This is a genomic window from Paracoccus salipaludis (assembly GCF_002287065.1).
GTDB classification, from domain to species: domain Bacteria; phylum Pseudomonadota; class Alphaproteobacteria; order Rhodobacterales; family Rhodobacteraceae; genus Paracoccus; species Paracoccus salipaludis.
The window spans coordinates 57,672-104,932 of sequence record NZ_NSJZ01000010.1; the positions used below are offsets into that span (position 1 = coordinate 57,672).

Annotated in this window: 40 protein-coding genes and 3 pseudogenes (1 of these 43 only partly in view); 18 read left to right on the forward strand and 25 right to left on the reverse strand. The window is 68.4% G+C overall.

Annotation, left to right across the window (positions count from 1 at the left end; all coding sequences use genetic code 11):
* The 4 genes in view from CK240_RS11945 to CK240_RS11960 are tightly spaced (at most 40 nt apart) and all read left to right on the forward strand, a layout consistent with a single transcriptional unit that may run on beyond the window.
* A protein-coding gene (locus CK240_RS11945; protein ID WP_095640575.1) for a baseplate J/gp47 family protein crosses the window boundary here: on the forward strand, positions 1-948 show its 3' portion. 1,581 nt of this gene lie to the left of the window's left edge; only the last 948 of its 2,529 coding nucleotides appear in the window; its start codon lies off the left edge, out of view; it ends in the stop codon at positions 946-948.
* Entirely contained in the window at positions 935-1,459 is a 525-nt protein-coding gene (locus CK240_RS11950) for a phage tail protein (RefSeq protein ID WP_095640576.1), read from the forward strand. Before CK240_RS11945 ends, CK240_RS11950 begins: the two co-directional genes overlap by 14 nt.
* Positions 1,460-1,463: 4 nt before the next feature.
* Positions 1,464-2,627 carry a Stk1 family PASTA domain-containing Ser/Thr kinase gene (locus tag CK240_RS11955; protein ID WP_095640577.1) on the forward strand — a complete coding sequence of 388 codons (1,164 nt, stop codon included), beginning with the start codon at positions 1,464-1,466 and terminating at the stop codon, positions 2,625-2,627.
* 40 nt (positions 2,628-2,667) lie between these two features.
* Positions 2,668-3,150, forward strand: coding sequence for a hypothetical protein (locus tag CK240_RS11960; RefSeq protein WP_095640578.1), 483 nt, complete (start codon positions 2,668-2,670; stop codon positions 3,148-3,150).
* A gap of 75 nt (positions 3,151-3,225) precedes the next feature.
* Here the strand turns inward: CK240_RS11960 and yjfF are convergent, their stop codons facing one another.
* The 8 genes from yjfF to araD1 all read right to left on the reverse strand — a co-directional run bounded on the left by yjfF (position 3,226) and on the right by araD1 (position 12,558).
* Positions 3,226-4,236, reverse strand: a complete 1,011-nt coding sequence (gene yjfF / locus CK240_RS11965) for a galactofuranose ABC transporter, permease protein YjfF (RefSeq protein WP_095640579.1) — start codon at positions 4,234-4,236, stop codon at positions 3,226-3,228.
* Entirely contained in the window at positions 4,233-5,234 is a 1,002-nt protein-coding gene (locus tag CK240_RS11970; protein WP_095640580.1) for an ABC transporter permease, read from the reverse strand. The genes yjfF and CK240_RS11970 overlap by 4 nt, the downstream gene beginning before the upstream one ends.
* Entirely contained in the window at positions 5,231-6,742 is a 1,512-nt protein-coding gene (locus CK240_RS11975) for a sugar ABC transporter ATP-binding protein (protein WP_095640581.1), read from the reverse strand. Before CK240_RS11975 ends, CK240_RS11970 begins: the two co-directional genes overlap by 4 nt.
* A gap of 72 nt (positions 6,743-6,814) precedes the next feature.
* A complete protein-coding gene (ytfQ, locus tag CK240_RS11980; protein WP_095640582.1) occupies positions 6,815-7,765 on the reverse strand; it encodes a galactofuranose ABC transporter, galactofuranose-binding protein YtfQ in 951 nt (316 codons plus the stop codon).
* A complete protein-coding gene (locus tag CK240_RS11985) occupies positions 7,762-8,871 on the reverse strand; it encodes an aldose epimerase family protein (protein WP_095640583.1) in 1,110 nt (369 codons plus the stop codon). The genes ytfQ and CK240_RS11985 overlap by 4 nt, the downstream gene beginning before the upstream one ends.
* 4 nt (positions 8,872-8,875) lie before the next feature.
* Positions 8,876-9,817: a Gfo/Idh/MocA family protein gene (locus CK240_RS11990; RefSeq protein WP_240517394.1), complete on the reverse strand. Its 942-nt coding sequence runs from the start codon at positions 9,815-9,817 to the stop codon at positions 8,876-8,878.
* Positions 9,804-11,546: an L-arabinonate dehydratase gene (araD, locus tag CK240_RS11995; protein ID WP_095640585.1), complete on the reverse strand. Its 1,743-nt coding sequence runs from the start codon at positions 11,544-11,546 to the stop codon at positions 9,804-9,806. Before araD ends, CK240_RS11990 begins: the two co-directional genes overlap by 14 nt.
* A gap of 16 nt (positions 11,547-11,562) precedes the next feature.
* Complete coding sequence (gene araD1 / locus CK240_RS12000; protein ID WP_095640586.1) at positions 11,563-12,558, reverse strand: AraD1 family protein; 996 nt, start codon at positions 12,556-12,558, stop codon at positions 11,563-11,565.
* Positions 12,559-12,698: 140 nt separating this feature from the next.
* Here araD1 and CK240_RS12005 point away from each other — a divergent pair, with 140 nt between their 5' ends.
* On the forward strand, positions 12,699-13,652 hold the full coding sequence (locus tag CK240_RS12005) for a LysR family transcriptional regulator (RefSeq protein ID WP_167650038.1): 954 nt from the start codon (positions 12,699-12,701) through the stop codon (positions 13,650-13,652).
* Here the strand turns inward: CK240_RS12005 and CK240_RS12010 are convergent.
* From CK240_RS12010 to CK240_RS12035, 6 genes are all read right to left on the reverse strand, one after another.
* Positions 13,649-14,503 carry an SMP-30/gluconolactonase/LRE family protein gene (locus CK240_RS12010; RefSeq protein WP_095640588.1) on the reverse strand — a complete coding sequence of 285 codons (855 nt, stop codon included), beginning with the start codon at positions 14,501-14,503 and terminating at the stop codon, positions 13,649-13,651. The two genes, CK240_RS12005 and CK240_RS12010, sit on opposite strands and share 4 nt — an antisense overlap.
* Positions 14,500-15,114 (reverse strand): 2-dehydro-3-deoxy-6-phosphogalactonate aldolase, encoded by a 615-nt coding sequence (locus CK240_RS12015; RefSeq protein WP_095640589.1) that lies wholly within the window; start codon positions 15,112-15,114, stop codon positions 14,500-14,502. Before CK240_RS12015 ends, CK240_RS12010 begins: the two co-directional genes overlap by 4 nt.
* A gap of 43 nt (positions 15,115-15,157) precedes the next feature.
* On the reverse strand, positions 15,158-16,345 hold the full coding sequence (gene mmsB, locus CK240_RS12020; RefSeq protein ID WP_276304931.1) for a multiple monosaccharide ABC transporter permease: 1,188 nt from the start codon (positions 16,343-16,345) through the stop codon (positions 15,158-15,160).
* 20 nt (positions 16,346-16,365) lie between these two features.
* Positions 16,366-17,892 carry a multiple monosaccharide ABC transporter ATP-binding protein gene (gene mmsA / locus CK240_RS12025; RefSeq protein WP_095640590.1) on the reverse strand — a complete coding sequence of 509 codons (1,527 nt, stop codon included), beginning with the start codon at positions 17,890-17,892 and terminating at the stop codon, positions 16,366-16,368.
* Between the two features lie 66 nt (positions 17,893-17,958).
* Complete coding sequence (chvE, locus tag CK240_RS12030) at positions 17,959-19,023, reverse strand: multiple monosaccharide ABC transporter substrate-binding protein (protein WP_095640591.1); 1,065 nt, start codon at positions 19,021-19,023, stop codon at positions 17,959-17,961.
* Positions 19,024-19,441: 418 nt separating this feature from the next.
* Positions 19,442-20,995 carry a winged helix-turn-helix domain-containing tetratricopeptide repeat protein gene (locus tag CK240_RS12035; protein WP_095640592.1) on the reverse strand — a complete coding sequence of 518 codons (1,554 nt, stop codon included), beginning with the start codon at positions 20,993-20,995 and terminating at the stop codon, positions 19,442-19,444.
* 150 nt (positions 20,996-21,145) lie between these two features.
* Between CK240_RS12035 and CK240_RS12040 the strand changes: the two genes are divergently transcribed.
* Positions 21,146-21,982: a class I SAM-dependent methyltransferase gene (locus CK240_RS12040; protein ID WP_095640593.1), complete on the forward strand. Its 837-nt coding sequence runs from the start codon at positions 21,146-21,148 to the stop codon at positions 21,980-21,982.
* Positions 21,983-22,178: 196 nt separating this feature from the next.
* Here the strand turns inward: CK240_RS12040 and CK240_RS12045 are convergent, their stop codons facing one another.
* Positions 22,179-23,252 carry a class I SAM-dependent methyltransferase gene (locus CK240_RS12045; RefSeq protein WP_095640594.1) on the reverse strand — a complete coding sequence of 358 codons (1,074 nt, stop codon included), beginning with the start codon at positions 23,250-23,252 and terminating at the stop codon, positions 22,179-22,181.
* Positions 23,253-23,366: 114 nt separating this feature from the next.
* Between CK240_RS12045 and CK240_RS12050 the strand changes: the two genes are divergently transcribed.
* The 5 genes from CK240_RS12050 to CK240_RS12070 all read left to right on the forward strand — a co-directional run bounded on the left by CK240_RS12050 (position 23,367) and on the right by CK240_RS12070 (position 28,991).
* Positions 23,367-24,380: a GlxA family transcriptional regulator gene (locus tag CK240_RS12050; RefSeq protein WP_205957823.1), complete on the forward strand. Its 1,014-nt coding sequence runs from the start codon at positions 23,367-23,369 to the stop codon at positions 24,378-24,380.
* Between the two features lie 777 nt (positions 24,381-25,157).
* On the forward strand, positions 25,158-26,126 hold the full coding sequence (locus CK240_RS12055) for a helix-turn-helix domain-containing protein (RefSeq protein ID WP_205957824.1): 969 nt from the start codon (positions 25,158-25,160) through the stop codon (positions 26,124-26,126).
* A gap of 80 nt (positions 26,127-26,206) precedes the next feature.
* Positions 26,207-27,331 carry a flavin-containing monooxygenase gene (locus CK240_RS12060; protein ID WP_240517395.1) on the forward strand — a complete coding sequence of 375 codons (1,125 nt, stop codon included), beginning with the start codon at positions 26,207-26,209 and terminating at the stop codon, positions 27,329-27,331.
* A gap of 78 nt (positions 27,332-27,409) precedes the next feature.
* Positions 27,410-28,597, forward strand: a complete 1,188-nt coding sequence (gene acmB / locus CK240_RS12065; RefSeq protein WP_095640596.1) for a methyl acetate hydrolase AcmB — start codon at positions 27,410-27,412, stop codon at positions 28,595-28,597.
* Between the two features lie 67 nt (positions 28,598-28,664).
* On the forward strand, positions 28,665-28,991 hold the full coding sequence (locus tag CK240_RS12070; RefSeq protein WP_095640597.1) for a DUF1330 domain-containing protein: 327 nt from the start codon (positions 28,665-28,667) through the stop codon (positions 28,989-28,991).
* Positions 28,992-29,683: 692 nt separating this feature from the next.
* Here CK240_RS12070 and CK240_RS12075 read toward each other — a convergent pair.
* Genes CK240_RS12075 through CK240_RS12085 form a run of 3 tightly spaced genes read right to left on the reverse strand, consistent with a single transcriptional unit; the run spans position 29,684 to position 32,859 of the window.
* Positions 29,684-30,109 carry a hypothetical protein gene (locus CK240_RS12075; protein WP_095640598.1) on the reverse strand — a complete coding sequence of 142 codons (426 nt, stop codon included), beginning with the start codon at positions 30,107-30,109 and terminating at the stop codon, positions 29,684-29,686.
* Positions 30,110-30,118: 9 nt separating this feature from the next.
* Complete coding sequence (locus CK240_RS12080) at positions 30,119-32,404, reverse strand: xanthine dehydrogenase family protein molybdopterin-binding subunit (RefSeq protein ID WP_095640599.1); 2,286 nt, start codon at positions 32,402-32,404, stop codon at positions 30,119-30,121.
* Positions 32,404-32,859 carry a (2Fe-2S)-binding protein gene (locus CK240_RS12085; RefSeq protein WP_276304924.1) on the reverse strand — a complete coding sequence of 152 codons (456 nt, stop codon included), beginning with the start codon at positions 32,857-32,859 and terminating at the stop codon, positions 32,404-32,406. The genes CK240_RS12080 and CK240_RS12085 overlap by 1 nt, the downstream gene beginning before the upstream one ends.
* A 396-nt stretch (positions 32,860-33,255) precedes the next feature.
* Between CK240_RS12085 and CK240_RS12090 the strand changes: the two genes are divergently transcribed.
* The 5 genes from CK240_RS12090 to CK240_RS12110 all read left to right on the forward strand — a co-directional run bounded on the left by CK240_RS12090 (position 33,256) and on the right by CK240_RS12110 (position 39,427).
* Positions 33,256-33,753: a GNAT family N-acetyltransferase gene (locus CK240_RS12090; RefSeq protein ID WP_095640601.1), complete on the forward strand. Its 498-nt coding sequence runs from the start codon at positions 33,256-33,258 to the stop codon at positions 33,751-33,753.
* A gap of 159 nt (positions 33,754-33,912) precedes the next feature.
* On the forward strand, positions 33,913-35,340 hold the full coding sequence (locus tag CK240_RS12095; protein WP_240517396.1) for a serine hydrolase domain-containing protein: 1,428 nt from the start codon (positions 33,913-33,915) through the stop codon (positions 35,338-35,340).
* A 341-nt stretch (positions 35,341-35,681) separates the two neighbouring features.
* Entirely contained in the window at positions 35,682-35,990 is a 309-nt protein-coding gene (locus CK240_RS18710; RefSeq protein ID WP_167650039.1) for a LuxR C-terminal-related transcriptional regulator, read from the forward strand.
* 89 nt (positions 35,991-36,079) lie between these two features.
* Positions 36,080-37,465, forward strand: a complete 1,386-nt coding sequence (locus tag CK240_RS12105; protein WP_095640604.1) for a GntP family permease — start codon at positions 36,080-36,082, stop codon at positions 37,463-37,465.
* Between the two features lie 3 nt (positions 37,466-37,468).
* Positions 37,469-39,427 (forward strand): acyl CoA:acetate/3-ketoacid CoA transferase, encoded by a 1,959-nt coding sequence (locus CK240_RS12110; RefSeq protein ID WP_095640605.1) that lies wholly within the window; start codon positions 37,469-37,471, stop codon positions 39,425-39,427.
* 156 nt (positions 39,428-39,583) lie between these two features.
* Here the strand turns inward: CK240_RS12110 and CK240_RS12115 are convergent, their stop codons facing one another.
* Positions 39,584-39,781 carry a hypothetical protein gene (locus tag CK240_RS12115; RefSeq protein WP_095640606.1) on the reverse strand — a complete coding sequence of 66 codons (198 nt, stop codon included), beginning with the start codon at positions 39,779-39,781 and terminating at the stop codon, positions 39,584-39,586.
* Positions 39,782-40,200: 419 nt separating this feature from the next.
* Between CK240_RS12115 and CK240_RS12120 the strand changes: the two genes are divergently transcribed.
* Entirely contained in the window at positions 40,201-40,674 is a 474-nt protein-coding gene (locus CK240_RS12120) for a Hint domain-containing protein (RefSeq protein WP_095640607.1), read from the forward strand.
* On the opposite strand, the gene CK240_RS19225 is transcribed toward CK240_RS12120, so the two are convergent.
* The 3 genes from CK240_RS19225 to CK240_RS12135 all read right to left on the reverse strand — a co-directional run bounded on the left by CK240_RS19225 (position 40,668) and on the right by CK240_RS12135 (position 44,049).
* Positions 40,668-40,820, reverse strand: a complete 153-nt coding sequence (locus CK240_RS19225; protein WP_240517397.1) for a hypothetical protein — start codon at positions 40,818-40,820, stop codon at positions 40,668-40,670. The two genes, CK240_RS12120 and CK240_RS19225, sit on opposite strands and share 7 nt — an antisense overlap.
* A 265-nt stretch (positions 40,821-41,085) precedes the next feature.
* Positions 41,086-41,265 carry a response regulator gene (locus CK240_RS19230; protein WP_240517398.1) on the reverse strand — a complete coding sequence of 60 codons (180 nt, stop codon included), beginning with the start codon at positions 41,263-41,265 and terminating at the stop codon, positions 41,086-41,088.
* A gap of 204 nt (positions 41,266-41,469) precedes the next feature.
* The gene (locus CK240_RS12135; RefSeq protein WP_095640608.1) at positions 41,470-44,049 is read right to left on the reverse strand and encodes a PAS domain S-box protein; all 2,580 of its coding nucleotides are present in this window, start codon (positions 44,047-44,049) and stop codon (positions 41,470-41,472) included.
* 154 nt (positions 44,050-44,203) lie between these two features.
* Here CK240_RS12135 and CK240_RS12140 point away from each other — a divergent pair.
* Positions 44,204-44,970: pseudogene (locus CK240_RS12140) on the forward strand (IS5 family transposase).
* Positions 44,971-45,983: 1,013 nt separating this feature from the next.
* Here CK240_RS12140 and CK240_RS18715 read toward each other — a convergent pair.
* The 3 genes and pseudogenes from CK240_RS18715 to CK240_RS12150 form a co-directional block, all read right to left on the reverse strand.
* Positions 45,984-46,151 (reverse strand): hypothetical protein, encoded by a 168-nt coding sequence (locus CK240_RS18715; RefSeq protein ID WP_167650040.1) that lies wholly within the window; start codon positions 46,149-46,151, stop codon positions 45,984-45,986.
* Between the two features lie 407 nt (positions 46,152-46,558).
* Positions 46,559-46,841: pseudogene (locus CK240_RS12145) on the reverse strand (transposase); the annotation flags it as partial.
* 58 nt (positions 46,842-46,899) lie between these two features.
* Positions 46,900-47,261, reverse strand: a pseudogene (locus tag CK240_RS12150) (IS3 family transposase); the annotation flags it as partial.

The following is a 47,261-nucleotide window of genomic DNA, read 5'->3' on the forward strand; positions in this document are numbered from 1 at the left end:
CTGGCGACCGACCCCGAGGTGCCGGGCTTCCTGGCGCTTGCGCTCGAACGCGCGGACAGCCAGACCGAGCTTCGCACCTCGCGCAGCTGCGGCGAGGACTGGGCCGAGCTGGAGGTCCTGCCCAAGCCGGTCCACGGCCTTGCCGTCACGGTGCGCGAAGGCCGACGCTGGCTGGTGATCGCCGGCGCCGAGGGCTGCCTGCAACGCGACCTTTCCACGCCGGGGCTGCAGGCAACCGAGGTCGGATCGGGCGTCACCGGCTTCTACGCCGCCGCCAGCGCGACCAACGCCGCCGGCGTGGGCTTCGTGGCGCTGGCCGCGCGCTCGGGCGGGGGCGTGTGGCTTTCCTCACGCTGCGGGGCCAGCGGCAGTTTCGAGCAGCTTCCCGGATCGCACGGGCTCGACATCCGATCGCTCGCCTTCTCGCGCGAAGGCGGGCAGCTCTGGCTTTGGGCAGCGGTATGGGCCGAGGCAGGGCAGACCTGGACCGGGCCGATGCGGATCTCGGTGCGCTCGGACGGGCTGGACCCGATGGGCTGGCAGCGGCTTTCCGAGGGCTGGAAAGGCGGATCCTGCCTGGCCTTCGACGTGGCCGCAGGGCAGGTCGCCGCCGGCACCCGCGACGCAGGCGTGCTGATGCTTGATGCAGGCAGCGCCAAGCCCGCCTGGCGCGCGTCCCGGCTGACCTCGGGCCTGCCGATCGACGCCGACCGGGCGCGGCTTCTGCCGGTGGCGGCGGTGGCGCTGCGACCCGGCGCGCGGGTGCTGCTGGCGGGAACCGCGCAGGGGCTGTTCCGCGGCGAGCCGGCCGAACTCACCTTTACCCGCATCGAGGGCCGCCGCTTCACCGACCGCCTTCCGCTGCCGCCCGGCTGGCTGCCCTGTGCGGGCGCGCACCGGATGCAGTTCGGCGCCGAAGTTCCGGGGGGTCCCGATGCAACCGGCTGAGATCGCCCTGCTGCTGCCCGAGATCTACCGCCGCGAGATCGCCGAAGGCTCGGTTCTCGACGGGCTGCTGCATGTCATGGCGGCGCTGCATGGCTCGCTCGAGGCCGCGATCGCCGATCCGGCGCTGCTGATCGATCCCCGCCGCGCGCCCGACCGGCTGGTGCCGGTGCTGGCGGCCTGGGTGGGCCTGGGGCATTACCTGCAGGCCAACCCCGGCGAGGACCGCCCCGACACTGCCGAGCTGCGCGAGCTGGTGGCGGCCGCGGCCGGGCTGAGCCGCCGCAGCGGCTCGGCCGCCACCCTGCGCCAGTTTCTTGAAACGGCGACCGGCACCCAGGGCTTCGCCATCGAGGAAAGCGCCGAGCGCCCGTTCCATTTCAGCGTCAGCATCCCGCCCGCGGCCCTGCCCCGGCTCGACCTCGTGCTGCGCATCATCGCGTTCGAGAAACCCGCCTTCACCACCTTCGAATTGACCCCAGTCCCCGACGTCGGCCCGAACCAAGGGAGTTGAGAAGATGCCGTCCTTCCAGATCACCGAAGCACCCTCGCGGCTAGAGATGGGGGCGCCTGACGCAAGCGGGGTGACGCCGCCCGCGAAGGCCACGTTCCTGGTCCGCAACATGGCTCCGTCCGCGCAGGTGGGCCGGATCACCGTCGAGCCGCTGGAAGGCGCGCGGCCCGAGTGGTTCGAGATCGCGGGCGCGCCCGCGACCTCGCCCGGCAAGATCGAGCGCGACTTCGTTTACGGCGGCAACCACGCGATCGACGTGACCGTGCGCCCGCCTGCGAACGCGCCGGCGGGGAACTACGGCTTCCGCCTGCGGGTGGCTGCCGAAGGCGACCCCGACGCGGATTTCGTGCAGGGGCCCGCGGTCGCCTTTGCGCTGACGGGCGTCGCCGCCCCGCCCGCGCCGAAAAAGCGGGTGCCCTGGTGGATCTTCGCCGCCGCCGCCGCGATGGTGGCGGTGCTGGTGGGGGTCGGCGCCTTCATGTTCATGCGCCCCCCCGCCACCCCGGTGCCCGAGGGTCTCGTGGGCCAGCGCGCCGAGGTTGCCGCCGCGACGGTCGTGTCCACCATCAACCGGGGGGTCAGCTTCGCGCTGACGCGCGACGGCGAGGGCGAGCCCCTGGCGGTGCTTTCGACGGACCCGCGTGCAGGCGCGGGCGTGGACGAGGACGAGATCGTGGAACTGACCGCACTGACACCGGCGGGGTCCTGCGATTCGCTGATCTGCCGCTTTCCGGATGCCCGCTTTCCGCCCGCTGCCGTGACCGCGCTGGCGGCCGAAGGCTTCGACGTCAAATATGCGCCGGCGCTGTCCATCGCCGATGGCCAGGTCCTAGTGGACACCGCGAAGCTTGCCGAGATCAAGAACGCCGCGCCGCCCGTCCCGATGGTGCGCCTGCCCCGCCTTGCGGGAATGACCGTGTCGCAGGTGCAGCAGACCTTGAGTGACCTCGGGCTGGGGATGGAACTGAGCAGCGTCACCGAAGGCCCGGAAGACGGGCTGGTCCGCCGCACCGTGCCCGAGGGTCCGACCGAGCTTCCGGCGGGAAGCATCGTCCAGGTGATCTATCGCAGCCAGCCCTGCACGGGCATCCGGTGCTTCGTCGTCAGGGACCTTGTCGTGGCACCCCGGTTCATGGACGGCGTCAACATGCAGAGGTTGCAGCAGTGATCCCGGCGGGCGGCGTCGATCCCCCTTTGGATGGCGGATCATGCGAAAGGGGCTGATCGCGCTGGCGCTGTTCGGAGCGCTGTTCGTGGCCCTGATGTTTCTTGCGCCCCGCCCGCGCGGCGGGGATGATCCGCCGGCTTGGACCCGGGTGCTGGGCCGGGTTCTCGGGGGCTGGGCACCGCGGGTCCGCGACCTCGGCGGCGAGACCGCCTTCGCCCAGGCTGCGGGCGAGGCGCGCGAGGCCGAGATCCCCCCTGCCCCCGGCCAGGACCTGCGCCTGCTCACGCTGCGCCATCAGGACGGCGGCGCCGCGCTTGTGACATTCGTCTGTCGCCCCACGCCGGCCCGGCAGTGCGATCCGCCCGAGGCGGTGGCCTGCCTCGGGCTGCCGCTGCACCCCGCCTGCGAGCCGCAGATCGAGAAAGGGGATCAGGGCGACGAAATCTCCTTCACCGTCGGACCGGGCGGCGGCCATCTGACGATCGAGGCGCAGACGGCACTGCGCTTCCAGGTGGTGCAGTGACCCGGCGGCCCGGTCCGCAGGCGACGCGCCTTTCCGGTCGCAGGCCGGGGGCGTCGTAGGTCGGGCGCTGGGTAGTCAGGCCGCCGCACGCCCCTGCGCGGACTGTCGACGGGCGCGGCGCCTGCCCCCGCCTTTTCTGGATCGCAGTTGCACCAGCCCCTTCTGCAGGGCGACGAAACCGAACAACAGCATGCCGATCACGATCTTGGTCCACCAGCTGGACAGCGTGCCGTCGAAGACGATGTAGGTCTGGATCAGCCCCATGATCAGCACGCCGACCAGCGTTCCCGGCACGAAGCCGCTGCCGCCGGTCAGCAGCGTGCCGCCGATCACGACGGCGGCGATGGCGTCCAGCTCGGTGCCGACCGTCGCCAGCGAATAGCCGGCCGAGGTGTAGACGGCGAAGACCACCCCGGCCAGCCCTGCGCAGAAGCCCGACAGGCCGTAAACCGCCACCGTCGTGCGGCCGACATCGACGCCCAGCAGGCGCGCCGTGCGGGCGTCCCCGCCGACCGCCATCACGCGGGTGCCGAAGGGGCTGCGGTGGATCAGCAGCGTGACTGCCGCCACCGTCAGCAGCATCAGCCCCGCGATCAGCGTCAGCCGGCCCTTGCCCGGCATCAGCCAGTAGGCGGACTGGATCGCCTCGATCGCCGGGTGGCGGATGGGGATCGAGTCGATCGACAGCACATAGGCCGCGCCGCGCGCCATGAACATGCCGGCAAGCGTGACGATGAAGGGTGGCATCTCCAGCAGGTGGATGACCGCACCCATCGCCAGGCCGAAAAGCGTGGTGATCAGCAGCAGCAGGACGAACACGGCATAGGGATGCAGGCCCGTGTCGCGCAGCATCACGCCGATGAACACGCCCGAGAAGGCGATCACCGCGCCGACCGACAGGTCGATCCCGCCCGACAGGATCACGACCGTCATGCCCACCGCGACGATGCCCAGATAGGCGTTGTCGGTCAGAAGGTTGCCGATCACGCGCGTGGACAGGATGGCCGGGAACTGCAGCCAGGCCAGGCCATAGGCCAGAACGAAGATCCCGCAGGTGACGACAAAGGGCAGAAGCCGCGCGTTCATGTCGGTGTTCCCCGCCGCATGGCCCTGCGGCGTGCCAGCAGGGGCCGCAGCCGCGGCGATTGCACCACCAGGATCACCAGCACGATCCATGCCTTGATCAGCAGGTTGTACTCGGGTGGGAAACCCGCCAGCAGGATGCCGGTGTTGACGGTCTGGGTGATCATGGCCCCGATCAGCGAGGCGACGACCGAAAACCGCCCCCCCAGAAGCGAGTTGCCGCCGATCACCACCGCAAGGATCGCGTCGAGCTCAAGCCACAGCCCCGCGTTGTTGGCGTCGGCACCGCGGATATCCGCCGTCACCACCAGCCCGGCCAGCGCCGCGCAGAGGCCCGAGACGACATAAACCGCGATGATCGTGACGCGGGTGTTCACCCCGGCGCGATAGGCGGCGCGGGCGTTCACGCCCACCGCCTCGATCAGGAAGCCCAGTGCGGTGCGGCGCAGGACAAGGATCGTGCCCACGGCGGCGGCGGTCCACAGCAGGACGGGAAACGGCACGCCCAGGACCGCGCCCGACCCGAGAAAGGCAAGACCCGGGTCCGAGAAGGTCAGGATCGCCCCTTCGGTCACAAGCTGCGCGATGCCCCGGCCCGCCACCATCAGGATCAGCGTGGCGATGATCGGCTGGATGCGCAGCACCGACACCAGCAGCCCGTTCCACAGCCCGCAGGCCGCGCCGGTCGCCAGCGCGGCCAGCAACGTCACCGGCAGCGGATAGCCCAGCGTCACCATCTTCGCCGCCACCGCGCCGCAGATGGCCATGACCGCGCCGACCGACAGGTCGATGCCGCCCGTGGCGATCACCAGCGTCATGCCGATGGCCAGCAGCGCCACGGGCGCGCCGCGGTTCAGCACGTCGATCGGGCTGCCGTACAGACGGCCGTTCGCCACCGAGATCTCCAGAAAGCCGGGCGAGACGACGGTGATCGCGGCGACCAGCAGCACCAAGGTCGCCAGCATCGGCAGGATCCGGGCAAGGCCGGCAGGCAGGGTCATGGCGCGGTCCTCTGCTGCGGAGCGGCGGCGATGGCCGCGACGATGGCCCCGGTGCTGACGGCGGCGCCCGCAAGCTCGGCCACCTGGCGGCGGTCGCGCATGACGATCACCCGGTCCGAATAGGCGGCCAGTTCGTCCAGCTCGGACGAGATCACCAGCAGCGACATGCCGCGGTCGCAAAGCTCCTCGATGACGCGGATGATCTCGGCATGGGCGCCCACGTCGATGCCGCGCGTGGGCTCGTCGAGGATCAGGAATCCGGGGTTCATCAGCAGCCAGCGGGCGAGGATCACCTTCTGCTGGTTGCCCCCCGACAGCTCGCCCACCCGTTTCTCGGCATGGGGCGTGCGGATGTCGAGGCGGCGGATGTAGTCGGCGACCATCCGGTCCTGCTCGCGCCGGGCGACGGGGCGGGTCCATCCGCGACGTGCCTGCAGGGCCAGCATCATGTTCTCGCGCACGCCCAGGTCGGCCACGATGCCGTCGGTCTTGCGGTCCTCGGGGCAGAAGCCCATCCCGGCCCGGATGGCGGCGCGCGGGCTGTCCAGCCGCCGCGCCGTGCCGCCGACCTCGGCCGTGCCGCTGTCGCTGCCGTCGATGCCGAAGATCGCCTCGGCCATCTCGGTCCGGCCCGAGCCCAGCAGCCCCGCGAGGCCCACGATCTCGCCCTTGCGGATGGTCAGGTCGAATGGCTCGACGCGCCCGCTGCGGCCGAAGTCGCGGAACTGGGCGGCCGGGGGGCCGTCGTCCGGCGCGCGGGCGCGGTGCCCGGTTTCGGCCTGCGCGAGGTCGTGGCCCAGCATCATGTTCACCAGCGCCAGCCGGTCCACCCCGGCCGCGGGACCGCCGCCGACGTTGCGGCCGTTGCGCAGCACGGTCAGGCGGTCGGCGATGGCATAAACCTGATCAAGGAAATGCGAGATGAAGACGATCGCCAGGCCCCGGCCGCGCAAGCGGCGCAGGATGCCGAACAGCCGCTCGACCTCGGCCGCGTCCAGGCTGGCGGTCGGCTCGTCCAGGATCAGCACCTTGTCGGACAGCGACACCGCGCGGGCGATGGCGACGATCTGCTGGACCGCGACCGAATAGGCGTCCAGCGGCCGGGTCACGTCGATGTCGAGGTCATAGTCCGCCAGCAGCCGCGCAGCCTCGCGTCCCGCCCCGCGCCGGTCGGTCAGCCCCAGCCGCCGCGGCTCGCGTCCCAGCATCAGGTTCTCGGCCACCGTAAGGTTGGGCAGCAGGTTCACCTCCTGGTAGACCGTGCCGATGCCCAGCGCCTGGGCGTCGGCCGTGCTGCGCGGGGCGACCGGCCGGCCGTCCAGCAGCACCGTGCCGCCGTCGCGCGCATAGGCGCCGGTCAGGCACTTGATCAGGGTGGACTTGCCGGCGCCGTTCTCGCCCAGCAGCGCGTGGACCTCGCCGCGGGCCAGCGTGAAGTCCACGGCGTCGAGCGCCACCGTGCCGGGGAAACGCTTCGTGATCCCGCGCGCCTCAAGAACCGCGTCCATGCCAGCGCCCTCCCCTGCGCGTCGTCCTGGCGGGCCGGGGGCGGCGGCGGGCCGCCCCCGGTGCTCTGCGGCTCAGTAGCCGAGGTTCTTCTTGGACTCGTAGATCGCCTGCGGATCGTCGGCCTGGGTGTAGAGCTTCGATTCCGTCTGGATGAACTTCGGCGGCACCGTCCCGTTCTTCCAATAGGCTTCCAGCGCATCGAAGGCGGGCCCCGCCATGTTCGGCGTCAGTTCGACCGTGGCGTTCGCCTCGCCCGCGGCCATTGCCTGGAAGATGTCGGGAACTGCGTCGATCGACACCACGAGGATGTCCGTGCCGGGTTTCTTTCCGGCTTCCTTGATGGCCTGAATGGCGCCCACGGCCATGTCGTCGTTATGGGCGTAAAGCGCGCAGATCTCGGTCCCGCCCTCGGCCTTGAGGAAGCTTTCCATCACTTCCTTGCCCTTGGTCCGGGTGAAGTCCCCGGTCTGGCTGCGGGTAATCTTGATATTGTCGTGCCCGGCGATCCCGGCCTCGAAGCCGGCCTTGCGCTTGATGGCCGGGGACGACCCGGTCGTGCCCTGCAGTTCGACCACGTTGCAGGTCTTGTCACCCACCTGCTGGACCAGCCATTCCCCGGCCACGCGGCCCTCGTGTTCAAGGTCCGAGCCGACGGCGGTCAGGTACAGGTCCTCGCTGGAGTCCACCTGCCGGTCGAGCAGCACGACCGGGATCTCGGCTTCCTTGGCCTCCTGCAGCACCTGATCCCAGCCGGTGGCGACGACCGGCGCCAGAAGGATCGCGTCCACGCCCTGGGCGATGAAGGTCTTCACCGCCTTGATCTGGTTCTCCTGCTTCTGCTGGGCATCGGCGAACTTGAGGTCATGCCCCCGCTTCTCGGCCTCCTGCCGCGTCACGGTGGTCTCGGCGGCGCGCCAGCCGGATTCCGAACCGATCTGGGCGAAGCCCACGGTCTCGGCTGCCGCAGGCAGGGCGGCAAGGGCGGTGGTGGCGAACAGCGCATAGGCGGTCAGGTTCTTCATCTCGTCCTCCTCTGGGGGCTCTCCCCGCCCCGGTCATGGCCCTCGGGCCCATCCGGCTCGGCCTCTGCGGGCGTCAGCCGAATCCGCGTGATCTGCCGGTAGGTTTCGCCCGGGCGCAGCCGCGCCGAGGGAAAGCCCGGATGGTTGGGCGCGTCGGGCCACAGCTGCGGCTCAAGCGCGATGCCGGCGAAGCGCCGGTAGGGCAGGCCTGCAAGGCCCGGCGCGCCGAGGCGGATGTGGTCGCCGGCATAGACCTGCAACCCCGGCTCGGTGGACTCGAGCTGCAGAACCGGCCCGCCGGGGGCCGACAGCACCGCGACCGGGCGCGGCTGGGGCAGGCGAACGTCGCCAAGGCAGAGGTTGTCGTCGATCAGCCCCGCCTCCAGCCGCTCGCCCAGCCGGACCGGCTGGCGCCAGTCGTGGCGCGTGCCCGCGACCGGGGGCGTCTCGCCCGTGGGGATCAGATCGGCGTCGGTTGCCGTGAACCGCTCGGCCGGGCAGCGCAGCAGGTGATCGGCAACGGTGGGCTGACCCGACAGGTTGAAGTAGCTGTGCTGCGCGAAGTTGCAGAGCGTCTCGGCATCCGTGGCGGCCGTGACCTCGATCCCCAGCACCGGCCCGGGCGTGATCGCATAGCGCACCGTCACGTCCAGCGCGCCGGGAAAGCCCATGTGACCGTCGGGCAGTCGGTCATGCATAGTCACCGCATCCGCCGCCACCTTGCCCAGCCGCCAGTTGCGCACCCCCGTCCCGTCCGCGCCGCCGTGCAGCAGGTGGCGGCCAAGGAAGTTGCGGTCGAGCTGGTGGTCCCGTCCCCCGATCCGCGCGCGCCCGCCGGCGATGCGGTTGGCATAGCGCCCGACGATCGCGCCGAAATACAGGCCCTCGGCCAGATAGGGCCCAAGGGTGGGGAAGCCCAGAACCAGCGGCTGCGGAAAGCCCGCAAGGCGCAGGTCCTGAAGGGTCGCGCCATGCGTCAGCACCCAGGCCGAGAGCCCGTGCCCGGAGATGGCGATGCGGCTCACGCGCTGGCCGTCGGGGCGCAGGCCGAAGTCCTCGACGGCGGAAGCCTGTTCCCCCACCGCGGCATCCTGGGGGGCGCGCATCGCCTCAGTCCTCGAAGGCATCGGTCTGGACCCGCCGGCCGAGCATGAAGGCATCCGCCACATGCAGTTGCGGCCGCAGGTCCACGGCGCTTTCCCGCGCCGCGAGAAGGCGCGCGAACTCGGCATAGATCCCGTCATATTCCGAGGCGAGCGTCTCGGCCTGCGCCAGCACCGCGCCGCCCGCTTGCGCCTGCGCGCCGCCGCCGGTCAGCAGCAGGGGGCCCGCGTCGGTGTCCAGTTCGATTTCCCATGTCTGCGGGCCGGTCTGGCGCCAGTCGAAATCGGCCTCGACCGCCCGCCCCTCGGTGGTGCGCAGGGTGAGGCGCGCGGCAATGGGGGTGTCGCGGTTGGCAGGGAACTCAAGTTCGGCCGCGCTGACGAAGACCTCGACCGGCAGGATGGCGGTCAGCACCGACAATGCGTTGATGCCGGGGTCGAAGACGCCGAGGCCACCCGCCTGCCAGATCCAGTCCTGCCCGGGATGCCAGCGGCGCACATCCTCGCGCCAGGTGATGCGCCCACCCAGGATGCGCCGGTCCGCAAGCCAGTCCCGCGCCGGGGCGACCCCCGCGGCATGGCGCGAGTGCCAGGTCGCGTAAAGCACCCTGCCCGCGTCGCGCGCCAGCCGGTCCAGCGCCATGACCTCGGCCATGGAAGCGCCGGGCGGCTTTTCCAGCAGCACGTCGCGCCCGGCCTCCAACGCCGCGCGGGCCATGCCGAAGCGCACCTGCGGCGGCACGCAGAGCGCCACCGCCCCCACCCCGGGCATGGCGGCCAGCGCCTCCTCCAGCCCTGCGAAGGACGGCACGTCGGGCAGGCTGGCGTTGCGGCTGACGGTGGCCGCCAGCCGGAAGGCGGGGTTGGCGGCGATGGACGGCAGGTGCTGGTCGCGGGCGATCTTGCCCAGGCCCACGACGGCGATCCCGACCGGCTCAGTGGCTGTCACGACCCACCTCCGATCCGCGGCAGCCGAGAAGGAAGTCGAAGTCCGCGCCCGTGTCCGCGCCCTGCACGTGGTCATGGAAAAGCTGCGCATAGCCGCCCTCGGGGCGCGGCAGCGGCGGGGTCCAGTCGCGCAGCCGGGCAGCGATCTCGTCGTCGCTGACGTCCAGGTGGACGCGGCGGGCGGGCACGTCGATCTCGATGATGTCGCCGGTCCGCACGATGGCCAGGGGGCCGCCGCGCGCGGCCTCGGGGCTGGTGTGCAGCAGGACGGTGCCGTAGGCGGTGCCCGACATGCGCGCGTCCGAGATGCGGATCATGTCGGTGATGCCCTTGCGCAGCACCTTGGGCGGCAGGCCCATGTTGCCGACCTCGGGCATCCCCGGATAACCGCGAGGCCCGCAGTTCTTCAGCACCATCACGCAAGTCTCGTCGATGTCGAGCGCCTCGTCGCCGATCCGCGCCTTGTAGTCGTCGATGTCCTCGAACACGACCGCACGGCCGCGATGGCGCAGCAGGTGCGGACTGGCGGCCGAGGGCTTCAGCACCGCCCCCTGCGGCGCGAGGTTGCCGCGCAGCACCGCGATGCCGCCGTTCTGCGTCAGCGCACGCTCGACCGGCAGGATCACGTCCTCGTTCCAGTTCACGGCGTCCTGCACCTGTTCCCAGGCGGTCTGGCCGCTGACGGTCAGCGCCTCGCGGTTCAGCAGCCCGGCCTCGCCCAGCCGCTTGAGCACGACGGGCAGGCCGCCTGCATAGAAGAACTCCTCCATCAGGTACTTGCCCGAGGGCATCAGGTTGACGATCGTGGGCACGTCGCGGCCCAGCCGGTCCCAATCGTCCAAGCTCAGGTCCACGCCGGCGCGGCCCGCCAGCGCCAGCAGGTGGATCACGGCGTTGGTGGACCCGCCGATGGCGCCATTGCAGCGGATCGCGTTCTCGAAGGCCGCGCGCGTCAGCACGTCGCTGGGCTTCAGGTCGTCCTTGACCATCTGCACGATGCGCCGCCCGGTCAGCTGCGCCATCATCCGGCGGCGCGAATCCACCGCGGGGACCGCGGCATTGCCCGACAGCGCCATGCCCAGCGCCTCGGCCATGCTGGCCATGGTCGAGGCGGTGCCCATGGTGTTGCAGCTGCCGGGGCTGCGGCTCATGGCGTTCTCGGCTTCCAGGAAGTCGGCGCGGCTCATCCGGCCCGCCTTGATGTCCTCGGACATCTGCCACAGCGCGGTGCCCGAGCCCACGCGCTCGCCCCTAAACCAGCCGTTCAGCATCGGCCCGCCGGTGACGACGATGGCCGGCAGATCGACGCTCGCCGCGCCCATCAGCAGGCTGGGCGTGGTCTTGTCGCAGCCCACCATCAGCACGCAGCCGTCCATCGGCTGGCCCCGGATGGCCTCCTCGACGGCCATGGCGGCAAGGTTGCGGAACATCATCGCGCTGGGGCGAAAGCTCGATTCCGCGGCCGAAAAGACCGGCACCTCGACAGGAAAGCCGCCGGCCTCGAAGATGCCGTGCTTCACGCGCTGGGCCAGGTCGTGCAGATGGGCGTTGCAGGGCGTCAGCTCGGACCAGGTGTTCAGGATGCCGATCACCGGGCGGCCATCGAACAGGTCGGCCGGGAAGCCCTGGTTCTTCATCCAGCTGCGGTGGTAGATGTTGTCGCGGCTGTCGCCCCCGAACCATTCCTGCGAACGAAGGCGGCGCGGCCAGGGGGCGGGGGTGAAGGGCATCGCGTTCCCCCCTTCCCTACAGCGCCCGGACGGCGGTGGCCGCCGTCGCGGCGGGGGCGCGGCCCAGCCTGTTCGTCAGGGGCAGGCCGAAGGCAGGGGCCTCGATCTCGAACACATCGCCCGGCTCGGTCGCCACGCCCGCGGCGAAGCTGAGCGTCGCGGTCCCGAACATGTGGACGTGCACGTCGCCCGGGCGGCGGAACTGGTCGTACTTGAAATGGTGATGTTCCAGGTTGGCGATCGTGTGGGACATGTTCGCCTCGCCCGACAGGAAGGGCTGCTCGAACACCACCTGGCCGCCGCGGCGGATGCGCGAGGTGCCGCGGATGTCCTCGGGCAACGGGCCCACCAGGATTTCGGGGCCATAGCTCGCCTGGCGCAGCTTGGAATGGGCAAGGTAAAGGTAGTTCACCTTCTCCATCACGTGGTCCGAGAACTCGTTGCCCAGCGCGAAGCCCAGGCGGAAGGGCACGCCGTCGGGGCCGATGACGTAAAGGCCCGCGATCTCGGGCTCTTCGCCGCCGTCCTGGGCGAAGCCGGGCATCCGCAGTTCGCCCCCCGGCGCGACGACGCAATGGCCGTCGCCCTTGTAGAACCATTCGGGCTGAACGCCCTCGCGCCCCGCCTCGGGCCGCCCGCCTTCCAGCCCCATGCGGAACATGCGCATCGAGTCCGTCATCGGCGTGTCGGCGACATTGTCGTCGCGGTGCATGGCGTCGCGCGTCGCGGCCGAACCGAGATGGGTCAGCCCGGTGCCCGTCACCAGCAGATGCGCCGGATCGGGATGGGTCAGCGGCGGCAGCACGCGCCCCTCGTCCAGCGCGGCGCGCAGGTCCACCGCGGGGCCGGGCCGGCGCGAGGACAGCACCTCGGCCAGCGTCCGCCCTTCGGCGATGCAGTGCTGCGCCAGGTCCAGCATCGAGGCGAAGCCCTGGACCTCATGTGCCTCGGTGCCGTCGCGCATCACCACCGTGGTGCGGCCGTCTCGGGTCGTGATCTGGGACAGCAGCATCGGTCCACCCTCTTCCGCGCCGCCGGGCATCCTGGCCGCGTCACCCTTGCGTAGCGAGGCCGGCGTCATGCGGTCAAATGCGATTATTGACGCCCGACATGGCATTCCTGCAATGTCGGGCAGAGGATCGAGGAGACGCCATGACCAAGGGACCGCCGCCGCTCGCCGCGCGCGGGCTGAAGCTGCGACAGCTGCAGCTGATCGTCGATGTCGCGGACACCGGCCAGGTCGTGGCGGCGGCGCAGCGGCTGAACATGACCCAGCCCGCCGCCTCGCGGATGCTGTCGGAACTTGAACATCTGCTGGGCGTCAAGCTGACGGCGCGGCATCCGCGCGGGGTGAACCTGACGGCGGCGGGCACCCGGCTGGCCGAGCTGGCGCGCGGCATCCTGCACGAGATCGACAGCGCCGCGACCGAGGTGCGGGACATCAACAACGGAAAGGCGGGCTTTGTCAGCCTCGGGTCGGTCTCGGGGCCGTCCTTGGACCTGGTGCTGCCCGTGCTGCAGAACCTGCGCATCATGCGGCCGCAGATCCGCTTCGACGTGATGGTCGATTCAAGCGACCGGCTGGTCGGCGAACTGATCGCGGGGGACGTCAACTTCTACCTGGGCCGCATCCCGGACCATGTGGATGCGACGCAGTTCTCCATGCGGACGATCGGCCCCGAGCCGATGTCCCTGATCGTGCGCGCGGGGCACGAACTGGACGTGCACCCGCCCGCGGACCTGACCGAGACATTGCGCTTCGACTGGGTCATGCAGCCGCGCGCCGGCCTGCTGCGCCGCACGGTCGAGGCCTACCTGATGGAGCGCGGGCTGCCACTGCCCCAGCGTGTCGTCGGCACCGCCTCGCTGATGTTCACGCTGGCGCTTGTCAGCCGCAGCAACGCGATCGGGATCATGTCCACCCAGGCGGAAGAGTTCTTCCGCTCGCAGGATTCGCTTGGCGCAAGGATCGTGCGGCTGCCGGTCGCCCGCGACCTGATGGTCGCGCCCTACGGCCTGGTGACGATGCGGGACCGCAAGCTGACACCCGCCGCGGCGCTGGCCTACGGCGCGATTGCCGACGCCGCGGGCCTGGCTGCCGACTAGGGCAGCAGCACGCGCGGCTCGGGCAGGCCCCGGGCGGCGAGGGTCGTGGCAAAGGTGCAGCCGGCCTGCGGGTCGGCGCGGCGGGCCTCGGGATCAAGGCCCTCCCAAGCGGTGGTGACCATCAGGTCGGACAGGCCTGCGCCGCCGAAGGCCGGGCAGCTTGCCTGCCGAGCCGGGACCGGAACGCTGGCGACCAGGCGCCCGCCCGGATCGTAGCAGGCGACCCGGCCCGCGCCCCATTGCGCGTTCCACAGGTTGCCCTCGGCGTCGGTCACGGCACCGTCGGGGGAAAGGCCCTCGGGCGCGAGGTCCAGAAAGACCTCCGCCTCACCGGCAGGCCAGCCCGTCGCGGGATCGAGCGGCAGCCGCCAGATCGTCCCGGCCGCGGTGTCGGCGAAATAGGCGCAGGCGCGGCGGCGGTCGAAGCAGATGGCGTTGGGGATGGTCAGCCCGTCGCGGATCACCCGCAGCTCGCCCCTGAACCAGCGGCGGATGGCCCCCGCGCGCCCTTGCGCCGCCTTGCCCATGGTCGAGGCCCAGAAGCCGCCCCAGGGATCGGCCCGGCCGTCGTTGGATCGCAGGTCCGGCGCGTCATCGGCAATGGCGACGAGTTGCTCGCCCATCGTCCCGCTGCCCAGGTCATAAAGCCAGAGCCCGGTTTCGGTGGACAGCAGCAGCCGGTCGCGATCGACCCAAGCCATGGCCGAGGTCAGTTCGGGCAGGTCGCGGCTGGGGGCCGCTGTGCTGTGCAGGCGTCGGCCGAGGATGTCGAGCCACAGGAACTCCTGCCGCTCGGGGTGCCAGAAGGCGCCTTCGCCCAGTTCGCAGGGCGTGGGGTCGAGCAGCCTCATGCCCGCGTTCCGGCCGCCGCGTCATGGGCGGCGACCACCCGCGCCGCCGTATCGGCGGTTTGGCCGACCGGCTGTCCGGGCCGATAGATGGCGGTGCCGATGCCGAAGCCCGAGGCGCCCGCGGCGATCCAGTCGCCGAAGTTTTCCGGCCCGGCGCCGCCCACGGCATAAACCGGCAGGTCCGGCGGCAGCACGGCGCGCATCGCAGAAAGCCCGGCAGGCCCCACAAGCGAGGCCGGGAACAACTTGAGGCCGGTCGCGCCCGCGCGGATCGCCGCGAATGCCTCGGTCGGCGTCATGACGCCCGGCCAGCTTTCCATGCCGGCCGCGCGGGTCGCGGCGATCACCTCGGGGTTGGCATCCGGCGACACGACCAGCCGGGCGCCCATCCCGGCCAGCCGCGCGACCTGCCCCGGGTCCAGGACGGTGCCCGCACCGATCAGGGCACGGTCGCCGAAGAGGGCAATCAGCCGGGCGATGCTGTCGAAGGGCTCGGGCGAGTTCAGGGGCACCTCGATCGTCGTGATGCCCGCAGCGATCAGCGCCTCGGCATGGGCCTCGGCCTCGTCGGGGCGGATGCCGCGCAGAATGGCGATCAGCGGTCGAGTCATGCGGCCGCCCCCTGTCCGGACGGCCCTGCGGATCGCTGCACCCTCACGCGCGCTTGGCCTTGTTGTAGACGTCGAAGATCACGGCGGCCAGCAGCACCAGGCCCTTGATGACCTGCTGGTAGTCGATGCCGATGCCCATGATGGACATGCCGTTGTTCATCACGCCCATGATCAGCGCGCCCACGACGACGCCGAGGATCTTGCCCGACCCGCCGGACATCGAGGCCCCGCCGATGAACACCGCGGCGATCACGTCCAGCTCGAAGCCGACGCCGGCCTTGGGCGTGGCCGAGTTCAGCCGCGCCGTGACGATCATCCCCGCCAGCGCCGCCAGCACGCCCATGTTCACGAAGGTCAGGAACACCAGCCGGTCGGTCTTGATCCCCGACAGCCGCGCCGCCTTCTCGTTGCCGCCAAGCGCATAGATGCGCCGGCCCAGCGTCGTCTGCTCGGTCACGAAGGCGTAAAGGACGACCAGCACCGACATCACGATCAGCACGTTCGGCAGGCCGCGGAACATGGCGAGCTTCCATCCGACGAACATCAGGGCCGCGACCACCACGGCATTGCGCGCCCAGAACAGGCCCGCAGGCTCGGGCTCGGTGCCGAAGGCCGCGTCCTGGGCCCGCGCGCGCAGCCCGCTGGTGACGATCGCGGCGGCCGCCAGCGCGACCAGGATCAGGGCGGTGAAGTTGGGCTTGTCCGGGCCGAACACGTCGCCGACAAAGCCCGTGGACAGCGCCTGGAAGGCCTTGGGAAAGGGCCCGATGTTCTGGCCCTGCAGCAGCCACAGGGTCAGGCCGCGGAAGACCAGCATCCCCGCAAGCGTCACGATGAAGGACGGGATGCGCCAATAGGCGATCCAGTAGCCCTGCGCCGCGCCGATCAGCGCACCGATCATCAGCACGGCGGGCATGACGGCCCAGACCGGCCAGCCCAGCTTGACCGTCAGGAAGGCCGAGGCTGCGCCGGTGAAGGCCGCGACCGAGCCGACCGACAGGTCGATATGGCCCGAGACGATGACCAGCAGCATCCCCAAGGCCATGACGATGACATAGCTGTTCTGCAAAAACAGGTTGGTGATGTTCTGCGCCGACAGGAAGTCGATGCCCTGGGTGCTGCGCACCACCACCACGAAGAACAGCACGATGGCCAGCAGCGCCAGCACCATGCCGTTCTGGCGCAGGCCCCCGCCCAGCCGGGCGCGGATGGCGCCGCCCGCGACGCCCAGTTCGTCATGCTGCGGAACCGTCACGCCGCCCTCCCTTCGCTGCGCAGGATCATGCCCATGATGCGCTCCTGGCTTGCCTCGTCGCGGGTCAGCTCGCCCACGATCCGGCCCTCGTTCATGACATAGATGCGATCGCACATGCCCAGCAGCTCGGGCATTTCCGAGGAGATCATCACGACCCCCCTGCCCTCGGCCACCAGCCTGTTCATGATCGCGTAGATTTCGAACTTGGCGCCCACGTCGATGCCGCGCGTCGGCTCGTCGAGGATCAGCACCTGCGGCTGGGTGAACAGCCACTTGGACAGCACGACCTTCTGCTGGTTGCCGCCCGACAGGTTCACCACCTGCTGCAGCACCGAGGGCGTGCGGATGCCCAGGTCGCGGCGATAGCCCTCGGCCACCGCCTTCTCGCGCCCGCGCGACAGCACGCCGCGCGCCGAGATGCCGGCCAGGTTCGCAAGCGAGACGTTGCGCTGGATCGGCTCGTCCAGGATCAGGCCCAGGGTCTTGCGGTCCTCGGTGACATAGCTCAGCCCGGCGCCGATCGCGCGGTTCACGGTCGAGACGTCGGCCGGCCTGCCGCCGATTTCGACCGTGCCCGAGATGTCGCGGCCGAAGCTGCGGCCGAAGATCGACATGGCAAGTTCGGTCCGGCCGGAGCCCATCAGGCCGGCGATGCCCACCACCTCGCCCCGCCGCACGGTGAAGGAGGCGTCGTCGATGACCTTGCGCGGCTGGTCGGGGTGCCAGACGGTCCAGTTCCGCACCGCCATCAGCTCGCCGCCGATCTGCGGCACGCGCTCGGGGTAGCGGTGGGCAAGGTCGCGCCCGACCATGTCGCGGATGATCCGGTCCTCGGTGATCTCGTCGCGGGTCAGCGTCGAAACGGTCGAGCCGTCGCGGATCACCGTCACCCGGTCGGCCACGCGGCGGATCTCGTTCAGCTTGTGGCTGATGAGGATCGAGGTCACGCCCTGCGCCTTCAGTTCCAGCAGCAGCTTCAGCAGCGTGGCGCTGTCGTTTTCCTGAAGCGCGGCGGTCGGCTCGTCCAGGATCAGCAGGCGGACGTCCTTGGCCAGGGCCTTGGCGATCTCGATCAGCTGCTGCTTGCCGACGCCCAGCTTCTCGACTGGCGTGGTGGGGTTCTCGTCCAGGCCCACCTTGGCCAGCAGCTCGCGCGTGCGCGCCCAGGTGCGGGGCCAGTCGATCACGCCGCCTCGCGTGATCTCGTTGCCCAGGAACATGTTCTCGCCGATGGACAGCTGCGGCACCAGCGCGAGTTCCTGGTGGATGATGATGATGCCTTCCGCCTCGCTGTCGCGGATGTTGCGGAACTGCATCGTGCGGCCATCGTAAAGGATCTCGCCGTCGTAGCTGCCGTGCGGATAGACGCCCGACAGGACCTTCATCAGCGTGGACTTGCCCGCGCCGTTCTCGCCGCAGATGGCGTGGATCTCGCGCGCTTCGACCTCCAGATTCACGCGGTCCAGCGCGCGCACGCCGGGAAAGCTCTTGCCGATCCCGCGCATCTCGAGAATTGCCGCCATGCCCGCCTCCCCTGCGCGCAAAATGGGCGGTCCCGGCCTTTGCGCCGGAGCCGCCCGGGTTCCGTCTTACTTCAGCTGGTCCTCGGTGTAGTAGCCCGAGTCGACCAAGACCTGCTTGTAGTTCGCGGCATTCACCTCGACCGGCTCCAGCAGGTAGGACGGCACCACCTTGACGCCGTTGTCGTAGGTCTTGGTGTCGTTGATCTGGGGTTCCTTGCCTTCCAGCACGGCGTCCACCATGCCGACCGTCACCTTGGCCAGCTCGCGCGTGTCCTTGAACACCGAGGCATACTGCTCGCCCGCGATCATCGACTTGACGCTGGGAACCTCGGCGTCCTGGCCGGTCACGATCGGCATCTTCATGTCGCCCGAGCCGTAACCCACCCCCTTCAGCGAGGACAGGATGCCGATCGACAGCCCGTCATAGGGCGACAGCACGCCGTGGATCTGCTTGTCGCCGTAGTTCGCCGACAGGATGTTGTCCATGCGCGCCTGGGCGGTGGCGGGGTCCCAGCGCAGGGTGCCGACCTGGTCCATGCCCATCTGGCCCGACACGACCGCGATCTCGCCCGCGTCGATCATCGGCTGAAGGACCGACATGGCGCCGTCGTAGAAGAAGAAGGCGTTGTTGTCGTCGGGCGAGCCGCCGAACAGTTCGACGTTCCAAGGCTTCTGGTCGGGGAAGCGTTCCTTCAGGCCCTTGACCAGCGAATTCGCCTGCAGGACGCCCACCTTGTAGTTGTCGAACGTGGCGTAATAGCTGACCGCGTCGGTGTCGCGGATCAGGCGGTCATAGGCGATGACCTTGATGTCCGCGGCCTGGGCGTTCGCCAGCGCGTTCGACAGCGTCGTGCCGTCGATGGACGCGATCACCAGCACCTTGGCGCCCTTGGTGATCATGTTCTCGACCTGGCTCAGCTGAGTCGGGATGTCGTCCTCGGCATATTGCAGGTCGGTCTGGTAGCCGGCGGCCTGCAGTTCCTTGACCATGTTGTTGCCGTCGTCGATCCAGCGTGCCGAGGACTTGGTCGGCATCGCGATGCCCACCATGCCCTTGTCCTGCGCCAGGACCGGCCCGGCGAGCAGCGAGAACCCGATCCCGAGCGCGGCCGCGAGCTTCATCACCTTCATTCTGCGTTTCTCCCTCCCCGACGGCGCCGTACGTTCGCGGCACCGATTGCTTCAGTCCCATGTGGTAATAGAGGCCGCCCGCGCCGGACAAATCCTAAGATGCGCGGCCGATATACCGATACCGCTATGGCAAACCGCCTGATCCGCGCTATCGCGATCGCGGCAGGTCTAACGGGCCACGGGCGAAAGCTGTTCCAGACGGGACCACGCCTCAGGGAACAGACCGTTCCCGGCCCCCTGCATCACCGATCTGCTGACCTCGGCCGTCCGAGGGCCAACGCGAGGTCGCGGCCTGCGCGGAGGCCGCTTGTTGCCTTGTGCGGCGCGCCAGCCGCAGCAAGGCAAGCCACGCCGATGCGCGGCCTTCCGCAGGTGATCTGCTCCACCTGCGCGAAGATTGCACCGTTGGGCGACAGGGCTATTCGGGTGTTCCTGCCTGACGCAGCGCCTCTCCCAGCAAGGTTCTCAGCCCCCTGTCCGTGAAGGGCAGCACCGTGAAGAACCCTTGCAGGGTGGCGCCGGGATAGCGGGCGCGCAGGACGGCCTGCCATGTCACGGCGCCGGCGAGGTCCCCTGCCCGCTGGCAGACGGCGACGGCGATCATGAGCATGGCGATATGGGCGTGCGGCGCCCGTGCCCCCCGGTTCGCCCAGGCAACCGCCTCGTCAGGACGCCCGGCGGCAAGCAGGGCCACGGCCTTGCAGGCCTGCATCGCACAAAGCATCGGGTCGAGCGGACTCAGTTCGATGGCATGGTCCATGTCGGCCAGGCAGTCGCCGGTCCGGCCGGCCAGCATGGCGGCGAAGCCGCGCGAGTAATAGCCCTTGGCATAGCTCGGGCTGAGCTGGACAGAGCGCTCAAGCCAGGGCCGGCCATCCTCGGGACGGTTGAGCAACAGGAACAGCCGGCCTTCGGCAAGGTTGGCGAAGGGGTCCAGCGGGTCCAGATCGAGGCTGCGCTCGGCATGGGCCTGCGCCTGCGCCACCGCCAGCGCACGATCCGGGGCCCACCTCATCGCCGCCGACTGGTAGCTGGTGAAGGACAGGGCCGCGAAGGCGCTGGCGAAGTTCGGGTCAAGGCGCGTCGCGCGCTCGAAATAGCCGGTGGCGATGGCATTGTCGGCTTCGGTGAAGCGGAAGATGTGATGCAGCCCCAGGTGATAGGCGCCCCAGGCATCCAGCTGCTCGGTCGGGCAGGACCGGGCGCGCAGGGCCTCGTTCAGGGGGATCTGGATTTCCAGCGCGGCCAGCACGGCGGTTGCGATGTCCGCCCGCGTCTGGTGGATGTCGTCCAGGCTGCCGTGGAACCGCTCGGCCCAGACCACGGCGCCGGATCGAAGGTCGCAAAGCTCGATCGAGACCGCGATCCTGCGGGCCGCATGCTCGATCGCCCCTGAAAGCGCATAGGTTGCGCCGAGGCCGGCAGCGACGGATTGCGGCGACGGATGCGCGTCCCGCAGGCGGAAGGTCGTTTCCTGCGCCAGCACCTGAAGCCAGCGCAGGCGCGACAGGCCGGCGATCAGGTCTGCGGGCAGCGCGTCCGCGACCACGTCGAAGCCGCTGGATTCCCCGAACCGTCGGAACGGCAGAATGGCGAGACGCGGCCTTGAGCCGGCCCTGCCTGCCGTGCCTTCCTCCGCGCGGGGTCCGGCCGCTGCGCTTGGCGGGTGCGACACCTCCCCCACGAAGCGGAAGCCCCGTCCGCGCAGCGTGCGGATGATCCGCTGCGTCTCGCCGTCGTCGCCCAGCGCCTTCCGCAGCGACTTGAGAACGGTCGAGACCGCCGCGTCCGAGATGAAGCGCCCGCCCCAGACGGTGTCGATTGCCTCCTCCCTCGTGACGAGCCGCTCCCGCCGTTCCACGAGCAGGACCAGCAGGTCGTAGGCCTTGGGTTCAAGGGCAACGGGACCGCCGGGACCGGACAGTTCCGCGCGGCCCGTATCAAGGCAGAACTCGCCCAGGCGGTAGATCATCGCCCCGGTCCCCTGCAGCCGCCACGATCTTACCACGGAATCCCCACGCCGTCCTCAAGCATGACCGCCTGCCGCCCGCTATCTTCGGCCTCGCTCCGGGACCTCGCGAGAACGGTCCGGACGCAAAGCCACCCCTTGGAGGATTCAGGCATGACCATGACATCGACCGATCCCGACGTCTCCCGCCCCGATTATGCCGCCATAAAGGGCCGTCAGCAGGCGGCCTGGGCCTCGGGCGACTATGCCCGCATCGGCGTCACCCTGCAGATCGTGGGCGAGACGCTGGCCGAGGCGATGGACCTGCCCGCGGGCGCAAGCGCGCTGGACGTGGCGGCGGGCAACGGCAACGCGACCCTCGCCCTGGCCCGGCGCGGTGCGGCGGTGGTGTCCACCGACTACGTGCCCGCGCTGCTGGACCGCGGGCGCCAGCGCGCCGAGGCCGAGGGCCTGCCCATCGCCTTCCAGGTCGCCGATGCCGAGGCGCTTCCCTTCGCGGATGCCAGCTTCGACGCCGTGGCCTCGACCTTCGGGGTGATGTTCGCCCCCGATCAGGACCGGGCCGCGGCCGAGATGCTGCGCGTCTGCCGCCCCGGAGGCCGGATCGGGCTGGCCAACTGGACGCCCGACAGCTTCATCGGCGAGGTGTTCCGAACGCTCGGCCGCTACATGCCCCCGCCCTCCGGCCTGAGGCCGCCGTCCCGCTGGGGCGACCGTGCCTGGATCGAAGCGGCCTTCGGCCCGGCTGCAACGGCGATCGCCTTCACGCCGAGGTTCTTCGTCTTCCGCTACGCCTCGCCGCAGGAGTTCCTGGACGAGTTCCGCCGCTTCTACGGCCCGATCCACAAGGCCTTCCTGGCGCTCGATCCCGCAGGCCAGCAGGGCCTCGGGCATGATCTGCTTGCTGCAATGGCGCGCTTCAACTCGGCCACCGATGGCACGTTGCGCCTGCCCTCGGAATACGCCGAGATCGTGGTGAGCAAGGCCTGAGCAATCATCCGCCCGGCGGGCCTGCACGCAGCAGGCCCGCCCCCGCAGGACCGACCGCCCGATCTTGGCCGGCGTTGCCGGGGGCAGAAGGGGCAGTTCGTCGAGCAACCAAGCGCCGGCATCCTCTGCCACACGCCGGGCCCTGGCATCTGCTGCGGCGAACATGCAGACCGCTGGACCATGACCTGCCTGGCGGTCAGTGCCGCACCTCGAGGATCATGTTGAAGGGCGTTTCGGCCGCCTTGCGGATGCGCGAAAAGCCCGCCTCGCGGCACACCTGCGCCAGCCGCGTTTCACCGGCCTGTGCGCCCAGGACATGCGTGCCCTCCTCGGAAATCGCGTGGGCGCAGCAGAGCCAGGTCGAGCCGGTATAATAGATGCGCCCGACCGGGTTCAGGTTCTCCTCCACCCTGTCCGAGGCGGCGGGCTCGACCAGCATCAGCGTGCCATCCGGTGCCAGGGCCTCGCGCGCACGGCGCGCCGCCTCGACGGGATGACCCAGGTCGTGCAGGCAATCGAAGAAACAGATCAGGTCGAAGAGCCCCGGCAGGGGCGCCTTCGCATCGGCAAGCGCGAATTCCACCCGGTCGGACAGGCCGGAGGCGCGGGCCAGCGCCTGGGCGGCAGCGATCGAGGCGGGATGGGTGTCGATCCCCACGAAGCGGCTGTTCGGAAACGCCTCGGCCATCAGCAGCGTCGAATGGCCGTGCCCGCAGCCGATATCCGCCACACGTGCCCCGGCCTGAAGCCTTGGCACCACGCCGTCCAGCGCAGGCAGCCATTCGGACACCAGGCTGGCGCGATAGCCGTTGCGGAAGAAGGCCGCGACACCGCAATGCAGGCGGCCGTCGTGGGCGCCCCAGGCGACGCCCTTGCCGCTTCGGATCGCCTCGGCCGTCTGGCCCGCATCGGCCCAGGCTGCGGCCACGACCTGCCAGACGGCGGGCATGAAGACCGGGCTGGTCTCGTCCGCCAGGACGGCGGCCTGTTCGGGCGTCAGCTCATAGGTCCGGCTTGCAGGGTGATACACGACGTATCCGCCCGCGGCCTGCCCGTTCAGCCATTCGCGCACGTAACGCTCGGCGCAGCCGGCGGCTTGCGCGACCTCGTGGCTGGTCATCGGGCCTGCGCCCGCCATCGCCCGGTAAAGGCCAAGGCGGTTGCCGATGTCGATCATGACGCCGCCGTAGCCCGCGGCCAGTTCCGAGACCGCGCGGTTGACAAGGTCGTCCAGTGTGGAGGGGTCGATCGTCTGTCTGTCCAGTGCCATGGTTCGTTCCTTTCCCGGAGAACACCCGCGCATCATCGCCATTGCCGCAGGGGCGCACGAGTGCGAGACTGGCCAGAATGGGTCCGCTTCGGTCGGAAGAGCCGGATGGGCAGGGTGGCATCAGCTGCGGTTCACGTCGGCATCGTCGCGATCCCCGAGGCCGGCCTTGCCACGCTGAGCGGGATCTTCGACGTTCTGAACAGCCTTGCCTGGCTGGACGGCCACGAGGGCCTTCCCGCCGGCCCGACCTTCCAGGTCGAACTGCTGGGCGAGGCCGCGGACCCCGTGCCGCTTGCCAGCGGCGTCACCCTGCCGCTGCATGGTGCGGCCCCTGGGCGGTCCTGCGACATCGTGATCGTGCCGTCCCTGTTCGTGCGCGGCACCGGCTGGAAAGGGGGCCGCTATCCTGACCTTGCCCGCTGGATCGTTGAACGGCACCGGGCGGGTGCCACGATCTGTTCGGCCTGTTCGGGCCTGTTCCTGATTGCCGAAACGGGACTTTTCGACGGCGTGGAGGCGACCGTTCACTGGCCCTATGCGCGCATGTTCGGCGCGCAGTATCCGGCCGTGCGGGTGCATCCCGACCGTGCGTTGGTCGTTTCCGGGCAACGCGGCGAACTGATCAGTTCCGGCGCCTCGACCAGTTGGCATGATCTGGTCCTGTACCTGATCGGACGAGAGGCCGGTCCGGCCGCCGCTCGGGCCGTGTGCAAGGCCTTTGCCTTGCAGCGCCATGTGGATGGCCTGGCCCCGTTCATCGTGTTCGACCCGCCGCGCGAACATGGCGATGCCGTGGTCGCGGCCTGCCAGGCCTGGCTGGACGGCCACGCTTCGGTTGCATTTCCGGTCCGGGAGATGGTTGCACGCTCGGGCCTGTCCGAACGTGGCTTCTCGCGCCGCTTCCAGGCAGCGACCGGCCATCCGCCGCTGGATTATGTCCAGCGCCTGCGGGTCGAACAGGCAAAGCGCAGGCTGGAACGGACTGACGATCCGATCGAGCAGGTGGCCTGGGCCGTCGGCTATGAAGACCCTTCCGCCTTCCGACGGCTGTTCGCGCGGATCGCCGGGATCAGCCCGGGCCATTACCGGCGGCAGTTCGGCCATCCCGGCGGGACGGACCGCGGATAGGGCGAAACCCTCATGCGGGGCGCCACGGGCCCGACCGAACAGCGGGCGCACCAGTGAGCGGAAGGCCGGGACCCGGCGCTTCGGGTCTGCCCGGGACCCTGCCCGGGCTGATGCCGCCCTCCGGCACGCCCGACAGCGGGTGGGCCAAGGACCGCCGAGAGCCTCCGGGACTTCATCACTCCCACGTCGATCCGCTTCCGGCCTCGGCGCTTGTCAACATGAGTGAGGCTCGGAGACATTGCCTGCCTAGCCCGAAACTGTGGCCGCGAGCGAGCGACGCAGGCTCCTGCGCGGAAAGGAAGACCTTCGGGCCTCTGTCCTGAGCCCCGCCGCTGCGCGCCGCCAGTCCCTTGGACGACCGAACATGCTTTCGACCCGAGGTCGAACCCTCTGCATCGGAGCAGCCGTCTTCAGCCTCAACCCAGGACTGGCCCTGTTCATCCTCAAGCCGGTCACGGGTCGTCTCGCCAACCCTCCATCCCCAAGGCCGACGAGCGTGTGGCCACACGGAAGATCCTTCAGATACCTGGCTCAGTCTTCGGGATGGCACATCGCTGCCACAACGTTCCATTCGGCAAGTGTGATGCGCAACTTTCCTGCCCTCGCGGCGCCGCCAACGAAAGAAATATTGCGCGGTCAGGCTGAAGCGTGATTGGCTGGCACAGAAGTCCCGCCCAAAGGGGGACCCATCGCACCAAGTCTCGACAGGAGGTTCCCCATACTGCTGTCCTGCCCGACTTTAGCCTTCCATCGCTTGTCGCCTGCCGGGCCGATGCCGTGAAAGAGAGCGGTTCCCCTGTCGCGCGTGACGCCGAACTGATCACTCCCGAGGAGCTTCCCCTCTGGGTGCCGGGCGACGTCCTGACCGACAGCGGCAGCCTCCGATGGAAAGGCATAGGGCAGCGGACGTATCGGTACCGCGGCCTCGACGTCGCGATCCCGCCGATGGACCACTACCTGATCGTTCACTACCTGCATGGGGTTACGCCGATGGACCGGCAGGTCGGCGGACGCTGGTCACGCGCGGAATGTCAGCCCGGAATCTTCTCGCTTCTCAGCCTGGCAACGGATTCCCACTGGCACTGGACGCAGCCGCTTGAGGTCTCGCATGTCTACCTGTCGGGCGAGATCCTCGCCAAGGTCGCGGGCGACATGCAGGGCCGTGACGTGGCACACGTGACATTGCACGACGTGCTGCATGGCAGCGACCCCACGCTCACGCTCATCGCGGCCGAGGTCCTGCGGGAGGTCCGCCGCGGCGGCGACGGAAGCCCGCTTTATGCCGAGGCGCTGTCGCTCCAGCTGGCGGTTCACCTGCTGCGCAACTACGCCACCTGCCAGTTCCGCGGGAAGGCGCCGCGCCGGTTGGCCCCTGCCCAGCGCCGGCGACTGGATGACTACATCGAGGCCAACCTGGAGGGCGCCCTGACGATCGAGGGGATGGCGACGGTCCTCGGCGTCGGTGTCTGGACCCTGAACCGCCTGCTGCGCAGCACCTTCGGCTGCTCGGCCCATGGCCTTGTCACCGCGCGCCGGGTGGAACGGGCCAGGGCGCTGATGACCAATCCCTCGCTTTCGCTCAAGCAGGTCGCGGCGGCGGCGGGGTTTTCGGATCAGGCGCACATGACTCGCACCTTCCGGCTGCATCTCGGCACCACGCCGGGGCGGCTGCGGGACGGCGGCGATCACCGGATGGTTCAAGGAACTGTTCCATCCGTTCAAGACGAAGCGGAGGACGTTTCATAACCTTTCGTTGACCAGGGCACGGATGCTGCCCTTGGCCGGGAGTCCGGGGAGGGACTTCCAACCCAGGAGGAGGAAACGAAATGGCTCTGGAGTCCCAACTCTCGCCACAGGCCGAGGCGTCGGCAGGCCGGCAGGTGCTGGACGCGGGCATCGGCGCCACCGGCATTCAGGTGATCCAGACCATCGCCGACAAGGTGGCCGAGCTGAAGGTCTTCGTGCGGACGCCGCAGTACGTGCTGCCGATGAAGAACCCCTCCTACGGCCCCGAGGAAGTCGCCGCCTACAAGGCGCGGTTCGAGGAACTGCGCCAGACGCTGCCCAACACCTTCACCGGCTTCGAATACGACTTCGACAGGCAGTGGAATGACCTTACCCCCGAGCAGCGCCGGGCGCATCTTGAGGACTGCTACGCGAACGGCTCGCTCAAGCTGTGGCTGGCGTCCTTCGGCGAGATGTTCTTCGATCCCGAGGTCAGCGAGCAGGTCTCCGAATTCGTGCGCGAGAAGATGCGCGCCCGGCTGAAGGACCCGAGCCTCTGCGAGCTGCTGATCCCGACCGACTACGGTTTCGGCACCCACCGCGTGCCGCTGGAGATGAACTACCTGGAAGTCTACCTGCGCCCGAATGTCGAGGCGGTGCCTGTGAAGGACAACCCGATCGCCCGCATCACGCCCGAGGGGATCGAGCTGGCGGATGGCACCCGCTACGATCTCGACGTCATCATCCTCGCGACCGGCTTCGATGCCGGAACCGGGGCGCTGACCCGGATCGACATCCGCGGGCGCGGCGGGCGTTCGCTGCGCGAGGACTGGGGCCGTGACATCCGCACCACCATGGGGCTGATGGTGCATGGCTATCCGAACATGTTCACGACGGCGGTGCCGCTCGCGCCCTCGGCCGCGCTTTGCAACATGACGACCTGCCTGCAGCAGCAGACGGAATGGATCACCGACGCGATCCGCACCATGCGCCAACAGGGCAAGTCGGTGATCGAGCCGACGGCGGACGCCGAGGAGGCCTGGGTCCGGCACCATGACGAGACGGCCAGCGCGAACCTGATCTCGAAGACCAATTCCTGGTACCTGGGATCGAACGTGCCCGGCAAGCCGCGCCGCGTACTGTCCTATACCGGGGGCGTCGGCACCTATCGCCGCAAATGCACCGAGGAGGCCGCGGCCGGCTATCCCAGTTTCGCGATGGCATGACGGAACGGCCGCGCCGAGCGGGGAGGCTCCGGCGCGGGCGCACAACGGGAGCCGCAGGTTCCGCAAGGGGAGGACAGGATGAACGAGGATTTCAGGGCGGCGGCCGACCGCGTGCTGAACGGCGTCGTCAGCGGCGATCCGAGGGTGCCCGGCGTCGTGGCGATGGCGACGGACCGGCAGGGCAACTTCTACGAGGGTGCTGCAGGCCAGCGCAGGCTTGACCGCGATGCGCCGATGACGACCGACAGCGTCTTCGCGCTGTTCTCGACCACCAAGGCGATCACCGCCACGGCCGCGCTGCAACTGGTCGAGGACGGCAGGCTGGACCTCGACGCGCCCGCCGAGACCCATGCGCCCGATATCGGCACGCTGCAGGTGATCGAAGGCTTCGACGCGCAGGGCGAGCCGATCCTGCGGGCGCCCAGGCGCAAGGTCACGACGCGACAGCTTCTGACCCATACCGGCGGCTTCGGCTACGACTTCTTCAGCGAAACCTACAACCGGCTTGCGCAGGACAAGGGCCAGCCCAGCGTGATCACCGCCTCGCGCGCGGCCATCATGACGCCCCTGCAGTTCGATCCCGGCGAGCGCTGGGAATACGGCAGCAACATCGATTGGGTCGGACAGGTCATCGAGGGGATCACCGGCAAGCGCCTGGGCGAGGTCTTCCGGACGCGCATCTTCGAGCCGCTGGGCATCACCGACATGACCTTCGAGCTGAACGACCCGCTGCGCGCCCGGCTGGCCGGAATGCACATGCGCAACGCCGACGGCAGCCTGACCGCGACCGACTTCGAGCTGCCTGACCGGCCCGAGATCCACATGGGCGGGCACGGTCTCTACGGCACTGTCGGCGACTACATGCGCTTCATCCGCATGTGGCTGAACGACGGACGCGGCGAGCACGGGCAGGTCCTGAAGCCCGAAACGGTGGCGATGGCCGAGCGCAACCACCTGGGCGACGCGAAGGTCACGATGCTGCCCGGTGTGATCCCGTCCCTGTCGAACGACGCCGAGTTCTTCCCGGGCCTGCCCAAGTCCTGGTCCCTGCCCTTCATGATCAACGACGAGGCGGCACCGACCGGACGCCCGCCGGGCGCGCTGGGCTGGACGGGGCTTGCCAACCTGTTCTACTGGATCGACCGGCGGAACGGCGTCGGCGGCTTCTGGGCCACCCAGATCCTGCCCTTCGGTGACCCGGTGTCCTTCACCGGCTACATCGACTTCGAGACCGCCTGGTACCAGTCCCGGCGGCAGGCGGCGTGATCGCGGGGGGCAGGGTCGCCCCTGCCCCATGAGGACAATCGTTCAACAACGGGAAAGGACAGAACCGATGCCATGCTACCTGATCGCCGAGGTAAAGGTCACCGACGACGGCTGGATTCCCGATTACGCCGCCAGGGTCCACGACATCGTCGCGCGCCACGGCGGCCGCTACCTGTCGCGCAGCGGCAGGATCGAGGCGCTTGAAGGCGAGGCGCCCGATGCCTCGCTGGTGGCGCTGATCCAGTTCCCCTCTCGCGAGGCGGCGATGGAGTTCGCCGCAGACCCCGACTACGCGCCCTTCGGCGAGGCCCGGAAGGCGGGCAGCATCAGCAACTTCTACCTGATCGACGACACGGACGTGGCGGGAACGATCCCCTATCTCGGCAAGGGATGAGCGCCGCAACCGGCAGCGGTTTCGACTGACGGCCGCTGCAACGAGGGGCGGCTGGTGGCGGCTGCTCCTGGTGAAGGTCACCAAGAGGGAGGCTGGCGATGCGCCGGCACGAACTCAGCGATGCGCTGTGAGAGTTGATCGCCGGCCTGATGCCCCGTGTCGGCCGACGCGGAGGAGGTTGCTCGCGGGACCACCGGCAGGTGGTGAACGGGCTGATCTGGAGCTCTGCCCCGAATCCCGATGCCGGGACCTGCCGGAGCGCCATGGCCCGTGGCAGACGGTCAGCGAACGTTTCAGCCGCCGGAGCCGGGAATGCCTGTCTGACCGGGTTCCGGATCGGTTGCGGCTCAAGCCGAATGCGGAAGTCTGATCGATCTGGACCTGTGGTGCATCGACAGCGCCGGCGACGACGAGGACGCCGCCACCGGCTCGCAGCGCTGGTTCCTCCATGGGGTCTTCGGATGAAGGAGGGGCGGACATGAGCAGACCACCACCAAACCGGAGGCCTCGTGCGATGAGCGGCGCGCCATGGCAGGCTTGGACAGCAGATCCTCTGCCGCATGTTGGCGGATGCAGTTCAGGATCTTGGGCAGGCCCAGCCGATCAGCGTGGTGCCTCAGCCTGCCCCCGACACGGCGCAGATCGCTCAGGAAAGCCAGAGCGGTCTCCGGCAGTCTCCCGACACTCCACAGTCACGACCCGGGCTGCTCCTCCTCACCCGAGAGCAGTTCGCGCAAGCCCGTCACCAGGGTCTCGCGGCAGGCAGCTTCATCCTGACCTGCCAGGGCCCGCGCCTCATCGACCTTGGCACGGAGAGTCTGCACCCTGTCGCCGGCCTCGGCGACGGGCGCATGGCCCGGCGCCTGCGTCGGTTGCGGCTCATCCGGGGGCGTGTCAGTCGCGGTCCCGTCATTGCCGGGCGCTTCGGTGCCGGTCATGGCACGTGCCTCGCGCGCGCCTGCGACGCCCTGACCGCCCGAGGAGGCCGCGATGGATTCCCGCGACGCCTGGTCCAGCACCTCGTCCATGAGGGCCAGATGCTCGGCGCAGTCGGCTGCGGCCATGGTCGTCGACACCGCAACAAACGCGGCGCCCAGGGCAAAACGGAAGGGGATCATGTCACTCTCCTAGCTGCTCAGCTGGTTGCCGACCGGCAGGCGGCGGATCCGCTGGCCGGTGGCGGCAAAGATGGCGTTGATGATGGCGGGCGTGACCGGCGGAAGGCCGGGTTCTCCGACGCCGCCGAGCGGCTGGCCGTAATCCTCGCCCCCGACAAGATGCACATGGATCTCGCGCGGGGCGGTATCCATGCGCGGCACCGGGTAGCTGTCGAAGTTGTTCTGCTGCGCCCGGCCCTGCGCGAAGGTGATCTGCGACATCAGCGCCTGGCCGGAGCCCATGATCACCGCGCCCTCCATCTGCGAACGGATGCGGTCGGGGTTCACATGGGGGCCGCAGTCGATGGCGATATGGGCGACAGGGATGCGCACCTCGCCCGTTTCGTCGACCTCGACCTCGGCCACGACGGCCACGTAGCTGACGAAGCTGTAATGCGCCGCCAGCCCCAGCGCGCGCCGCGCAGGCATGTCGCGGCCCCAGCCGGCGGCCTCGGTCACGGTCTCGATCACCCGGCGCAGGCGGCCGGTATCCACCGGATAGCGTGCAGGGTCCTCGCCATAGTTCCAGACGTCGCCAAGCTCGGTCGGGTCGATCTTCCGCGCGGGGCCGATCACGTCGAGAAGGTAGTCGCGGTGGTCGCGCCCCGCCTCATGCGCCAGTTCGGCGATGAAGGACTGGATCGCGAAGGCATGCGGAATGTTCGAAACCGAACGATACCAGCCGATCCGGGTATGCGCCTGCGCCTTGGGATTCTCGGCCCGCACATTGGGGATATCCAGCGGCATGTTCGTCAGGCCCATGCCCAGTTCGAAGGGCAGCTTCTGCATCGGGTCGGGCGCGAAGATCGATCCGATCGTGGGCGCCGCCGTGCGGTGAAGCCAGGCGACCGGGCGACCGCTGTCGTCCAGCCTTGCCTCCAGCCGCTCGACCGAGACGGTGTGGTAGAAGCTGTGATGCAGGTCATCGTCGCGCGTCCAGACCACCTTGACCGGCGCCCCGTCCATCTCGCGGCTGAGAAGGGCGGCCTCGATGGCGAAATCGGGCTTGGACTTGCGGCCGAAGCCGCCGCCCAGCAGGGTGACGTTCACGGTGACGGCCTCGGGCGGCAGGCCCAGCTTCTCGGCGATGCGCACGCGCGTCACCTGCGGCGCCTGCACGCAGGCCCAGACCTCGCAGCGGCCGTCCCGGATCATGGCCAGCGCCGCCGGAGCCTCCATCGGCGCCTGGGCCAGATGGGGAATGTAGTATTCCGCCTCGACCCTGCGCTGCGCCGTTTGCAGCGCGGCCAGGGCGTCGCCCTGGTTGCGGACGACCGTGCCATCCGTGCTGCGGGCGGCCTGCTCAAGCTCGGCCTTGAAGGCCTCGCTGTCATAGGTGCCGTGGGGTCCGTCCTCCCACCGGATGTTCAGCGCGTCGCGCCCGCGCATGGCGGCCCAGGTGTTCGTCGCGATCACGGCGACCCCGCCCAGCGGCTGGAACTCGGAGGGCTGCGGCGGCGGGTCGATCATCACGACGCGCTGCACGCCGGGGACCTTCATGGCTGCCTCGGCGTCATGGCTGACGGCACGGCCGCCCACGACCGGTGGCCGCGCGACCACCGCGAACAGCATCCCTTCGGCCTTGGCATCCATGCCGTAGATGGCCGTGCCGGTGACGATGCCGGGGTTGTCGATCAGCCCGACATCCTCGCGGCCGATGTAGCGGAACCGGTCGGGCGATTTCAGCACCAGCGTCTCGCGGGCCGGGACCTCGCCCTCGGCGGCGCGCGCGGCCATGTCACCGTAGCCCGCCTGCTTTCCCGAGGCGGCATGGCTGAGGACGTGGTTCTCGGCCACGACCTCCTCGACCGGAACGCTCCATTCGTCGGCGGCGGCCTCGCGCAGCATCAGGCGCGCGGCGGCGCCGGCGCGGCGCATCGGCTCGAAGAAGTGGCGCAGGCTTCGCGAGCCATCGGTATCCTGGTTGCCGAAGGTCGGCTCGTCGGCTTGCGCCTGGGCCACACGCACGCGGTTCCAGTCGGCTTCCAGCTCGTCGGCGATCGCCATGGCGATGGACGTGCGGACACCCTGCCCCATTTCCGAGCGGTGGACCGTTACAGTCACCGTGCCGTCGGGATCGATGGAAATGAAGATGCGCGGGTCGTCGCGCCAGCCGTTCGGCATTGCGTCGGCGCCGAACTTCAGCGGTTCTTCGGGCTCCTGCGCCAGGGACGGCAGGCCGAGCGAGAGCACCAGCGCCCCGGCCCCCAGTCCCAGCAGAACTGCGCGCCGGCTGACATTTTCAAGGGCGGCCATCACCGAGCCTCCTGTCCGGCGGCGCGCTTGATCGCGGCGCGTATGCGGGGATAGGTGCCGCAGCGGCAGATGTTCTGGCTCATCGCGGAGTCGATGTCCTCGTCCGTAGGCGCAGGGGTTTCAGCCAGAAGCGCCGCGGCCTGCATGATCTGCCCGGCCTGGCAATATCCGCATTGCGCGACGTTCAACTCCTGCCATGCCGCCTGCACCGGATGTGTCCCGTCCGGCGACAGGCCCTCGATGGTGACCACCTGAGACCCGTCGGCAACCGTCATCGGGGTGACGCAGGAAAAGCTGGCCACCCCGTCGATATGGACGACGCAGGCCCCGCAGAGCCCGGCGCCACAGCCGAATTTCGCACCCGTGAGCCCCAGTTCGTCGCGCAGGTACCACAGCAGCGGCATCTCGGGATCGCCGTCGAAACTGCGCGCCATCCCGTTCACTGTGAGATTCATGATGTTTCCCTCTCCGGCTCTTCCGGCTGATGCTGTCCATCAGTCCGCGCAGGGCTCCCTGCAACGGGCCTTGCCACCAGAACTGTGCGGCAACCCAGCGAAACGCACGAGCCTGCAGGATGTTCCCGCCCGGCACGGTTGCTGCAGCCGCTTGCGGTCGGGTTGGCCCAGCAGCGTGTGGGGCCGATCGTCATCGCCCACCGCCAAGAGTGGCCCTCGACCTTGCCTCGCATCCGAGCTTCACTGGAGCGGCCCGTTGTCTCCTTTGCAGCACTTCCGAAAGGCAACGTCTGCTTTGCGGGACGAAGCGGCCGATAGCGGCATTCCCGGAACCGGATACGCTTGGCCGGCGACGGGTCAGATCTGAGACCGTGGAACGCATTCATGAGGCACGCCATGGAACTACGCCCGGAACAACCCGGCGATGCGGACGCAATCCGCAGCATCACTCAAGAGGCATTTGCCGGGGCAGAGCACAGTTCCGGCACCGAGAGCGCGATCATCGATAACCTCAGGTCGGCCGGGACCCTGTCCCTGTCCTTGGTTGCACTCAGCAACGACCGGATCGTCGGACATATCGCCTTCTCGCCTGTGAAGATCGCCGGTGGCGGTCAGGGCTGGTTCGGGCTTGGCCCCGTCTCGGTGCGGCCCGACATGCAGGGGAAGGGCATCGGCAGCCGGTTGATCCGCGAAAGTCTCGCGCAGTTGCGGGCTGGGGGCGCAGAAGGATGCGTCGTTCTGGGCGATCCTGCCTATTATCGGCGTTTCGGCTTCGCCGCCGATCCTGCCCTGACGTTCGACGGGGCTCCGCCTGAGTACTTCATGGCCCTGTCCTTTACCGGTTCTTCGCCGTCCGGTTCAGTGACATATGAACCCGCGTTCTATTCGGGTTGAACAACTGCCACCGTCTCGTCACGGGTAACCAGCCTGGCTGCCCGCTTCGGGCCTCATGGCCACCGTCATGACTTTGATGCCCATTCCCCGGCCCGATATGACGCGAGGTGGCGTCGGTGACGCTGGCATGAAGGCCCGTCATCCACGGGCTGTCTGAACGTGCCGGGGGCGGTTACTCAGCTAAAAGGCACGTTCTTCTTCCCGCCAGGGCCGGCCTGTGATCTTCTGGACAGAGATCGCCACCCGGACGGAGACTGGCCGATGTCATCCCCAGGCGCGAAGATGGTTTTGCTGGCCACAGGGGTGGCGCTGGCCACGGGCAACGCCGAGGCACAGCCACTTTCAGCGCAAGACTCCGATCCCGCCGTCATGGGCTGGATGCAGGGCTTTCCTCCGCCAGAGGACAAGATCATCACCCAGCCCGAGTCGGTCTACTTCAGCTTTCCCCGGCTCCGATGGTCGGTCTGCCACCTGCGGGAGTTCCTGCCCACCGAGGAGATCAGCCGCGGCCTGAACGCACCGGTTCCACTGACCTACCCCTCGCCTGTCGAGTTTGCCGATCTCCGCGCCGGGATCGATGGCCTGACCTTTGTGCCCATGGGTCAGGATCAGCCGATGACATGGGAAGCCTCGCTTTACGCCAACTACACGGACGGCATTCTTGTGCTTCACAAGGGCCGCGTGATCTATGAGCGCTACTTCGGATGCCTGACCGAAGACGGCAAGCACGCCGCAATGTCGATGACCAAGTCCGTGACCGGCCTTCTGGCCGAGATCCTGGTGGCCGAGGGCACGCTGGACGACAGCAGATTGGTCCGGGACCTCATTCCCGAGGTCGCGGGCAGCGCCTTTGGCAGCGCGACGGTCCGACAGGTCATGGACATGACCACGGGGGTCAGGTTCTCGGAAGACTATGCTGATCCGGCCGCCGATATCTGGAGCTATTCCGCTGCCGCCAGCCCGTTCCCGAAACCCGAGGGCCAGGACGGCCCGGACGGCTACTGGGAGTACCTTGCGCAGGTGCAGCCCGAGGGCAGGCACGGCGAGGCGTTCCATTACAGGACCATCAACTCGGACATGCTGGGCTGGATCGTCAGTCGCGTATCCGGGCAATCCGTGACAGCGCTCGCATCCGCCCGCTTGTGGCGCCCCATGGGGGCAGAGCAGGACGCCTATCAGACAGTCGACGGAAAGGGTGTGCCCTTTGCGGGCGGCGGCCTCAATCTCGGCTTGCGCGATCTGGCCCGGCTTGGCCTTCTGGTGCTGGACGAGGGCATGATCAACGGCCGTCGCCTGTTCCCCGCAGAGGTGATCCAGCGGATCCGGGCGGGCGGTGATCCGACGAAGTTCAGCGGCTATCCGACAATCCCGAACGGCAGCTACAAGAGCCAGTGGTGGGTGTTCCACGACGACCACGGGGCCTTTGCTGCCCGTGGGGTCCATGGTCAGACCATCTATGTGGACCCGGCAGCCGACATGGTCATCGCCCGCTTCGCCTCGTTTCCGACCGCCTCCAACAGCGGGATCGATCCCACTTCGTTGCCCGCGTACCGGGCATTGGCAGACTACGTGATGAAGCAGAACTGAGGCCAGCCGTGTTCAAGGCGAGACCATCAAGCCGGGCGAAACTCTGGGCTCCAGCCTGACCACGTCATCCAGAAGCTTATGGCGGCAGTGAGCGCGATGGCGGAGAGGAACAGGTCGCCGCAGCGGTGCAGCGCATGGCGAGGCCGCGCCAGTTCTTGAGGCACGCGAAGTCGTTCTCGATGCGGCAGCGCTTCTTGTGGCGCGTGCGGTTGTGGGTGGCCGGGTGCCGCCGCCTGCTGCAGGCCGGAATACGGACCCGCAGGCCACGGGCGTTCAGGTCATTCCGGGCAGTTGGCCTGCGGAACATGCGCGCCACGCCCGTCCATGACGACGGGCGCATCATGCGACGGCTGGACGGGCGGCTCTTCTGGTGCCGCGTGCAGGGGCGGTCGCCGAGGCCGGACGAGCCTTTCGCCCGAGCGGTCTGGACCTTTGCCGATCTCGTGGCAGAGCGTCCGGTGCTGGACCTCACCCGGCGCAAGCGGGAGATCGCGATCCGCGCCTGCCAAGGCCGCATGGCGAAGGAAATCACCCGCGATCTCGACCTTTTGCCGCGCACGGCCGATCAGTATCGCGCGCGATTGTTTCGAAAGACAGGGACACACAACAAGGCCGAACTGGTTGCGGTTCTTACCAGTCTTCCCGTCTGAACATAACAGTTTCCGCTCGGAAACAATAATTCACCCTGAGGAGTTCTGCTGCAACTTTGTTGCGATGCTGATTGCAAGGTGGAAACGGGATGGGACTTCTCGGCATTGTCCTTTCGCTCGGGCTGCTGATGTATCTCGCCTATCGCGGGATCAACGTGCTGATCCTTGCGCCGCTGCTGGCGCTGCTGGCCGTGCTGATGTCGGGGGACCTGCCAGTCCTCGCGACGTATACGCAGGTCTTCATGAAGTCGCTCGGCGGCTACGTGATCATCTATTTTCCGCTGTTCCTGCTGGGCGCGATATTCGGCAAGGTCATGGCCGACAGCGGCGCGGCGCGAACCATCGCCGAGAAGATCGTGGAACGCGTGGGGGCGCATCGCGCCATCCTGGCGGTGGTGCTGGCCTGCGGCGTGCTGACCTATGGCGGCGTATCGCTGTTCGTGGTGGCCTTCGCCATCTATCCCATCGCCAACGCGCTGTTCCGCCGCGCCGACGTGCCCAAGCGCCTGCTGCCGGCGGCGATCGCGCTGGGATCCTTCACCTTCACAATGACCGCCTTTCCCGGCACGCCCGCGATCCAGAACGCGATCCCGATGCCCTTCTTCGGCACCAATGTCTTCGCCGCGCCGATCCAGGGCACCATCGCCGGGCTCATCATGCTGTTCGGGGGCGTGTTCTGGCTCAACCGCCGCTCGGCCGCGGCCCACGCCAGGTCCGAGGGCTACGGCCAGCACGAGCGCACCGCCGCCGACAGTTCGCTGCCCGAGGACATGGACCTGCCCGGCTTCGGCGTTGCCATTCTGCCGGTCGTCTCGGTGATCGCGCTGAATGCGCTGTTCACTTATGTCATCATCCCGCGCATGAACGCGGCCTATCTCGCCGACCCCCGCTATGGCGAGACCACGCTGCAGTCGGTGGCGGGCATCTGGGCCATCATCGTGGCGCTGGTCGCCTCCATCGTGCTGGCCATCGCGCTGAACTGGCACCGGTTCACCAACCTGACCGAGAGCGTCAACAGCGGCACGATGGGCTCGCTTCTGCCGATCTTCAACACGGCCTCCGAGGTGGGCTACGGCGCGGTGATCGCGTCCCTGCCCGCCTTTGCCATCATCCGCGACGCGGTGCTCGGGCTGTTCCCGACGAACCCGGTGGCCTCGCTGGCCGTGGCCGTCAACGTGCTGGCGGGGATCACCGGCTCGGCCTCGGGCGGCATGTCCATCGCGCTGCAGGCCCTGGGCGAGCAGTTCGCGGCCATGGCGCGCGAGCAGGGCATCAGCATGGAGCTGATGCACCGCGTCACTGCGCTGTCCTCGGGCGGCTTCGACGCGCTGCCGCACAACGGCGCGGTGATCACCCTGCTGGCGATCACCGGGCTGACCCACAAGAAGAGCTATGGCGACATCTTCGTGGTCTCGGTGGCGATCCCGGTCTTTGCCACGGTCGTCGTCATCATCCTCGGCTCGCTGGGACTTTAGGCCATGCCCGACAAGATCGTCCCGGCCCGCGATGCCGCCGCCCTGGTCCATTCGGGCGACACCGTGACCACCTCGGGCTTCGTCGGCGCGGGCGTGCCCGACGGGCTGCTCAAGGCTCTGGGCGACCGCTTCGCCGAGGAAGGCCATCCGCGCGACCTGACGCTTCTGTTCGCGGCCGGCCAAGGCGACGGCAAGGGCCGGGGGCTGGACCGGCTCGCCGCGCCGGGGCTGGTCCGGCGCATCATCGGCGGCCACTGGGGGCTGATCCCGAAGCTGGGCGCGCGGGCGCTGGCGGGCGAGATCGAGGGCTGGAACTTCCCGCAAGGCGTGATCTCGCATCTTTACCGCGACATCGCGGCGGGCAAGCCCGGCACCCTCAGCCATGTGGGGCTGGAAACCTTTGTCGATCCGCGCCACGGCGGCGGCCGCATCAGCCCCGCCGCCACCGAGGACCTGGTCGAGCTTGTCACGGTCGGCGGCGTCGAGCGGCTGTTCTTCAAGGCCATGCCGATCCATGTGGCGCTGCTGCGCGGATCGACCGCGGACCAGCGCGGCAACATCACGATGGAGCGCGAGGCGCTGATCCTCGACAACCTCGCGCAGGCGATGGCGGCCCGGAACTCGGGCGGGGTGGTGATCGTGCAGGTGGACGAGGTGGTGGCCGCGGGCACCCTGCCCGCGCGCGAGGTGGTGATCCCCGGCGCGCTGGTGGACGCGGTGGTGCTGGCACCGCCGGAACTGCACCCGCAGACCTATGCTACCCAGTACAACCGCTTTTACACCGGCCGCTACCGCGCGCCGATGGACGGGGCCGCGCCGCTGCCGCTGACAGACCGCAAGATCATCGCCCGCCGCGCCGCCTTCGAGCTGCCGGTGGGCGGCGTCGTCAACCTCGGGATCGGGATGCCCGAAGGCGTGGCGGCGGTCGCGGCGGAAGAAGGGCTGCTGGACCACGTGACGCTGACCGCCGAGCCGGGGGTGATCGGCGGGCAGCCCGCCTCGGGATTGGACTTCGGGGCGGCGGTCAACACCGATGCAATCATCGCCCAGAACCAGCAGTTCGACTTCTACGACGGCGGCGGGCTGGACCTCGCCTGCCTCGGCATGGCCGAGGTGGACGGCACCGGCAACGTCAACGTCAGCCGCTTCGGGCCCAGGCTGGCCGGGTCGGGCGGCTTCATCAACATCAGCCAGAACGCGCGGCACCTTGTCTTCGCCGGCACCTTCACAGCGGGCGGCCTGTCGGTCCGCGCGGGCGAGGGCCGGCTGGAGATCGCCGCCGAGGAGCGGTCGCGCAAGTTCGGCGCCTCGGTCGAGCAGGTCACCTTTTCGGGCGCCCGCGCCGCCCGGCTGGGCCAGCCCGTCCTTTACGTCACCGAGCGCTGCGTCTTCCGGCTGGAAGCGCGGGGCCTGCGCCTGATCGAGATCGCGCCGGGCGTGGACCTGCAGCGCGACATCCTGGACCAGATGGGATTTACGCCCCTGCTGGGCGAGGTCGCGCTCATGGATCCGCGCATCTTCACCGACGCACCGATGGGTCTGAAGGACGACCTGCTGACCATTCCGCTCGAGCGGCGGATCACCTGGGACGATGCCAGGGAGATCCTGTTCATCAACCTGTCGCGCCTGGCGGTCCGCACCCCGGCGGACATCCAGGCGATCCGCCAGTGCGTCGACGCAGTCGCCGGTCCCCTGGGGCGGAGGGTCGATGTGGTGGTGAACTACGATCAGTTCCACATCGCGGAACCCGTGGAACGCGCCTGGGCCGAGATGGTGGACGACCTCGAGGCGCGGCTTTACGGCACCGTCTCGCGCTATTCCTCCTCGGCTTTTCTGCGCCGCCGCTTGGGCCGCACCCTGGAACGCCGCCGGCGCGCGACCATCCATGACAGCGAGCAGGCTGCCGAGGAGGCGCTGCGTCATGGCGCAGACAAGGCCGCAGGTAATGGTGAGGTTGTCTGAAACCGTAGCCCATTTCCACTGCATTTGCCGTGACAACAAGGTCCATGGGAATGCCGTCTGGCACCGAAAAGTGTTGCACCGGCCTTCAGTACCTACTGTCCAGAAACAGCCGAAGCACCATCTCTGGCAGTTAAACGTTCAGGGCTTCTTCGAGCTTCAGCTTCGAAAGGTCTGGTCTGCCCTCGACGGCCAAGAGAAATCGAGGCTTTCGAGCGCGATGATCTCGAACTGCTTGCCGGCGCAATCGCGCGCGGCCGATCCTGTTCGCTCAAAATCGTCCTTGCGCCAGAGACAGACCGTCACGTCCGACAGGTGCCACGCCAACATCGGCTGCGCGTCCGCGAGCAGCTTCAAGCCAGCGGTTTCTGCCTGAACGACAAAGAACCGCGCCGCAGGGCTGGAATAAAAAGGTGAGCGCCGCCAGCAGCAGGACGGCTCCCCCGAGCACCGCAAAGGGCCAGCGCGTCATTCTGGTTGCCGAAGGCCGAGGCGCAGCCTTGCCGGGTCGTCTCGCCCCCCCGGTGCGGATGCGCTCCACTCCCAGCGTCGCCTCTTGAGGCGGCACGTTTTCCAGGTCAGTGCGGCATTCGTGATCATAGGTCTGGCCGCTGTCGCGAGCGTCGCATTCGATCACATCGGTCAGCCGGCCCCTGCCCCCTCCAGACGCGCAGTGACAAGCGACGCCGCGTCGAAATCGACATGGACAATCAGCGCGCGCTCTACTGAGCTTCCGATCTACTGCGCGATAGTCACCGCAGGCAGCTCCGACCCCGATTCTAAATCGTCGGACTCCCAAGCTGCGACCGATCCGTATTCGTGCCGGTGCTCTAGGTGCGAACACACCGTCGTCTGACCTGATTGTCTCGCCCCAGCATCGCATCCTTGTGCGCTCGAAGATTGCCCGGAAGATGTTCGGAGCGGACGAGGTTCTGGTCGCAGCCAAGCAGTTGATAGTGCTCGACGGCATCGACGTCGCCGAGGACATGGAAAGCGTGGAGTATTTCCACATCCTGTTCGACCGGCACGAGGTCGTATTCTCGAACGGCGCCGAGACCGAGTCTCTTTATACCGGCCCCGAAGCTCTCAAGGCCGTCGGCAAGGCGGCGCAGGACGAGATCTTCACCCTGTTCCCTGAACTCCGGGATCGTGACTACGCCGCGGCCGGCGCGCGCGTGCTTGCGTCAGGCCGGACTGCGCGACGGCTGGCCATGCGTCATGCCCAGCACGGCAGGCCGCTGGTTCAATAAGGGCCGAGATGAAACAAGTCCGAGCGGCCTCGGGAGGGGCCGTTCATCCATGCAAGAACCCTGCGCAAAGCCTCGTTCACGATGGCGCCCTTGTCCGGCTGAGCGTCCAAGGCGACGGCGGGATCAGGATCGAGCATGACGTTCATGCGCACCTTGCGCCGACCTTCGAGCAGAGGCGGTCAACCCAGGCGGGCGGCCTTGAGGAAATCGCCACCGAGTTCGCGGACTTCGCCGTCCAACCTGATGGATGGCTCGGTTTTCGGCATGGAGCCTCCTTTCCCTGGCATTCGCCTTGCGGAGGCTGATGACGTATCACCGGCGCGACCACTTCCAAGCCCTGCTGGCCGAAGCCCGCGCTGTGGTCGGAATCCGAACCGCAGGGCCAGCGCAGTCGTTCAAGCTGCTACGCTCTCAGGCTCGGACTTCATTCCCTGCATACAGGAGCGCCCGGACGACCTGCCGCATGTCCAGAGGCTTGTCGAGACGGGCAAGGCGGAGGTAGGGCTCGGGGATGGCCCACTGATCATAGCCGGTGGCGAAGACGAAGGGGATGTGCCGCTCGCGGAGCAGGTCGGCAAGCGGGAAGACCATCTCGCCGCCAGGTTGATGTCGAGAATGGCACCATCAGGCGCGGGCCGGGAGGCAAGCTGATCGAGGGCACCCGCCAGGTCGGGCACCGGCCCGAGCACCTCGGCGCCCAAGCCCTCCAGTTCGGCCTTCATGTCCTCGGCCGTGACATAGTCGTCCTCAACCACAAGGAGCCTCCGCCCGCGCAGCCAAGCTGGTGACACAGGTTCAGGCATCGTCTTCCCCATGGCGCGAGAAGGCCAAGTCGAGTGTCGAGGACACCGGCACAATGATGGTGCAGCGCACGCCCTCAGCGGTCAACGCATAGTTCGTTTGCGCCCGAAGCTGATAGGGCAACGCCCGCTCGATCAGCTCGCGGCCGTAACCCTTGCGGCAAGGGCCGGGCATGCCGTCCACCGTTCCCTCGACTGTCGCGCCATCGGGGTGAACGACGGACACACCCGTCTCGCGCCAGTCGACGTGCAGCCGCCGCTCGCCTCCCTCGCCCGGCTCCAGGCTCCAGGTCACCTCCAGATGGCCCTCGGGCCGGGACAGCGCGCCATATTTCAGTGCGTTGGTGGTGAGTTCGTGGATGGCCAGCGCAAAGGTCTGCACCGTGGCCGAGCGCAGGCGGATGCCCTTGAGCCCGCGCAGGGTGGCCTGCGGGCCTTCCCCGGCCTCGTCCACGACCCCGTGCGCCGTCAGCTCGGCCTGCAGGAGCTGGTCGAAGGTGATGCGGTGGCCCTCCTCCAGTCTGGACAGGAGTGCGTTGACCCGCCCCAAGGCCGCAAGGCGCTCGCGGATGCGCGTGCGGAAGTCGTCCAGCGTCTCCGACGTGGCCAGCGTCCGGTCGGTCACCCCGCGCACGACGGTGACGAGGTTCCTCGATCGGTGCTGGAGCTCGGCAACGAGCACGCGCAGGCGGTCGTGCAGTTCCACCTCTTCGGTGGCATCGTGTCCGATGCCGGCGATGCGCTGCACCCGGCCCTGCTCGTCGAGGAGCGGGAAGGAGGTGTCACGCATCCAGCGCACCTGTCCATCGGCGCGCAGTATCCGGAAGCTCTGGGACACCTGCTCGCCCTCGCGCACGCGACGGAGGTTGTCCAGCGCCTTCTCCCGGTCCTCGGGCAGGATCAGCTCGGCCCAGCGGCGGATGTGGTTGCCGCCTCGCACCTCCTCGATCCTGTGGCCGTAGACCTGTTCGAAGGCGGGACTGACATACTCCAGGGCGAGTGTCTTGCAGTCACGGATCCAGAGCACGTCGGCCGAGGCATCCCCGAACTGACGGAAGCGCTCTTCGCTCTCGCGCAGGGCCGCTTCGGCCTCGCGCCGCTCGGTGACGTCCAGCACGAACTCGACCACCTCGTCGTCGATCCGGCGCGCGGCGAAGAGCCCCCACCAGCGCGAGCCGTCCTTGCGGACGTACTGCTTCTCGTAGGGGGTGCATTCACCCCTTGTGGCGACCTCCTCGACGGCCTTGTGCGAGGCGTCGTGAAACTCGGGGGGAGTGAGTTCCTCCCAGGTCTTGCCCAGCGCCTCCTCGCGGGTGAAGCCGGTCATGCGAAGGAAGGCGTCATTCACCTCCATGAGGCTGAAGCTCCCGCTCCAGAACATCACGCCCACCGTCTGGATGCGCAGGACATTCCGCAGGCGCGCCTCGCTTTTGCGCAGACGCTCCTCGGCCTGCCGGCGCTCGGTGACATCTTCGATGAGCACCGCCACCCGGTTACTGCTTCGCTCGTCGGGGTCGGGCTTGAACAAGTAGAATTCCAGCCACCGGCCGATGGCAGCGGCGTAGTCCTCGCGCCGCTCGGGCTGTCCTGTCCGTGCAACCCGGCCCCAGTGCTCATACCAGGACGGCTCGAGGTCGGCGAACTCGATCATGCGCCGACCCGCGATATCAAACTCGAGAATGCGGGCAACGGCCGGGTTGGCCACCAAGAAGGTCACGTCGACCGCGCGGCCTTTCTCGTCGAAGATCACCTCGCCCAGCGCATAGCCCTGGTCCATGCTCTCGAAGAGCAAGCGGTAGTGCGCCTCGATGTCGATGTTCATCCCGGCCCACTTCTCGATCTTCCCTTCCGCATCCAGCACGGGAGCGGCCCGGACATTGGTCCAGCGCCAGCCGCCATCGGGGGCACGAAGGCGGAACTCGGCGTCCACGATCCTGTTAGCCGCGACAGCGTCTCGCCATTGTCGCTCGGCATAGGCGCGGTCGTCCGGGTGGACGGCGTCCAGCCAGCCGTAGCCGAGCCATTCGTCCAGGCTCTGGCCGGTATAGGCGCGCCAGCTCGGGCTGTCGGCGGTGACGACCCTATTGGCGTCGGTTTCCCAGGCCGCCCCTAGCAGGCGGCGCCGGGCCTCGCTCTCGCGCAGGTCGGCCTCGGCCCGGAGCCGCGCGCCCACTTCGACGGCGGTGACGAGCACGGCGAGCACACCCCCCATGCCGTCCCCCACGGGCAGGAGCGTGGCGTCGAAGACCTCTCCTCCCGCGTCGGTGACGGCGAGCGGCTTCGCGCGGATCTCGCCGGGCTCTCCGGCAAAGGCGCGGTCGTAAAGATCTGCCACCTCGGAATAGCTCGGGAAGGCTTGCGGGAGAGCAAGGCCAAGGAGGTCCGGGGCACGCGATCCATAGATCCGGGCAGCGGCGTCGTTGAAGAGGAAGGTCCGCGCTGGCGCCACGGCCAGCGAGGTGGGGCGGGGATCGATCAGCATCATCTCGACAGCCGCGCGCAGCCGCTCGGGCCAACCCTCGACGGGGCCAAGCGGTGTCGCCGCCCAGTCATGCTCGCGGATGCAGCGGTCCATCTCGCCGGAGCCAGGAGGCCAGCTTGAGGCAGAATCGCGCTGAGACATCGACCGGTTCCCGACCACAGGACGTTCAATCAACAATAGGGAGCCAAGGGAAACGTTCCCAGCCGGCCGCCATGCACAGGGTGACGCTACAACGGAGAGGTCTCTCATGCGCAACCTGTTCTGGCTTACTATGGCACAGATGGTCCGTCTGTCCCTGCCCCGCTCCCACGGCAGACCTCGCGTGGATGACCGACGGGTGCCGAGCGGCATCGCCCACGTCAATCGCGACTGCCTGCGATGACGTGATGCGCCCTCTGCCTACGCCTCGCACAAGCCGGTATCGACTGAGCCGCAAGAGCGTGTGCGCGCGAATGCTTCTGGCGCTGGCCGACACGGGACAGGACGCGAGCATCCTGATGCCGGACGCGACCTGTCTGAAGGTCCACCGGACAGTTGCGAGCTTGCGCGCCGACCACGGCGTCGGCTGATCGGACGCACCAAGGCGGTCTCACCTCCAAGCTCCACGTCCTGACCGATGCGAGGGGCCGGCCCACACAGATGTTCCTCAACGCGGCCACCGGAGTGACCATGCGGGCGCGCTGGCGCTGCTGTCATCCATACCCCAAGCTCCGACGCTGATCGCCGACCTGGGCCATGACGCGGACTGGCTGCGAGCGGCCTTTGGGTGATCGCGGGACTGCTGGCTGCATCCCTCACGACGGGGCCACCGGACAGCAGCCAAGCATGACCTCTACCCTCTATCGTCATCGCCACAGGATCGAGAACGCCTTTGCCCGGCTGAAGGACTGGCGCCGGATCGTCACGCGCTATGACCGATGCGCTGATCTTTTCCTATCATCCGTCGCCTTGGTCGCCGCTCTTGTTATGGCTCTGAGGAATGAAGTCCGGCCCAAGAGACAAGGTCCGACATGACGTTCCGCGCCGTTTCCCCTGATCCCGGCACTGCCGTTGCTTGCGGCTTGTGAAGCACAGGAGCCAGTTGCCTTGGAGCTTCCGACGGACGAAGTGCCGGTCCAGCAACGGCTTGTCAGCGGCAACGGGCGATACAGCTTCAAAAACGGCTGCGTCGTCGTTCTGGAGCAGGACCGCGCTGTGGCGGGTTATCACCGCTCTCATCGCTTCCCAGGATCAGGTCCAGGCACTTCTTAAGCCGTAACGCAAACGATCTGCGCCTCATCGCCCGCCCTTAGCCGGCGGCTGTTCCATGCGACCAAGAGGACACGTTAAGCGTGTAAACAGGCCGTCAACTCGCCTCAGACGCATCATTCTTTCCCGAAAAAGCGAGAAATCCCCTTCAACTGCATGGTTAAGAAGGTGGCCTGAGCCTGTTAGGATGAACTCGGTGATGATGAGAAGTAACTGGTCTGCATAGAGTGCCAGTGGGATGTTGAGGACATCCTGCTGGCACTCGACACATCTGACCACCCATGCGCTTGCCGCTGAACGGCAGGCGCTCTCATGCCGCGGAACCCGGCAGCCCGCTACAGGGTCGGTCCACGAGCTGCTCGCACCAACCCTCCCTGTCGGAACCTGCCCGCCCTCAGCGGCGGGCTTTTTCATGCGTGAGCCCCTCGCCAACTCGCCTTATGGTGCATAAGGGGCGATAACCAAAACCAGCCTCTCGGATACCAAGCCTCGCCCCTCACCACGGGCGGGCCTTTGCTTAGCTAGGTTACCAATAGGTGCCTACCCTTTTTGGTAACTAACATCCGCAGTCGACCTGCATTACTTCTGTCCTCGTTAACTAGTTCGCCACGTTGGCGTTTTACCAGTATAAGGGGGTGGCTCCGGTCGCCCCCGCCTGGTCGTTCCTCAGGGACCGATCGCAAGAGCCCTGCCCTTACCGGCGGGGCTTTTTACTGTCCGCCAACAGAAACGGCGGCGAGAACACCCGCCGCCTGAAGTCATCTCGTCGAAGTGGGCTCTCAGCTCTTGCCGCCGCGATTGCTGTCGCTGCCGTTGCGCCGGATCTCGTCGCTCTGGGCCTGATCGGGACGGCCCTGATCCGGGTTGCTGCCCGGCCCGCCGTGTTGCCGCTGTTCGTCGTCCTTCTTGTCCTTCTTCTGACCGGACGGCTGCTGATTCTCTGCCATTGGCTAACTCCATTGCTGGCGCGCGGATTGCTTCGCGCATGTGAGGAGAACGTCCGGCGCGACGCTCGGTTGCCGCCGACACGGCGGCGGCCGCCTGCTAGGCGTCTTGCCGCCAGCCTCTGCCTGCGAGCGCAGCCCGCGCAGGTGCCACGGATATCCTGCGGCCAGTCCGCGGCGTGACCCGCTGGACCATCTCACAGCCAGGATCCGGAACCTTTGCATTTCCACAGCGCACCACAGGACGCCCATAGCGGTCGACGTCCATTAGCTTGCAGGCACCTCCTCCCTCTGATTCCATCATGGGGCAGCCCGAAGGACTGCCCCCGGAGAGAAGCGAGAGCTCCGGGGATCCTCAACCCGCCCAAAGAGAAGGCTCGAACAACGGAGTTGACCCATGAGCCCCGAACAGAGAAATAGTTTCCCCAGGCAGCCTCACGCAGGATCAGCTTCTCGAGCGTGAGGTTGGAGACTGCCTTCCGCAGCCGCTCGTTCTCTTTCTCGAGATCCTTCAGCCGTTTCACCTGGTCGCTCTTCAGCCCGCCGAACTCCTCGCGCCACCGGTAGTAGGTGAACTGGGTCACGCCGATCGAGCGCACCGCTTCGGCCATCGACTGGCCCTGTGACACCAGCACGTCCACTTGCCGGAGCTTGGCAACGATCTTCCCGGGACTTGTGCTTCTTCTGGGGCATTCCTTCGCCCTCCATCTGGCTCGAAAGCCTACTTCGGGGAGGACCACTTTTCAGGGAGCAGGTTCTCACGGCAGCAATCGTCGATTGCGGCCAGGATGCGGAACTTGCGCGAGGCGCCGAAAGTGTCGGCCACGAAGTCGAGCGACCAACGCTGGTTTGGCACCAAGGCCGCCGGTATCGGCGTGCGGGTGCCGCGGGCGCGCTTCCGGCTCCGTCGCCACTTCACTGCCGAGCCTTCCTCGCGATAGAGCCGATAAAGCTTCTTGGGGTTCATCAGCATGCCCCTGCGCTCCAGCAGCAGACCGATCCGCCGATAGCCGAACCTGCGGCGCACGGCTGCGATCTCCTGCATGGCCTTGCGGATCTCGAGGTTGTCAGGCGGACGTTCGCGCCAGACCGGCTTGCGGCACGACACCGACC

Coding starts and splice junctions, on each gene's coding strand:
- CK240_RS11950 (WP_095640576.1), top strand. CDS start 935: ATGCAACCGGCTGAGATCGCCCTGCTGCTGCCCGAGATCTACCGCCGC.
- CK240_RS11955 (WP_095640577.1), top strand. CDS start 1,464: ATGCCGTCCTTCCAGATCACCGAAGCACCCTCGCGGCTAGAGATGGGG.
- CK240_RS11960 (WP_095640578.1), top strand. CDS start 2,668: ATGCGAAAGGGGCTGATCGCGCTGGCGCTGTTCGGAGCGCTGTTCGTG.
- yjfF (WP_095640579.1), bottom strand. CDS start 4,236: ATGAACGCGCGGCTTCTGCCCTTTGTCGTCACCTGCGGGATCTTCGTT.
- CK240_RS11970 (WP_095640580.1), bottom strand. CDS start 5,234: ATGACCCTGCCTGCCGGCCTTGCCCGGATCCTGCCGATGCTGGCGACC.
- CK240_RS11975 (WP_095640581.1), bottom strand. CDS start 6,742: ATGGACGCGGTTCTTGAGGCGCGCGGGATCACGAAGCGTTTCCCCGGC.
- ytfQ (WP_095640582.1), bottom strand. CDS start 7,765: ATGAAGAACCTGACCGCCTATGCGCTGTTCGCCACCACCGCCCTTGCC.
- CK240_RS11985 (WP_095640583.1), bottom strand. CDS start 8,871: ATGCGCGCCCCCCAGGATGCCGCGGTGGGGGAACAGGCTTCCGCCGTC.
- araD (WP_095640585.1), bottom strand. CDS start 11,546: ATGCCCTTCACCCCCGCCCCCTGGCCGCGCCGCCTTCGTTCGCAGGAA.
- araD1 (WP_095640586.1), bottom strand. CDS start 12,558: ATGCTGCTGTCCCAGATCACGACCCGAGACGGCCGCACCACGGTGGTG.
- CK240_RS12005 (WP_167650038.1), top strand. CDS start 12,699: ATGACCAAGGGACCGCCGCCGCTCGCCGCGCGCGGGCTGAAGCTGCGA.
- CK240_RS12010 (WP_095640588.1), bottom strand. CDS start 14,503: ATGAGGCTGCTCGACCCCACGCCCTGCGAACTGGGCGAAGGCGCCTTC.
- CK240_RS12015 (WP_095640589.1), bottom strand. CDS start 15,114: ATGACTCGACCGCTGATCGCCATTCTGCGCGGCATCCGCCCCGACGAG.
- mmsA (WP_095640590.1), bottom strand. CDS start 17,892: ATGGCGGCAATTCTCGAGATGCGCGGGATCGGCAAGAGCTTTCCCGGC.
- chvE (WP_095640591.1), bottom strand. CDS start 19,023: ATGAAGGTGATGAAGCTCGCGGCCGCGCTCGGGATCGGGTTCTCGCTG.
- CK240_RS12035 (WP_095640592.1), bottom strand. CDS start 20,995: ATGATCTACCGCCTGGGCGAGTTCTGCCTTGATACGGGCCGCGCGGAA.
- CK240_RS12040 (WP_095640593.1), top strand. CDS start 21,146: ATGACCATGACATCGACCGATCCCGACGTCTCCCGCCCCGATTATGCC.
- CK240_RS12045 (WP_095640594.1), bottom strand. CDS start 23,252: ATGGCACTGGACAGACAGACGATCGACCCCTCCACACTGGACGACCTT.
- CK240_RS12060 (WP_240517395.1), top strand. CDS start 26,207: ATGGCTCTGGAGTCCCAACTCTCGCCACAGGCCGAGGCGTCGGCAGGC.
- acmB (WP_095640596.1), top strand. CDS start 27,410: ATGAACGAGGATTTCAGGGCGGCGGCCGACCGCGTGCTGAACGGCGTC.
- CK240_RS12070 (WP_095640597.1), top strand. CDS start 28,665: ATGCCATGCTACCTGATCGCCGAGGTAAAGGTCACCGACGACGGCTGG.
- CK240_RS12075 (WP_095640598.1), bottom strand. CDS start 30,109: ATGATCCCCTTCCGTTTTGCCCTGGGCGCCGCGTTTGTTGCGGTGTCG.
- CK240_RS12080 (WP_095640599.1), bottom strand. CDS start 32,404: ATGGCCGCCCTTGAAAATGTCAGCCGGCGCGCAGTTCTGCTGGGACTG.
- CK240_RS12085 (WP_276304924.1), bottom strand. CDS start 32,859: ATGAATCTCACAGTGAACGGGATGGCGCGCAGTTTCGACGGCGATCCC.
- CK240_RS12090 (WP_095640601.1), top strand. CDS start 33,256: ATGGAACTACGCCCGGAACAACCCGGCGATGCGGACGCAATCCGCAGC.
- CK240_RS18710 (WP_167650039.1), top strand. CDS start 35,682: ATGCGACGGCTGGACGGGCGGCTCTTCTGGTGCCGCGTGCAGGGGCGG.
- CK240_RS12105 (WP_095640604.1), top strand. CDS start 36,080: ATGGGACTTCTCGGCATTGTCCTTTCGCTCGGGCTGCTGATGTATCTC.
- CK240_RS12110 (WP_095640605.1), top strand. CDS start 37,469: ATGCCCGACAAGATCGTCCCGGCCCGCGATGCCGCCGCCCTGGTCCAT.
- CK240_RS19225 (WP_240517397.1), bottom strand. CDS start 40,820: ATGAACGTCATGCTCGATCCTGATCCCGCCGTCGCCTTGGACGCTCAG.
- CK240_RS19230 (WP_240517398.1), bottom strand. CDS start 41,265: ATGGTCTTCCCGCTTGCCGACCTGCTCCGCGAGCGGCACATCCCCTTC.
- CK240_RS12135 (WP_095640608.1), bottom strand. CDS start 44,049: ATGGACCGCTGCATCCGCGAGCATGACTGGGCGGCGACACCGCTTGGC.
- CK240_RS18715 (WP_167650040.1), bottom strand. CDS start 46,151: ATGGCAGAGAATCAGCAGCCGTCCGGTCAGAAGAAGGACAAGAAGGAC.